The sequence below is a fragment of the Actinomadura kijaniata NBRC 14229 genome (genome assembly GCF_001552175.1).
Classification (GTDB): Bacteria; Actinomycetota; Actinomycetes; order Streptosporangiales; family Streptosporangiaceae; genus Spirillospora; species Spirillospora kijaniata.
Genome location: NZ_BCQR01000053.1, coordinates 1 through 55,875 on the forward strand (window position 1 = coordinate 1; position 55,875 = coordinate 55,875).

The 55,875-nt window shown below is 73.4% G+C and carries 51 protein-coding genes, 1 pseudogene and 1 riboswitch (1 of these 53 only partly in view); of the genes and pseudogenes, 16 read left to right on the forward strand and 36 right to left on the reverse strand.

What is annotated here, in order from left to right; translation table 11 throughout:
- The 3 genes and pseudogenes from AKI01S_RS17895 to AKI01S_RS50625 all read right to left on the reverse strand — a co-directional run.
- Window positions 1-562: pseudogene (locus AKI01S_RS17895) on the reverse strand (hypothetical protein); the annotation flags it as partial.
- An 89-nt stretch (window positions 563-651) separates the two neighbouring features.
- Window positions 652-1,029 (reverse strand): tetratricopeptide repeat protein, encoded by a 378-nt coding sequence (locus AKI01S_RS17900; protein WP_067818631.1) that lies wholly within the window; start codon window positions 1,027-1,029, stop codon window positions 652-654.
- A gap of 220 nt (window positions 1,030-1,249) precedes the next feature.
- Entirely contained in the window at window positions 1,250-1,417 is a 168-nt protein-coding gene (locus AKI01S_RS50625) for a hypothetical protein (protein WP_157419915.1), read from the reverse strand.
- Here AKI01S_RS50625 and AKI01S_RS17905 point away from each other — a divergent pair.
- Window positions 1,410-1,847: a hypothetical protein gene (locus tag AKI01S_RS17905; protein WP_067818634.1), complete on the forward strand. Its 438-nt coding sequence runs from the start codon at window positions 1,410-1,412 to the stop codon at window positions 1,845-1,847. The two genes, AKI01S_RS50625 and AKI01S_RS17905, sit on opposite strands and share 8 nt — an antisense overlap.
- A gap of 56 nt (window positions 1,848-1,903) precedes the next feature.
- Window positions 1,904-2,257, forward strand: a complete 354-nt coding sequence (locus AKI01S_RS17910) for an antibiotic biosynthesis monooxygenase family protein (RefSeq protein ID WP_067818637.1) — start codon at window positions 1,904-1,906, stop codon at window positions 2,255-2,257.
- A 38-nt stretch (window positions 2,258-2,295) separates the two neighbouring features.
- On the opposite strand, the gene AKI01S_RS17915 is transcribed toward AKI01S_RS17910, so the two are convergent.
- The 4 genes from AKI01S_RS17915 to AKI01S_RS17930 form a co-directional block, all read right to left on the reverse strand.
- Window positions 2,296-2,577: a GNAT family N-acetyltransferase gene (locus AKI01S_RS17915; RefSeq protein WP_067818642.1), complete on the reverse strand. Its 282-nt coding sequence runs from the start codon at window positions 2,575-2,577 to the stop codon at window positions 2,296-2,298.
- Between the two features lie 40 nt (window positions 2,578-2,617).
- A complete protein-coding gene (cimA, locus tag AKI01S_RS17920) occupies window positions 2,618-4,195 on the reverse strand; it encodes a citramalate synthase (protein ID WP_067818646.1) in 1,578 nt (525 codons plus the stop codon).
- Window positions 4,196-4,493: 298 nt separating this feature from the next.
- Window positions 4,494-5,597 carry a branched-chain amino acid aminotransferase gene (locus AKI01S_RS17925; protein ID WP_067818649.1) on the reverse strand — a complete coding sequence of 368 codons (1,104 nt, stop codon included), beginning with the start codon at window positions 5,595-5,597 and terminating at the stop codon, window positions 4,494-4,496.
- 170 nt (window positions 5,598-5,767) lie between these two features.
- Window positions 5,768-6,823: a 3-isopropylmalate dehydrogenase gene (locus tag AKI01S_RS17930; RefSeq protein WP_067818652.1), complete on the reverse strand. Its 1,056-nt coding sequence runs from the start codon at window positions 6,821-6,823 to the stop codon at window positions 5,768-5,770.
- A gap of 171 nt (window positions 6,824-6,994) precedes the next feature.
- A riboswitch (cobalamin riboswitch) is annotated at window positions 6,995-7,079 on the forward strand.
- Between the two features lie 54 nt (window positions 7,080-7,133).
- Between AKI01S_RS17930 and AKI01S_RS17935 the strand changes: the two genes are divergently transcribed.
- Together AKI01S_RS17935 and AKI01S_RS17940 are read left to right on the forward strand one after the other, a co-directional pair.
- Window positions 7,134-7,355 (forward strand): CbtB domain-containing protein, encoded by a 222-nt coding sequence (locus tag AKI01S_RS17935; RefSeq protein ID WP_067818656.1) that lies wholly within the window; start codon window positions 7,134-7,136, stop codon window positions 7,353-7,355.
- A gap of 21 nt (window positions 7,356-7,376) precedes the next feature.
- Entirely contained in the window at window positions 7,377-8,129 is a 753-nt protein-coding gene (locus tag AKI01S_RS17940) for a CbtA family protein (protein ID WP_067818658.1), read from the forward strand.
- Window positions 8,130-8,133: 4 nt separating this feature from the next.
- On the opposite strand, the gene AKI01S_RS17945 is transcribed toward AKI01S_RS17940, so the two are convergent.
- From AKI01S_RS17945 to AKI01S_RS17970, 6 genes are all read right to left on the reverse strand, one after another.
- Window positions 8,134-8,829 (reverse strand): (2Fe-2S)-binding protein, encoded by a 696-nt coding sequence (locus AKI01S_RS17945; RefSeq protein ID WP_067818661.1) that lies wholly within the window; start codon window positions 8,827-8,829, stop codon window positions 8,134-8,136.
- Between the two features lie 483 nt (window positions 8,830-9,312).
- The gene (serA, locus tag AKI01S_RS17950) at window positions 9,313-10,902 is read right to left on the reverse strand and encodes a phosphoglycerate dehydrogenase (RefSeq protein WP_067818664.1); all 1,590 of its coding nucleotides are present in this window, start codon (window positions 10,900-10,902) and stop codon (window positions 9,313-9,315) included.
- Window positions 10,903-11,151: 249 nt separating this feature from the next.
- Complete coding sequence (locus AKI01S_RS17955; RefSeq protein WP_067818667.1) at window positions 11,152-11,841, reverse strand: thymidylate synthase family protein; 690 nt, start codon at window positions 11,839-11,841, stop codon at window positions 11,152-11,154.
- Between the two features lie 321 nt (window positions 11,842-12,162).
- Entirely contained in the window at window positions 12,163-14,787 is a 2,625-nt protein-coding gene (locus AKI01S_RS17960) for an FtsX-like permease family protein (RefSeq protein WP_067818670.1), read from the reverse strand.
- Entirely contained in the window at window positions 14,784-15,500 is a 717-nt protein-coding gene (locus tag AKI01S_RS17965) for an ABC transporter ATP-binding protein (RefSeq protein WP_067818673.1), read from the reverse strand. Before AKI01S_RS17965 ends, AKI01S_RS17960 begins: the two co-directional genes overlap by 4 nt.
- Entirely contained in the window at window positions 15,497-16,120 is a 624-nt protein-coding gene (locus tag AKI01S_RS17970; protein ID WP_067818676.1) for a PadR family transcriptional regulator, read from the reverse strand. The genes AKI01S_RS17965 and AKI01S_RS17970 overlap by 4 nt, the downstream gene beginning before the upstream one ends.
- A gap of 137 nt (window positions 16,121-16,257) precedes the next feature.
- Between AKI01S_RS17970 and AKI01S_RS17975 the strand changes: the two genes are divergently transcribed.
- Window positions 16,258-17,043: a hypothetical protein gene (locus AKI01S_RS17975; RefSeq protein ID WP_067818784.1), complete on the forward strand. Its 786-nt coding sequence runs from the start codon at window positions 16,258-16,260 to the stop codon at window positions 17,041-17,043.
- Window positions 17,044-17,116: 73 nt separating this feature from the next.
- On the opposite strand, the gene ilvC is transcribed toward AKI01S_RS17975, so the two are convergent.
- The 4 genes from ilvC to AKI01S_RS17995 all read right to left on the reverse strand — a co-directional run bounded on the left by ilvC (window position 17,117) and on the right by AKI01S_RS17995 (window position 23,597).
- Complete coding sequence (gene ilvC, locus AKI01S_RS17980; protein WP_067818680.1) at window positions 17,117-18,100, reverse strand: ketol-acid reductoisomerase; 984 nt, start codon at window positions 18,098-18,100, stop codon at window positions 17,117-17,119.
- A gap of 46 nt (window positions 18,101-18,146) precedes the next feature.
- A complete protein-coding gene (ilvN, locus tag AKI01S_RS17985) occupies window positions 18,147-18,671 on the reverse strand; it encodes an acetolactate synthase small subunit (RefSeq protein ID WP_067818683.1) in 525 nt (174 codons plus the stop codon).
- A gap of 2 nt (window positions 18,672-18,673) precedes the next feature.
- Window positions 18,674-20,419, reverse strand: a complete 1,746-nt coding sequence (locus AKI01S_RS17990) for an acetolactate synthase large subunit (protein WP_067818686.1) — start codon at window positions 20,417-20,419, stop codon at window positions 18,674-18,676.
- 259 nt (window positions 20,420-20,678) lie between these two features.
- Entirely contained in the window at window positions 20,679-23,597 is a 2,919-nt protein-coding gene (locus tag AKI01S_RS17995; RefSeq protein WP_067818688.1) for an EAL domain-containing protein, read from the reverse strand.
- A 461-nt stretch (window positions 23,598-24,058) separates the two neighbouring features.
- On the opposite strand from AKI01S_RS17995, the gene AKI01S_RS18000 reads away from it, so the two are divergent.
- Both AKI01S_RS18000 and AKI01S_RS18005 read left to right on the forward strand, forming a co-directional pair.
- Window positions 24,059-25,114 carry a PQQ-dependent sugar dehydrogenase gene (locus AKI01S_RS18000; RefSeq protein ID WP_067818691.1) on the forward strand — a complete coding sequence of 352 codons (1,056 nt, stop codon included), beginning with the start codon at window positions 24,059-24,061 and terminating at the stop codon, window positions 25,112-25,114.
- A 57-nt stretch (window positions 25,115-25,171) separates the two neighbouring features.
- Window positions 25,172-26,293: a PQQ-dependent sugar dehydrogenase gene (locus AKI01S_RS18005; RefSeq protein WP_067818694.1), complete on the forward strand. Its 1,122-nt coding sequence runs from the start codon at window positions 25,172-25,174 to the stop codon at window positions 26,291-26,293.
- On the opposite strand, the gene AKI01S_RS18010 is transcribed toward AKI01S_RS18005, so the two are convergent.
- The 3 genes from AKI01S_RS18010 to AKI01S_RS18020 are packed head-to-tail and all read right to left on the reverse strand — an operon-like array spanning window position 26,290 to window position 28,304.
- Complete coding sequence (locus AKI01S_RS18010; RefSeq protein WP_083999773.1) at window positions 26,290-27,060, reverse strand: DUF4253 domain-containing protein; 771 nt, start codon at window positions 27,058-27,060, stop codon at window positions 26,290-26,292. The two genes, AKI01S_RS18005 and AKI01S_RS18010, sit on opposite strands and share 4 nt — an antisense overlap.
- A gap of 29 nt (window positions 27,061-27,089) precedes the next feature.
- Window positions 27,090-27,836, reverse strand: coding sequence for a DUF4253 domain-containing protein (locus AKI01S_RS18015; protein ID WP_067818696.1), 747 nt, complete (start codon window positions 27,834-27,836; stop codon window positions 27,090-27,092).
- Window positions 27,837-27,863: 27 nt separating this feature from the next.
- Entirely contained in the window at window positions 27,864-28,304 is a 441-nt protein-coding gene (locus AKI01S_RS18020) for an Lrp/AsnC family transcriptional regulator (protein WP_067818698.1), read from the reverse strand.
- Between the two features lie 80 nt (window positions 28,305-28,384).
- On the opposite strand from AKI01S_RS18020, the gene AKI01S_RS18025 reads away from it, so the two are divergent.
- The 3 genes from AKI01S_RS18025 to AKI01S_RS18035 are packed head-to-tail and all read left to right on the forward strand — an operon-like array spanning window position 28,385 to window position 29,912.
- Entirely contained in the window at window positions 28,385-28,747 is a 363-nt protein-coding gene (locus tag AKI01S_RS18025; RefSeq protein WP_218009715.1) for an ABC transporter permease family protein, read from the forward strand.
- Window positions 28,740-29,075 (forward strand): branched-chain amino acid transporter permease, encoded by a 336-nt coding sequence (locus AKI01S_RS18030; RefSeq protein ID WP_067818701.1) that lies wholly within the window; start codon window positions 28,740-28,742, stop codon window positions 29,073-29,075. Before AKI01S_RS18025 ends, AKI01S_RS18030 begins: the two co-directional genes overlap by 8 nt.
- A 27-nt stretch (window positions 29,076-29,102) precedes the next feature.
- Window positions 29,103-29,912, forward strand: coding sequence for a thioesterase family protein (locus AKI01S_RS18035; protein WP_067818704.1), 810 nt, complete (start codon window positions 29,103-29,105; stop codon window positions 29,910-29,912).
- 84 nt (window positions 29,913-29,996) lie between these two features.
- Here the strand turns inward: AKI01S_RS18035 and gatB are convergent, their stop codons facing one another.
- From gatB to AKI01S_RS18055, 4 genes are all read right to left on the reverse strand, one after another.
- Window positions 29,997-31,481 (reverse strand): Asp-tRNA(Asn)/Glu-tRNA(Gln) amidotransferase subunit GatB, encoded by a 1,485-nt coding sequence (gene gatB, locus AKI01S_RS18040; RefSeq protein WP_067818792.1) that lies wholly within the window; start codon window positions 31,479-31,481, stop codon window positions 29,997-29,999.
- Window positions 31,482-31,492: 11 nt separating this feature from the next.
- Window positions 31,493-32,998: an Asp-tRNA(Asn)/Glu-tRNA(Gln) amidotransferase subunit GatA gene (gene gatA, locus AKI01S_RS18045; RefSeq protein ID WP_067818707.1), complete on the reverse strand. Its 1,506-nt coding sequence runs from the start codon at window positions 32,996-32,998 to the stop codon at window positions 31,493-31,495.
- Window positions 32,999-33,000: 2 nt separating this feature from the next.
- On the reverse strand, window positions 33,001-33,300 hold the full coding sequence (gene gatC / locus AKI01S_RS18050; protein ID WP_067818710.1) for an Asp-tRNA(Asn)/Glu-tRNA(Gln) amidotransferase subunit GatC: 300 nt from the start codon (window positions 33,298-33,300) through the stop codon (window positions 33,001-33,003).
- A gap of 104 nt (window positions 33,301-33,404) precedes the next feature.
- Entirely contained in the window at window positions 33,405-33,764 is a 360-nt protein-coding gene (locus AKI01S_RS18055) for a hypothetical protein (RefSeq protein WP_067818713.1), read from the reverse strand.
- Between the two features lie 109 nt (window positions 33,765-33,873).
- Here AKI01S_RS18055 and AKI01S_RS18060 point away from each other — a divergent pair, with 109 nt between their 5' ends.
- Window positions 33,874-34,116, forward strand: a complete 243-nt coding sequence (locus AKI01S_RS18060; RefSeq protein ID WP_067818716.1) for a DUF6458 family protein — start codon at window positions 33,874-33,876, stop codon at window positions 34,114-34,116.
- A 314-nt stretch (window positions 34,117-34,430) separates the two neighbouring features.
- Here AKI01S_RS18060 and AKI01S_RS18065 read toward each other — a convergent pair whose 3' ends face one another.
- The 5 genes from AKI01S_RS18065 to mnmA form a co-directional block, all read right to left on the reverse strand.
- On the reverse strand, window positions 34,431-36,515 hold the full coding sequence (locus AKI01S_RS18065; protein WP_083999775.1) for a putative bifunctional diguanylate cyclase/phosphodiesterase: 2,085 nt from the start codon (window positions 36,513-36,515) through the stop codon (window positions 34,431-34,433).
- Between the two features lie 177 nt (window positions 36,516-36,692).
- Complete coding sequence (ligA, locus tag AKI01S_RS18070; RefSeq protein WP_067818720.1) at window positions 36,693-38,876, reverse strand: NAD-dependent DNA ligase LigA; 2,184 nt, start codon at window positions 38,874-38,876, stop codon at window positions 36,693-36,695.
- Window positions 38,877-38,925: 49 nt separating this feature from the next.
- The gene (locus tag AKI01S_RS18075; RefSeq protein WP_067818723.1) at window positions 38,926-39,936 is read right to left on the reverse strand and encodes a methionine synthase; all 1,011 of its coding nucleotides are present in this window, start codon (window positions 39,934-39,936) and stop codon (window positions 38,926-38,928) included.
- Between the two features lie 46 nt (window positions 39,937-39,982).
- The gene (locus tag AKI01S_RS18080; protein ID WP_067818726.1) at window positions 39,983-40,801 is read right to left on the reverse strand and encodes an LLM class F420-dependent oxidoreductase; all 819 of its coding nucleotides are present in this window, start codon (window positions 40,799-40,801) and stop codon (window positions 39,983-39,985) included.
- 58 nt (window positions 40,802-40,859) lie between these two features.
- Window positions 40,860-41,945, reverse strand: a complete 1,086-nt coding sequence (gene mnmA, locus AKI01S_RS18085) for a tRNA 2-thiouridine(34) synthase MnmA (RefSeq protein ID WP_067818729.1) — start codon at window positions 41,943-41,945, stop codon at window positions 40,860-40,862.
- A gap of 40 nt (window positions 41,946-41,985) precedes the next feature.
- On the opposite strand from mnmA, the gene AKI01S_RS18090 reads away from it, so the two are divergent.
- Window positions 41,986-43,050 carry a DUF695 domain-containing protein gene (locus tag AKI01S_RS18090; RefSeq protein ID WP_083999777.1) on the forward strand — a complete coding sequence of 355 codons (1,065 nt, stop codon included), beginning with the start codon at window positions 41,986-41,988 and terminating at the stop codon, window positions 43,048-43,050.
- A 109-nt stretch (window positions 43,051-43,159) separates the two neighbouring features.
- Entirely contained in the window at window positions 43,160-44,341 is a 1,182-nt protein-coding gene (locus tag AKI01S_RS18095) for an ABC transporter substrate-binding protein (RefSeq protein WP_067818735.1), read from the forward strand.
- 6 nt (window positions 44,342-44,347) lie between these two features.
- Here AKI01S_RS18095 and AKI01S_RS18100 read toward each other — a convergent pair whose 3' ends face one another.
- Both AKI01S_RS18100 and AKI01S_RS18105 read right to left on the reverse strand, forming a co-directional pair.
- A complete protein-coding gene (locus AKI01S_RS18100; RefSeq protein WP_245681676.1) occupies window positions 44,348-45,217 on the reverse strand; it encodes a DUF1206 domain-containing protein in 870 nt (289 codons plus the stop codon).
- Window positions 45,218-45,253: 36 nt separating this feature from the next.
- Window positions 45,254-46,429: a cysteine desulfurase family protein gene (locus tag AKI01S_RS18105; RefSeq protein WP_067818801.1), complete on the reverse strand. Its 1,176-nt coding sequence runs from the start codon at window positions 46,427-46,429 to the stop codon at window positions 45,254-45,256.
- Window positions 46,430-46,567: 138 nt separating this feature from the next.
- Between AKI01S_RS18105 and AKI01S_RS18110 the strand changes: the two genes are divergently transcribed.
- The 3 genes from AKI01S_RS18110 (at window position 46,568) to AKI01S_RS52830 (ending at window position 50,377) form a co-directional block, all read left to right on the forward strand.
- On the forward strand, window positions 46,568-47,092 hold the full coding sequence (locus AKI01S_RS18110) for a TetR/AcrR family transcriptional regulator (RefSeq protein ID WP_067818740.1): 525 nt from the start codon (window positions 46,568-46,570) through the stop codon (window positions 47,090-47,092).
- A gap of 229 nt (window positions 47,093-47,321) precedes the next feature.
- Entirely contained in the window at window positions 47,322-48,536 is a 1,215-nt protein-coding gene (locus tag AKI01S_RS18115) for an MFS transporter (RefSeq protein ID WP_067818743.1), read from the forward strand.
- A gap of 122 nt (window positions 48,537-48,658) precedes the next feature.
- Window positions 48,659-50,377 (forward strand): serine/threonine-protein kinase, encoded by a 1,719-nt coding sequence (locus AKI01S_RS52830; RefSeq protein WP_067818746.1) that lies wholly within the window; start codon window positions 48,659-48,661, stop codon window positions 50,375-50,377.
- Here the strand turns inward: AKI01S_RS52830 and AKI01S_RS18125 are convergent.
- The 5 genes from AKI01S_RS18125 to AKI01S_RS18145 form a co-directional block, all read right to left on the reverse strand.
- Entirely contained in the window at window positions 50,374-51,624 is a 1,251-nt protein-coding gene (locus tag AKI01S_RS18125; protein WP_067818749.1) for a DUF3558 domain-containing protein, read from the reverse strand. The genes AKI01S_RS52830 and AKI01S_RS18125 overlap by 4 nt on opposite strands.
- Window positions 51,625-51,755: 131 nt before the next feature.
- On the reverse strand, window positions 51,756-52,706 hold the full coding sequence (locus AKI01S_RS18130) for an electron transfer flavoprotein subunit alpha/FixB family protein (RefSeq protein ID WP_067818752.1): 951 nt from the start codon (window positions 52,704-52,706) through the stop codon (window positions 51,756-51,758).
- Between the two features lie 23 nt (window positions 52,707-52,729).
- A complete protein-coding gene (locus AKI01S_RS18135) occupies window positions 52,730-53,509 on the reverse strand; it encodes an electron transfer flavoprotein subunit beta/FixA family protein (RefSeq protein WP_067818755.1) in 780 nt (259 codons plus the stop codon).
- A 310-nt stretch (window positions 53,510-53,819) separates the two neighbouring features.
- Window positions 53,820-55,385: a protein kinase family protein gene (locus AKI01S_RS18140; protein WP_067818758.1), complete on the reverse strand. Its 1,566-nt coding sequence runs from the start codon at window positions 55,383-55,385 to the stop codon at window positions 53,820-53,822.
- Window positions 55,386-55,409: 24 nt separating this feature from the next.
- Window positions 55,410-55,875, reverse strand: the end of a protein-coding gene (locus AKI01S_RS18145; protein WP_369688727.1) for a serine/threonine-protein kinase. 1,370 nt of this gene lie beyond the right edge of the window; the window shows 466 of its 1,836 coding nt (coding positions 1,371-1,836); its start codon lies beyond the right edge, outside the window — the gene reads right to left on this strand; its stop codon occupies window positions 55,410-55,412.

Here is a 55,875-nt window from a genome sequence, read left to right on the forward strand (position 1 = left end):
GGGCCTCGGCCCGCAGGTGCGACGGCGCGGGACCGACGGGCGTGGGGGCGGTCGGGGCCTCGGCGGCGGCCGACCCGGCCGCGGCGGGCCCGACGGGGGGCCCGGGAGGTTCCTCGGCGGTCTCGGCCGCCTCCGCCCCGAACTGCGCGGTCCAGGGCGCCTCCGGGACGTCCGCGAGGAGCGGCGGGCCCTCCGCCCGCTCCTTGTGGAGGTCGACGACGGTGGCCGGGGGCTCGCCGGCCCCGGCGCCCGGCCCGCCCTCGGAGCGGAAGTCGGTGACGGTCGCGTCCGCCTCGGTCGGGGCCTCGCCCTCCGGGGGAGCGCTCCGGGGAACGTCGAAGGCCGTGGCGTCCGGGTCGTCCCGCGTGTCGTCCCAGTCGTTCCGGACGTCGTCCCGGGCGGTGTCGCCGGGGTCGACCGGCCGGTCGACGACGGTCGCCTCGCCCTGGTCCCCGGCGGGCTCCGCCGTCGCCGCGGGCTCGTCGGGCCGCGCGGCAGGGATCTCGAACTCGGTGGTCGTCTTGTGGTCCGGGGGGACGCGCCCGGGTTCCTCGCCGCTCAACTGGTCACCTTCCAGGGACATTCGGTCTCACTGGAATCCGACGATGCGCAGGGCCGTTCGGTTCACCCCATGCCGGATCTTGACCCTGGTCAGCTCGCGGGGCCGGGCTCCAGCCCGCGCCGCGCGGCCCAGCGGTGGTGCCGGTCGAGCATCTCGGTGATCAGCTCGATGGCGTCGGGCGAGGAGGCGGCCGGCGCGCCGCTGAGCCAGCGGGTGGCCTCGGCCAGCAGTTCCTCGGCGGTGTCGGGCGCGGCGGGCAGCCGCTCGTCGGCCAGCCGTCCCAGCACGTCGCCCAGCCGCAGCGCGGCGTCGGCCCGTCCGGACTCGGCCGCCTCGCGGTACCACTCGGCGGCCTGGGCCAGATCGCCTTCGAGCTCGTACAACTCGCCCAGCCCGAAGGACACGTCGGCCCAGGGCCCGTCCGTGGTGGTCACCACGGTCTCGGGACTGCAGGGTCGAACAGGCATAGGTTCACTCCGGGTCGGTCTCGGTCGGCCGCGGGATCAACACGCGGCCGGAGCCACTCATGGTGGCCGTCAAACGTGATTTCCGCCACCACTTTAGCCGGGATGTGCGACCCTTGTCCGTGATGGGTTGATTACTTAGAGTGATAACCCAAGATCAGAGAGGGTTTTCCCGCCCACGACACGCCGGTAAAACCTTCTGACAAACGCGTGTTCACCATGTTCACCAGTAGCGACGCGCCTGCCGATCGACCTGCTCCGGCCCGTCGTCGTAGGAGCGGTACCGCACGCACGGCTCACCCACCCCGACGAGGAGCCTCTCGACGACCTCCAGGGGCGCGGGCAGCACGCCACCGCCGAGATGTCGGACGCCGGCCAGTTCGGTGCGCACGCCCGCCTCTCCGCGCACGTACCCGCCGACCCGGCTGCTGGTCGGCCCGGTGCGGGACCGGCTGGCGGACGGGCTGCGGCGGTACAACCGGGAGGCCGGGGCCGGCCCCGGCGACGCCCGGTGGCTACAGCTTTGCGTGGCGCTGCACGTCGGCCCGGTCGAACGGGATCCGCGCGGCGTCTCCGGCAGCGCGATCATCCAGACCGCGCGGCTGCTGGAGGCGCCCGCGCTCAAGGCCCGGTTGCGGGAGACGGGCGCGGACCTGGGGTTCATCGTCTCGGAGTTCGTCTACGAGCACGTCGTCCGCCACGGCGGCGACCGGGCCGGGCCGGCCGGCTACGCGCGCACCCGCGTGCACGTGAAGGAGGCGGCGCTGGCCGGCTGGGTCCGCCTGTCGGAGCCGCCGGCGACACGGCTGCGGGCCGGATGAGCGGCCGGGCGGCGGCTGGATAGGGTCGAGACGGTCGTCTACGAAGGGGGTTGCCCGTGTCCGTGGTCAAGATCAACGTGCTGACCGTGCCCGCCGAGCGGCGCGAGGAGCTGGAGCGGCGGTTCGCGGGGCGGGCCGGGCTGGTGGAGTCCGCCGAGGGCTTCGAGGGGTTCCGGCTGCTGCGGCCCACCGAGGGGTTCGACCGGTACCTGGTCGTCACCCAGTGGCGCAGCGAGGAGGACTTCACGCGCTGGACCGAGAGCCAGGCGTTCCGGCACGGGCACGCGCAGGCCGCCAAGGACGCCGAGGCCCAGGGGCACGGCCACGGCCACGGGCACGGCGGTCCGGCCGCCACCGCGGCCGAGGTGTGGGGCTTCGAGGTGATCCAGAGCGCCGAGCCCAAGGCCTGAGACGGCAACGGCCGCCGGAGGTGTCCGGCGGCCGTCCGTCAGGCGACGAGGTCCTGGTAGTCGGGGTGCTTCTCGATCCACCCCTTGATGAACGGGCACAGCGGCACCGTCTTCACGCCGCGTCCCCGCACGTCGTCCAGCGCGCCCCGGGCCAGCTCGCCGCCGAGGCCCCGCCCCTCGAACCCCGGGTCGATCTCGGTGTGCGTGAAGACGGTCGTGCCGTCGCCGCGCAGCCGGTACTCGGCGAAACCGGCGAGCTCGCCGTCGGTGCGGATCTCGTACCGGCCCGCGTCGGCGTTGTTGGTGACCTCAATGCCCATGCCCGGACAATGCCCGGCCGTGGCGGGAAATTCCCGCCGGTCACCCCGCCTCGTAGCCCGCGCGCAGCAGGCAGAACGACACCGCCTCCTCCAGCGCCTGCCAGGACGCGCCGATGACGTTGTCCGCGACGCCGACGGTGCCCCACTCGTGCTCGCCGTCGGAGGACTCGATCAGCACGCGGGTGCGGGCGTGGGTGCCGTGGGTCCCCTCCAGGATGCGGACCTTGTAGTCGACCAGCTCCATCCGGGCCAGCTCGGGGAACAGCCGCTCCAGGGCGGTGCGCAGGGCGTTGTCGAGGGCGTTGACGGGGCCGTTGCCCTCGCCGGTGGCGATGATGCGCTCGCCCTTGGCGTGCAGCTTGACGGTGGCCTCCGACACCATGGCGCCGTCGGAGCGGCGCTCGACGATGGTGCGCCAGGACTCGACCTCGAAGTGCCGCTGCCGCACGCCGGTCAGCTCCTCGCGGACCAGCAGCTCGAACGACGCGTCGGCGGCCTCGAAGGTGTAGCCGACGTTCTCCAGCTCCTTGACCTTGTCGACGACCTGCCGGGCGCGGTCACCGGACAGGTCGTAGCCCAGCTCGCGGCCCTTCAGCTCGACCGAGGCGCGCCCGGCCATGCTGGAGACCAGCATGCGCATGTCGTTGCCGACGACGGCGGGGTCGATGTGCTGGTACAGGTCCGGGTCCACCTTGATCGCCGAGGCGTGCAGGCCCGCCTTGTGGGCGAACGCCGACAGCCCCACGTACGGCTGCTGGGAGCTGGGCGCGATGTTGGTGACCTCGGAGACCGAGTGCGCGATGCGGGTCATGCGGGCGAGCTGGTCGTCGGAGACCAGGCGCATGCCGCGCTTGAGCTGGAGGTTGCCGACGACGGTGAACAGGTTGGCGTTGCCGCTGCGCTCGCCGTAGCCGTTGGCGCAGCCCTGGACGTGGGTGGCCCCGGCCCGCACCGCCGCGAGGGTGTTGGCCACGGCGCAGCCGGAGTCGTCGTGGCAGTGGATGCCGACGCGGGCGCCGACGGAGACCACGTCGTGGACGACGTCGGCGAGCTCGTCGGGGAGCATGCCGCCGTTGGTGTCGCACAGCGCGATGACGTCGGCCCCGGCCTCGGCGGCGGTGCGCACGACCTCCAGCGCGTAGGCGCGGTTGGCGGCGTGGCCGTCGAAGAAGTGCTCGGCGTCCAGGAAGACTCGCCGGCCCTCCGCACGCAGGTGGGAGACCGTGTCGCGGATCATCGCGAGGTTCTCCTCCAGTGTCGTGCGGAGGGCCAGTTCGACGTGCCGGTCGTGGCTCTTGGCGACGAGCGTCACGACCGGCGCGCCGGAGTCGCGCAGGGCGGCCACCTGGGGGTCGTCGGCGGCCTTCAGACCGGCCCGGCGGGTCGCGCCGAACGCGGTGAGCTGCGCGTTGTTCAGGTGCAGCTCTGTTCGAGCGCGCCTGAAGAACTCGGTGTCCTTGGGGTTGGCGCCGGGCCAGCCTCCCTCGATGAACCCGACGCCGAGGTCGTCGAGGTGCCGGGCGATGGCCAGCTTGTCGGCCACGGTGAGGTTGAGCCCCTCCTGCTGCGACCCGTCGCGCAGTGTGGTGTCGTAGACGTGGAAGGCGTCGCCCTGCATGAGTAGTCCCCCTCGGGGTGTCGTGGCCGGCCCGTGGCGTCCCGTGTCCGGGGAAACAAAAAGACCCCTCACGGACGTGAGAGGTCTGCGCGCCGGCGGTGTCCCGTTCAGATGCCGGCGCGCCAGCCGATAATCACGAGGCTGTGGCGCATGATGTCGGCCAGTCTGCCATACCCGTCTCACTTTCGTCACATCGCGTCTCACAATGTGGGACGAAAGGGTCTCATCCGCCCCCCGGGACGGCGAACGCCGCCCACCGGAGCCTTCTCGGGGGCGGCGTTTCCGCGTTCGGGGGCCGTCAGATGATGCGGTGGATCCAGCCGTAGGGGTCGGGGCGGGTGCCGGACTGGATGCCCAGCAGCTCCTCGCGCAGCCTCATGGAGAGCTCGCCGGGCTCGCCGTTCCCGATCGTCCACTCGCGGTCGGCCCCCCGGACCGCGCCGACCGGGCTGATGATCGCGGCGGTGCCGCAGCCGAACACCTCGGTGATCTCGCCGGACTCGCAGCCGGCCTGCCACTCGTCGATGTTGATCTTGCCTTCCTCGACCGGGATGCCGAGGTCGGGCGCGAGCTTGAGCATCGAGTCGCGGGTGATGCCCGGCAGCAGCGTGCCGGTGAGGGCGGGGGTGAGCAGGCGGGCGCCCGAGCCGGAGCCGAAGACGAACATCAGGTTCATCGAGCCCACCTCCTCGACCCAGCGGTGCTCGACGGCGTCCAGCCAGACGACCTGGTCGCAGCCGTGCGCGACGGCCTCGGCCTGCCCGGCGAACGAGGCGGCGTAGTTCCCGCCGGTCTTGGCCTCGCCGGTGCCGCCGGGGGCGGCGCGGGTGTAGGTCTGCGACAGCCAGACGGTGACCGGCTTGATGCCGCGCGCGTAGTAGTTGCCGGACGGAGAGGCGATCACCACGAACAGGTACTCCTGCGCGGGCTGGTTGACGCCGAGCGCGCGGGTGGTGGCGAACATGAACGGCCGCAGGTACAGGCTGTGGCCCGGCTGGTCGGGGACCCAGTCCCGGTCGGTGGAGACCAGGACCTCCAGCGCCCGGACGAACAGCTCCTCGGGGATGTCCGGCATCGCCATCCGCCGGGCCGAGCGGTTCATGCGGGCGGCGTTGGAGAACGGCCGGAACGTGACGATCGAGCCGTCGGCCTGCTTGTAGGCCTTCAGGCCCTCGAACAGCTCCTGCGAGTAGTGCAGGACCTGGGAGGCGGGATCGAGCGCGAGCGGACCGTAGGGCTCCAGCCGCGCGTCGTGCCAGCCCTTGTCCGCCGAGTAACGGATGGTGACCATGTGGTCGGTGAAGTGCTGCCCCCATCCCGGGTTCTCCAGGATGCGCTCACGCTCGGCGGCGGGCGTCGGCCGCGGATTGGGCCGGATGTCGAAGTCCAGGGTGCTGCTCATGATGAGGTCCTCTCGCGGATCGCCTGGGCGGCCCCGTTGCCGCTCGGCATTCCTTAGTCCTTATTGTCGTACTTCGTCGAGACCCACCCCTCGATCACGGTGCGCGCACGAAAAAACCGGGCGCGCCGTGGGGCGCGCCCGGAGTGTCCCGTCCGGCGGGTGGCGCGCCGCTAGCCGGATACTCGCTTGGCGATGGCGTCGCCGATCTGCGCCGTGGAACGGGCGCCCTGCCCGCGGCGCTCGGCCAGGTCCTCGGAGACGGCCCGCTCGACGCGGCGGGCGGCCTCGGCCTCGCCGACGTGGTCCAGCAGCATGGCGACCGACAGGACCGTGGCGGTCGGGTCGGCCTTGCCCTGCCCGGCGATGTCGGGCGCGCTGCCGTGGACGGGCTCGAACATCGACGGGGCGGTGCGGTCGGGGTTGACGTTGCCGGATGCGGCCAGGCCGATCCCGCCCGCGATGGCCGCGCCGATGTCGGTGATGATGTCGCCGAACAGGTTGTCGGTGACGACGACGTCGAAGCGCTGCGGCTGGTTGACGAAGAACATCGTGGCCGCGTCGACGTGGCAGTAGTCGGTGGTGACCTGCGGGTACTCCGCGCCGACCCGCTTCAGGACCCGCTGGTAGAGGTCGCCGGCGAAGGTGAGGACGTTGTCCTTGTGGACGAGGGTCAGCCGCTTGCGCGGGCGCTTGGCGGCGACCTCGAACGCGTACCGGACGACCCGCTCGACACCGAACGCGGTGTTGACGCTCTCCTGGGTGGCGACCTCGTGCGGGGTGCCCTTGCGCAGCACGCCGCCGACGCCGGTGTAGGGGCCCTCGGTGCCCTCGCGGACGACGACCATGTCGATGTCCTCGGGCTTGATCCCGGCCAGCGGGGTCTGGACGCCGGGGAACAGCTTGACCGGCCGCAGGTTGACGTAGTGGTCCAGCTCGAACCGGGTGCGCAGCAGCAGGCCCCGCTCCAGCACGCCGCTCGGGACGCTCGGGTCGCCGACCGCGCCGAGCAGGATGACGTCCTGGCCCCGGAGCTCCTCCAGCACCGAGTCCGGGAGCGCCTCGCCGGTGCGGTGCCAGCGGGCGGCGCCCAGGTCGTAGGCGGTCTGCTCGAACGTCAGGTCGAACGCGGGGGCCACGGCGTCGAGAACCTTCAGCCCTTCCGCGACCACCTCGGGGCCGATACCGTCACCAGGGATGACGGCCAGCCGGATGCTGCGGGAAGCCATGCGCGCACTCTACCGCAACGTCTCAACTCATGAGAAATGGTCTCACCATTCAAGATGAGCGTTCCACGGCGGAACCGCCGCGCGGACGGACGGGCCGAACGGTGACTTGACGCCGAACCTCGCACAGGGGACGCTCTGGGCGAACAAGTCAACATCGAGGCGACGGCTCCGCAGGAACCCGGTGCGATTCCGGGACGGTCCCGCCACTGTGACCCGGCCGCCTCCCGCGCGGAGCGGCCCGGGAAGTCAGGAACTGCTCCGTCGTCCTCCGCATACCGGGGCGCGTGAACCCCGTGAGGAGATCGTCGACATGGCCCAGTCCGCCGTTCCGTCCGCGCAGCAGTCCCGGCCGGCGCCGGTCCGCGTCCCCGTGCGCGAGGTCGTCCCGTGGGCGGTGCTCGCCGCCGTCCTCGGCCTGGTGCTGATCTACTTCGTCGGCGCGGAGCAGGGCGCCACCTCCCTGTTCGGCGGCAACTGGGTGCACGAGTTCACCCACGACGGACGCCACCTGCTCGGCTTCCCCTGCCACTGACCGGCCGGGGTCGCGCGCATCATGATGAGATCACTGCTGGTCCGCGGCATGCTCGTCGGGCTGGCCGCCGCCGCGGTGGCGCTGGCCATCGCCTGGATCTACGGGGAGCCGCAGGTCGGGCACGCCATCGCGTTCGAGGAGTCCGGCGCCGCCGGGCACGCCCACCACGGCGCGGCCGCCGAGCACGCCGAGGAGGCCCCGGTCAGCCGCGCCGCGCAGCGGACCATCGGGCTGATCACGGCGATGGGCTTCTACGGGGTGGCGGTCGGCGGGCTGTTCGCCATCGCGTTCGCGTTCGCCTACGGGCGGCTCGGCACGCTGGGCGCCCGCGCCACCTCCGCCCTGGTCGCGCTGGCCGGGTTCGTGGCGGTGGTGCTGGTGCCGTTCCTGAAGTACCCGGCCACTCCCCCGGCGGTCGGCAACCCCGACACCATCGGCGGCCGTACGGCGCTGTACTTCTCGATGGTGGCGCTCGGCGTCCTGGCGACGACGGCGGCCGTCATCGTCGGGCGGCGGCTCGCGCCGAGGCTGGGCGTGTGGAACGCCTCCGTCGTCAGCGCGGTCGGCTTCGCCGTCGTGCTGGCGGTCGTGTTCCGGCTGACGCCCAGGCCCGACGCGGTGGCCGACGGCTTCCCGGCGACGGTGCTGTGGGACTTCCGCGTGGCCTCGCTGGGCGTCCAGATCGCCCTGTGGGCGACGCTGGGCCTGCTGTTCGGCCACCTGACGGAGCGCTCGCTCGCCCGGCGGCCGTCGCCGGAGGCGGTCGCGGCCTGACCGCTCAGCGCGGCAGCAGGGCGCAGTCGCCGCACATCTCGCCGCCCGGCGGGACCTTGTAGTACAGGCAGCAGCTCCGGCGCACGAAGCCGTTGCGGGTGAACGCGCCCGTTCCCCGCAACGGCTCGCGTGTCAGCAGGTCCTCGGTCAGGGCGCGGATCGGGGCGGCCAGCTCGGGGCGCCGCCCGCCCGCGTGCGCCGTGCCGGCCAGCGCGGAGGCGGCGTTCCCCCACAGCAGGCCGTCGGCCAGCTTGACCACCGCCAGCAGCGTCTCGCGGAGCGGGCGCAGCTGCCCGTCCACCACCGCGCGGTGCACGAGCGCGCCGGGCGCGTCCGCACGCCATCCGCGCGGATCGGCCAGCCACAGCGCGACCGGCGCGCCGGGGGCCCACCGCCAGTGCAGCGACGACAGGTCGGGGACGATCCCCCGCGCCGCCGCCGCGACCGCCGGGGACCACAGCCGCGACGCCAGTCCCTGGAACAGGATCGAGGCGGCCACGCGGCGGTCGGCGGTGCCGAGGCGTCCGGCGTAGGCGTCCACCAGCCCGCCCAGGTGCTCGGGGTCGTGCTCGGGCAGGGGCCGCCAGGTCGGGTCGGCGGACTCGGCCGGGTCGGTGACGACCGTGAAGTAGGGCCCGAGCTCCGCGTTGCGGGCCAGGGCCTCCCGGACGTCGTCGGCCGTGGCCGCCTCACCGTTCATGCCCCCTGCCTACACCGCGGAAGATCAGGGGGCAACCGGGGCTCAGCGGCCGGACGCGCCGCCGTTGTCGCGGCGGTCCAGGGCGGTCTGCAGGGCGCGGGCCGCCTCCTCCTGGGAGTCGTCGGAGGACGGCGCGACGGTGTGCGTGGAAGCGTGCATGGGGATGCTCCGTGTGATGGTCGTGTCGGCTGGTTCGGGGCCTCGGCCGGGTCGCCGTGGTTCGCACGGCCCGCGCGCCGGGCGGTCGCATGGCCGGCAGCACTCGCTCCGCAGCGGGTCGCCGGCCTGCCGATCAGGCCCCGCTGCGGCAGCGAAGGATCACTACGAAGCGCCGCATGACTACACCTCACGGTACCCGGCGCGTTCCCGGCTGTCCCGACCGGTGGCCGAACTTCTCACATGATGAGACGAATAAGGCGTTGACCTGCGGAAACGCGAACGCCGCGATCCCGGTGCGGGATCGCGGCGTTCGACGGGGAACGGTCAGCCGTGCAGGTTCACCCGGCGGCCCATGTCCGCGCCGACCTCGGCGCAGATGGCCTCGACCAGCTGCGGCGGGAGCGCCGAGTCGACGGTCAGCGCCATCAGCGCCCGGCCGCCCTTGGCGTCCCGGCCGACCTGCATGCTGGCGATGTTGACACCCGCGTCGCCGAGCAGGCGGCCGACGGTGCCGACGATGCCGGGCCGGTCGACGTAGGTGAAGAACGCCATGTGCGGGGTCGGGCCCAGCTCCATGTCGTAGCCGTTGATCTCGATGATCCGCTCGATGTGCTTGGGACCGGACAGGGTGCCCGACACCGACACCACCGAGCCGTCGGCCATGGTGCCGCGGACCTGCACGACGTTGCGCCAGTCGGGGCTGTCCTCGCTGGTGGTGAGGGTGACCTCGACGCCGCGGTCGCGGGCCTGCAGCGGGGCGTTGACGAACGTCACCGCCTCCTCGGTCACGTCCAGGAACAGGCCCTTGAGCGCGGCCAGCTCCAGCACCTTGACGTCGTGCTCGGCGATCTCGCCGCGCACCACCACGTCGAAGCGGACCGGGACGCCCCCGGCCAGGGCGGTGAAGATGCGGCCGAGCTTCTCGGCGAGCGGCAGGCCGGGCTTGACGTCCTCGGCGACCGCGCCGCCCTGGACGTTGACGGCGTCGGGCACGAACTCGCCCGACAGCGCCAGCCGCACCGAACGGGCGACCTGGGTGCCCGCCTTCTCCTGCGCCTCGTGGGTGCTGGCCCCGAGGTGCGGGGTGACCACGACGTTGTCGTGGTGGAACAGCGGGCTGTCGGTGCACGGCTCGGTGGAGAACACGTCGATGCCCGCGCCGGCGACGCGGCCCTCCTTGAGGGCGAGGTCCAGGGCGGTCTCGTCGACGATGCCGCCGCGCGCGGCGTTGACGACGCGGACGCTCGGCTTGACCTGGTGGAGCTCGCGGTCGCCGATGAGGCCGAGGGTCTCGGGGGTCTTGGGCAGGTGGACGGTGATGAAGTCGCTCTCGCGCAGCAGCTCGTCCAGGGGCACCAGCTTCACGCCGAGCTGGGCGGCGCGGGCGGCCTGCACGTACGGGTCGTAGGCGATCACGTTCATGTCGAACGCCGCCAGCCGCTGCGCGACCAGCACGCCGATACGGCCGAGGCCGAGGACGCCGACGGTCTTGCCCTGCAGCTCGACGCCGGTGTACTTGGAGCGCTTCCACTCGCCCTGCTTGAGCGCGGAGTGGCCCTGCGGAACGTTCCGGGCGGTGGCCAGCAGCAGCGCGATGGCGTGCTCGGCGGCGGTGACGATGTTGGAGGTGGGCGCGTTGACGACCATGACGCCGGCCTTGGTGGCGGCCTCGACGTCGACGTTGTCGAGGCCGACGCCGGCGCGGGCGACCACGCGCAGCTTCCGGGCGTGCTGGAACACCTCGGCGGTGACCTTGGTGGCGCTCCGCACGATCAGCGCGTCGACGTCTTCGACGGCCGGCAGGAGCGCGGCGCGGTCGGCGCCGTCGACGTGCCGGACCTCGAAGTCGGCTTCGAGGACGGCGATGCCGGCCGGGGAGAGTTCTTCTGCGACGAGGACGACAGGCTTGCTCAAGGAACAGTCCTTCGAGGAGTAGATGTGTGGGATGTGCCGTGCAGAATCGCGAGTCCACCTCGTCGTGTCCCGCCTGGAAGCGAGTCTATCCCGGCTCGGAGATCCGGTTGGCGGCGATGCCGACTCGTCCCGCGACACGCCTGTGACCACCGATGGTAGCGGTGTCGCCCGTGACACGACGGGCCGAACGTTCGAGGCCCACCCGCACAACCCCCGGACACCACCGGGCCGCGACCATCGAACCTGCTGTCAGGCGGCGTTCGGTTCGGGGGCCGGGGAGGCGGTCAGGATCGCCGCGACGCGCTCGGCGTCGGCCACCGCCACGTAGGGCACGTCCACGAAGACCCGCATCGGTCCCACCGGCAGCCCCAGTCCTTCGGCCACCGCCACCTGCACGCCGCGCAGCGGGATGTAGGACAGGTAGGCGCGGTAGGCGTTCTGCGACCGGAACATCGCCGTCATGATCAGCTGGTAGCCCCGGATGCGGAACGACAGCGCCGCCAGGCAGGGCACCGCGTCGACGGGTTCGCCGGGAACGGTGAGCGAGATCCACGCGCTGGTCGTCCAGGGCCGGGCGCGCAGCAGGTCGGTGACCCAGCGGATCTGGTCGACGCCCTGCAGGTCCCGCAGCCGGACCGAGTAGCCGGCCGGGGCGTCGTCCGGCCCGACCCGGCGGACCAGGTCGCGCGGCTGGCCGGACTCGCGGGCGGTCCGGGCCATCCGGATCCGGTCGCCGTGATGGCACAGGACCGGGTCGTCCCAGCTCAGCGCGTTGACCTCGAAGAGGACCGGCGGCCCCTCGATGATGGGCCCGTGCTCGTCCATGCCCGCCTCGCCGGCGGTCCAGACGTGCCGCAGCAACGCCAGCCACGCCGTTCCGCAGCTGTTCCAGCGGCGAACGGCGCGTTCGGCGGCCGCCACCTCACGGCCCTCCGCCATATTCCCCCGCGTGGCGCGCAATGCGGAGCGGGGAATTACCTGCCGAGGGAAATGCCGACACGGAAAGGAATTGCGACGTTCGCGGGCCCCCGGGGGCCCGGGCTCCGGGAAGTCGTTCGATGCTCATGCGCTCCGCCCCACCGCCACGCAGGCGCGGGTCACCATGAGTATCCGCCCTGGAACCCAGGGAACGCCGCACCCCTCGCGACTTTTAGCCAAGTATCGGACACCGGACACGAAAACGGTAGGGTGAATTCTTTGCGAAGTCGTTACGGGACAGGTTGTCCAACCTTTTGTATCGGAAAGTGGCCCGAGCGGTGGTCAACTCGCCATCCGGCGCACCACCGGGAGCCGGGACCGGGTGAACAGTCCGGCCGCCAGCGCCGCCGTCAACGGCACCAGCACCCCGACCGCCCCCAGCAGCTCCCACGGGATCTCCACGATCGTGCCGTGCGCGGGCGCCCCTTCGGCGGTGCCGTTGTTGGCCGGGTTGGTGAGCGGCCAGGCGACCGCGATCCCCGGCACGATCCCGGCGGCGACGCCCAGCCAGCAGCCCAGCACCGCGACGAACCCGGCCTGGCCCATCATCAGCAGCCGCCGGGTGCGGGGCCGGGCGCCGATCGCGGCGAGGGTCGCCAGGTCCGGCCGGGCGTCGGCGGCCGACAGCCCAGTGGTGATCAGTGACGCGCCCAGCACCAGCACCCCGGCCGCCGCCGCCAGGATCGCCATCGGCACCAGGTTGGAGGCGTCGAAGCCGCGTTCGACGTAGACCCCCATGCCCCGCTCACCCGTCTCCCGCGTCACCCCGGCGAGACGTTCGGTCAGCCGGTCCTGCTCGTCGCGGGTGACCACGTGGTCGGCGTGGTGGACGCCGATCCGGTCGGTGAAGGGCGTCAGCCCGAAGCGGGCCGCGACCCGCGGCGGGACGAGGGCGCGGACATGCGGGTCGCCGGGCCCGGGAACGGCCGGGATGTTCCGGATGACGCGCAGCGTCCTGTCCTGCTCGGCCTCGAAGCGGAACACCCGGGCCGCGACCTTCCCGTCCGCCGGGATCCGGCTGCGGAACAGCACGGCCTTGCCCGCCGTGAGCGCGGCGGCCACCTCGGGAACGTCGCGGCCGAGCAGCGTGCGCGCCTCCCGCGGACCGCCGACCATGACCCCGTAGACGGGGGCCATGACCCCGTCACCGTCGCCGGGCAGGGTGAACTCCACCATCGGGCAGTTGTCCGGCGCCGCCGACCCCGGGCCGTCACCGCAGCCGCTGTCCCTGGTGGGCAGGGAGCGCAGCGCCACGTACGGAACGCCGGGCAGCTCCTGCTCCAGCGCCCGCCGGACCTCTCGCTCCCGCGTCGGGTCGATGCGGATCTCGGTCGAGCCCATCGGCAGCCGTGGCTGGTACTCGACGCGCTGCTGCTCGAAGTCGCTGGCCGCGCCGATGGCCAGCACGGTGATCCCGGCGACCGCCGCCATGATCGCGGCGACGGCGGGGGCGGCGCGGCCCCGGTTGCGGGCGCCGTCGCGGACCGCCAGGCGCAGCGGCAGCGGCAGCGCCCCGGCGACGCGCCCGGTCACGCCGACCACCCACGGCCCGATCATCACGCAGCCGATGATGATCGCGATGGCGCCGAACGCCGCGCCGAACTCCAGCCAGATCCGCGCTCCGAGCAGGCTGAGCGCGATCCCGCCGCCGATCAGCAGCCCGCCGAGGATCGGCCAGCCCCGGCGGGCGCGGGCCTGGTCGCGGCGTCCGGCCAGGGCGGCGACCACGTTCATCCGGGCGGCCTGCAACGCCGGGGCGAGCGCGGCCGCCAGGCCGCTGCCCGCGCCCAGCGCCACCGTTGCCGCCACCTGGAGCCAGGGCACCTCCAGCGGGCCGAACGGCTCCGACTTCAGGTTCCCCGACTGCCAGGCGACGGCGGCGGCCAGTCCGATGCCGGTGGCCGCGCCGGTCAGCGCGGCCACACCCCCGATCACCAGACCGCCCGCCAGCACCACCGCGCGCAGGTGGCCGCCATGCCCGCCGACGGCCGCGACCAGCGCCAGCTCGCGGCGGCGCCGCCGCAGGCCGACCGCGAACGCGGGCCCGGCCAGCAGCACGACCTCCAGCACGATCATCGCGACGGCCATCGCGCTGATCGCGATCTCCGTGCCCGGTCTCCCGTCGGCGGTTTCCGGCCGCAGCCGGTCGGGCGGGTCGGTGACGACCGCGCGGGACAGCACGGTGAGCCCGGCGGCGTTCAGCGCCTGCACGTCCTTCCAGGTCACCGGCTTGCCCGTGGCGATCAGCCAGCGGGTCAACGTGTCGGGCCCGCCGAACGTGCCGGGCGCGGCGACGGCGGCCGGCGCGCCCGGAAAGCGCGGGGACCTCACGAACCCGACCAGGCGCTTGGCGGTGCCGCCGTCGACGCTCACCGTGTCGCCGGTCCGGAAGCCGCGTTCGGCGAACGCCGCGCCCAGCGCGATCTCCCCGGGCGCGGCCGGGGCCCGTCCCGCGACGACGTCGAACAGCCCCCGTGTCAGCGGGTCGCGCAGGTCCACCTCGGTGACCTTGACGCCCCGCGCGCCGCGCGGCGTCCGCACCCGGTGCCAGCCGACGTCGGTCACCGGCGTCACGCGGACGCCGTCGCCGTACCGGGCCGCGACGTGCCGCCGGATCTCCTCGGCGCTCCACGGCTTCGCGGGGTCGTCCTGCCCGCCCCCGGAGTACCCGTCTTCGGTGATCCCGGTCTGCTGGACCGGTTGCCGCGCGACGCCGCTGATCCGGGCGTCGGCGCGGCCCAGCTCGTGGGGCAGCTCCTCCCGGAGCGACCACTCGGCGGTGGGCAGCAGCACCGCCACCGCCGTGATCATCATGACCGGCAGGCCGATCATCAGGGCGACCAGCGCGGTCCGGCCCTTCGCCCGCCGCGCGTCCCGCCAGGCGATCCGGAGCGTGGCCGTGTTCACCGGGCCTCCTGGAACAGCGACTCCGGGCCGGGGCGGGGGCCGGTGGCGTCGACCATCCGGCCGTCCCGCAGGAACACCACGCGGTCGGCCCAGGCGGCGTGCCGGGACTCGTGCGTCACCATCAGGCAGGCCGCGCCCGCGTCGCAGCGGGCCCGCAGCACGCGCATGACCTCCTCGCCGGTGGTGCTGTCGAGCGCGCCGGTCGGCTCGTCGGCCAGCATCAGGCGGCGGTCGCCGACCAGGGCGCGGGCGATGGCGACGCGCTGCTGCTGGCCGCCCGACATCTCCTCGGGGAACCGGTCGGCCAGCTCGGCGAGGCCGACCTCGCGCAGCGCGAGCACCGCCTCGCGGCGGGCCTGGCGGGCGCGGACGCCGTCCAGCTCGCGCGGGAGCATGACGTTCTCGGCGGCGGTGAGGCTCGGGATCAGGTTGAGGTCCTGGAAGACGTAGCCGATGCGGCGGCGGCGCAGTTCGGCGACCTTCTTGCGGGGCAGCCGCGCCAGGTCCACCCCCTCGACCAGGATCTGACCGGCGGTGGGGGCGTCCAGCCCCCCGGCCAGCGTCAGCAGCGTGGACTTGCCGGAGCCCGACGGGCCCATCACCGCGACGAACTCCCCCGCCCCGACGGTCAGGCCGACCCCGTCCAGCGCGCGGACCAGCGCGGCCCCGGAACCGTGCTCGCGCGACACCGCGTTCATCACCAGGACGCTCACCGGCGCGTCTCCTTTCCAGGGAGGGGGCGGACCGGCACGGACTCGCCGGGCACAGGCTCATCAGGGGCGGGCTCACCAGGGGCGGGCGCGGTGTGCGCGACGCGGATCATGAACGACTCGCAGTGGTCCAGCCAGCGCACCTCGGCCTCCGCCTGGAAGATCATCGATTCCAGGACCAGGCGCCAGGCGCGCTCGCCGGGGTCCTCGGGCAGGACGGGCGCCTCGGCCTTGAGCCGGGTGAGGTCCTGGAGCGACCGCAGGGTGGCGGTCCGCTGCGTCTGCACGACCTCCCGCACGTCCACGCCCGGCGCGGTCACCGCCATCGCCAGCTTGATCGCCAGCTCGTCGCGCGGCCGGTCGGCGCGCGCGATCGGGGTGGCGAACCACTCGCGCACCTCCGCCTCGCCCTCCGTCGTGATGCGGTAGACGACCCGGCCCTCGTCGTCCGCGCCCGCCTGGCTGACGAGGCCGTCGCGTTCCAGCCGGGACAGGGTGGAGTAGACCTGCCCGATGTTGAGCGGCCAGGTGGAGCCGGTGGACGCCTCGAACTCGGCGCGCAGCTGGTAGCCGTAGCGAGGCCCCCGGGACAGCAGGGCCAGCAGACCATGACGGATGGACATGCCTACCAAGTATGCATACCGAGTATCCCGGGAGCAATACCGAGTATGCATTCGGATGACGTGCTGCCGCGTTTTCACTGTGCGCGACCGACTGTGGTCGTAACGTGATGCCCATCCCGCCCGACCTGGAGACTCCCGTGACCTCGGACTGCACGATCAGTGTCCTGCGCGACGTCCTCCGCGTGTACGACCACCGCTTCCTCGACCTCGACCGCCCCCAGCGCGACCGCCTGGTGGAGGGCACCCGGCGGGTGCTCGGCGACGAGGGGCTCAGCGACGCCGCGCGCGCCGCGCTGCCCGCCTCCTACCGGCTGCGCGCGTTCTGCATCCAGAACGGGCTGCGCGAGGAGCTGGAACGGCTGATCCACGACGAGGTGACCGGCAGCCCGGCGGGCGCCGTGGTGGTCGGCGGCCGGGTCTACGCCCTGTACCCCTACCTGCGCGGGGTCCCCCGCCAGGACGCCGACATCACCGCCGAGATCGGCGTGGAGCACCGCCTGGACGCGGTCGGCTGGCACGAGGGGGCCAGCGTGCGCGTCCGGGGCCTGGCCCGCCTGCAACGCATCGAGACCCACCGCACCGCCGTGGACGTGATCCTGCGGGAGCGCACCACCAGGGCCGAGCACCGCGTCGCCGCCCGCGCCGACCCCGACGGCTTCGAGGCGCTGGTCGACATGACCGCGCCCGGACCGGGCCGCTGGGACCTGTACGTGGCGGCCACGGCCCTCGGCGTGAGCCGGGAGAGCCGGTTCGGAAAGGTCCGGGACCCGGCGATGCCCGAGGACCCCCGCAAACGCCGGCTGGGTCCCGGCACCGAGGCCACGATCTACTTCACCAAGGGCGGCTACCTGGCGGTCCTGGTGAAGGGCGACGCCCGGCCCGTCCCGCTGCGCGCCCGGATCCGCCGCCGCCTGGCCCGGTGACCCGCCGAACGCGCGACGCGCCCGCCGGGGCCGGTGGTCCGGCCGCGACGGGCGCGCTGCGGCGTGGGCCGGATCAGTCGTTCAGCCAGCTCATCATCGGGCGCAGCTTGCCGCCGGTCTCCTCGATCGGGTGGGTCGACAGCTCCTTGCGGAGCTTGCCGAACGTCGCCTGGCCCGACTCGAACTCGGACACCAGCTCCTTGGCGAACTCGCCGGACTGGATCTCGCCGAGGATCCGCTTCATCTCCGCCTTGGTGTCGGCGGTGATGACGCGCGGGCCCCGGGTGAGGCCGCCGTACTCGGCGGTGTCGGACACCGACCAGTACATCTTGGAGATGCCGCCCTCGTACATGAGGTCGACGATCAGCTTCAGCTCGTGCAGGCACTCGAAGTAGGCGACCTCGGGCTGGTAGCCCGCCTCGACCAGCACCTCGAACCCGGTCTTGACCAGCTCGGCCGCGCCGCCGCACAGCACGGCCTGCTCGCCGAACAGGTCGGTCTCGGTCTCCTCGGTGAAGGTCGTCCTGATGCCGCCCGCGCGCAGGCCGCCGATGGCCTTGGCGTAGGACAGGGCCAGCGGCCAGGCGCCGCCGGAGGCGTCCTTCTCGACGGCGACGATCACCGGGACGCCGCGGCCGGCGGTGTACTGGCGGCGCACCAGGTGGCCCGGGCCCTTGGGGGCGACCATGGCGACGTCGACGCCCGCCGGGGGCTCGATCAGGCCGAAGCGGATGTTGAAGCCGTGGCCGAAGAACAGCGCGTCGCCCTCCACCAGGGCGGGCTTGATGTCGTTCTCGTAGATCGCGCGCTGCAGGTGGTCCGGCGCCAGGATCATGATCAGGTCGGCCTCCTCGGCCGCCTCGGCCGGGGTGAGCACCCGCAGGCCCTCGGCCTCGGCCTTCTCCCGGCTCTTGGAGCCCTCCGGCAGGCCGATGCGGACGTCCACCCCCGAGTCGCGCAGGGACAGGGCGTGCGCGTGGCCCTGGGAGCCGTAGCCGATGACGGCGACGTGCCGGCCCTGGATGATGCTCAGGTCCGCGTCGTTGTCGTAGAACATCTCAGCCACTGTGGGTGCTGCCTTTCGTTGTGTCTCGTGGGGTGGATCAGGCGCTGCGCTCGATGGCGCGCAGCGACCGGTCGGTGATGGACCGGGCGCCGCGGCCGATGGCCACCATGCCCGACTGCACCAGTTCCTTGATGCCGAACGGCTCCAGGACCCGGATGAACGCCTCCAGCTTGTCCCGGTTGCCGGTGACCTCGATGGTCACCGCGTCGGGGGCGACGTCCACCACCTTGGCGCGGAACAGCTGGACGGTCTCCAGGACCTGGGACCGCGTCTCGGCGTCGGCGCGGACCTTGACCAGCACCAGTTCGCGCTGGACCGACTGGGACGGGTCCAGCTCGACGATCTTCAGGACGTTCACCAGCTTGTTGAGCTGCTTGGTGACCTGCTCCAGCGGGAGCTCCTCGACGTTCACCACGATCGTCATCCGGGAGATCTCCGGGTGCTCGGTGGTGCCGACCGCCAGGGACTCGATGTTGAAGCCGCGCCGGGAGAACAGGGCCGCCACGCGGGCGAGGATGCCCGGCTTGTTCTCGACCAGGACCGAGAGGGTGTGCAGGCTCATGGTCAGTCTCCGTTCTCCCAGTCGGGGGCGAGGTCACGCGCGATCTTGATGTCGTCGTTGCCGGTGCCGGCGGCGACCATCGGCCACACCATCGCGTCCTGGTGGACGACGAAGTCGATGACGACGGGCGCGTCGTTGATCTCCATGGCCTTGGCGATCGTCGCGTCGACGTCCTCGGGCCGGTCGCACCGCAGCCCCACGCAACCGTACGCCTCCGCCAGCTTCACGAAGTCGGGAATCCGCCTGGAGTGCAGATTGGTGTTGGAGTAGCGCTCGTTGTAGAAGAGCGTCTGCCACTGGCGGACCATGCCGAGGTTGCCGTTGTTGATGACGGCGATCTTGACGGGGATGCCCTCGATGGCGCAGGTGGCCAGCTCCTGGTTGGTCATCTGGAAGCAGCCGTCGCCGTCGATCGCCCAGACCTGGGTGTCCGGCCGGCCGACCTTGGCGCCCATCGCGGCGGGGACGGCGTAGCCCATCGTGCCCGCGCCGCCGGAGTTCAGGAACGCGCCGGGCCGCTCGTACTTGATGAACTGCGCGGCCCACATCTGGTGCTGGCCGACGCCCGCGACGTAGTAGGCGTCGGGGCCGACCATCTTCCCGATCCGCTCGATGACGTGCTGGGGGGACAGCGAGCCGTCCTCGGGCTGGTCGTAGCCCAGCGGGTAGGTCTCGCGCCAGGCCTCCAGCTGCCGCCACCACTCGGCGTAGTCGCCGCGGCGGCCGGCGTCGTGCTCGGCCTGGACCGCGACGATCAGGTCGGCGATCACCTCGCGGGCGTCGCCGACGATCGGGACGTCGGCGTGCCGGTTCTTGGAGATCTCGGCCGGGTCGATGTCGGCGTGCACGACCTTGGCGTGCGGGGCGAACCCGTCCAGCTTGCCGGTGACGCGGTCGTCGAACCGCGCGCCGAGCGTGACCAGCAGGTCGGCCTTCTGCAGCGCGCCGACCGCGCCGACGTTGCCGTGCATGCCGGGCATGCCCATGTGCTGGGGGTGGCTGTCGGGGAAGGCGCCCTTGGCCATCAGCGTGGTGACGACCGGGGCGCCGGTCAGCTCGGCCAGGACCTTCAGCTCGGCGGAGGCCCCGGCCTTGACGACGCCGCCGCCGACGTACAGCACCGGACGCTGGGCGGCGGTGAGCAGCCGGGCGGCCTCGCGGACCTGCTTGGAGTGCGGCCGGGTGACGGGGCGGTAGCCCGGCAGCTGCATCTGGACCGGCCACTCGAACTCGAACGTGGCCTGCAGCGCGTCCTTGGAGATGTCGACCAGGACCGGTCCGGGACGGCCGGTGGAGGCGATGTGGAACGCCTCGACGATCGTGCGGCCGATGTCCCGCGGATCGGTGATCAGGAAGTTGTGCTTGGTGATCGGCATCGTGATGCCGGCGATGTCGGCCTCCTGGAACGCGTCGGTGCCGATCGCCGCCGACGGGACCTGACCGGTGATCGCGACCATCGGGACCGAGTCCATGTAGGCGTCGGCGATCGGGGTGACCAGGTTGGTCGCGCCGGGACCGCTGGTGGCCATGCACACGCCGACCCTGCCGGTGACCATCGCGTAGCCCTGCGCTGCGTGCCCGGCGCCCTGCTCGTGCCGCACCAGGATGTGGCGGATCTTCCGGGAGTCGAAGAGGGGGTCGTACGCCGGGAGGATCGCGCCGCCGGGAATGCCGAACACCGTGTCGACGCCGACGTTCTCCAGGGCGCGGACCAGCGCCTGGGCTCCCGTCATCTGTTCGGTCGTCATGTTCCAGTTCCTTGGGAGAAGTTCGTGCTCGCCACCGAACGCCAGCTCAGCGAGATCACACGGCCAACAAAAAACCCCCGCCGCCTCCGATGGCGGTCGAGGGTAGCGCGCAGGACGAAGAACCTGGTCAGCCTGCGCGCCGACCAAGTACTACGAGGATGATGGAACTGCTCTGCACGATGCCCACTCTCGCCCACGCGGGGCCGACTGGTCAAATCCCTGGACACTTTGTCTCGCCATGTGAGACCACGTTCTGAGACTACAGGGCGGGCAGCGCGGTTCCCTCCAGGGGTGTTTCCGCACTTCCCGAGCCCGGTCCGGTGCGCACCAGCGACTCGATCCGGCCCGCCGCCATCGGCCGGGCCACCAGGTAGCCCTGGCCGCGCGGGCACTCCATCTCGCGCAGCAGCTCCAGCTGCTCGGGGCGTTCGATGCCCTCGGCGACGACGGTCAGGCCGAGGTCGCGGCCGAGCCGCACGATGGTGCGGGTGAGCAGGGTGAGGGTCTCGTCGCGGCCGAGGCCCGCCACGAACGACGGGTCGATCTTGATGATGTCCACCGGGAGCTGCCCGAGGTAGGCCAGCGAGGCGTAGCCGGTGCCGAAGTCGTCGATCGCCAGGCGGACGCCCAGGTCGCGCAGGGCCGACAGGCGTTCCACGTTGTGGCCGCCGTCCTCGACCAGGACCTCCTCGCGCACCTCCAGCGTGAGGGCCTCCGGCGGCAGCCCGGTCTCCTCCAGCGCGGCGGCGACCGACTCCACGAAGCGCGGCGCGGCGATCTGCCGGGCGGTGAAGTTCACCGACAGGCCGACCTCCCAGGACTCGCGCCGCCAGCGCGCCACCTCCCGGCACGCCTGGCGCAGCACCCAGTCGCCCAGCGGGATCATCAGGCCGGACTCCTCGGCCGGGCCGATGAACTGCTCGGGCGGGACGGCCTCGTCGTCGCGGCACCACCGCACCAGCGCCTCCACGCCGGTGACGCGCGAGGTCGCCAGCTCCACCACCGGCTGGAACTCCACCGCGAACTGCTCCTCGACGAGCGCCCGTTGCAGGTCGCTGCCGAGTTCGAGGCGGCGGACGACGTCGGCGTGCATGTGCGGGGCGAACACCTCGACCCGGCCGCCGCCGAGCTCCTTGGCGCGTGCCATGGCGAGGTCGCCGTTGCGGATCAGCTCGGCGGCGCTGCGGCGCAGGCGGCGTTCCCCGGACGGGCCGCGCTGGGTCCCGTCGGGGGACTCGTCACCGAGGAACGCGATGCCGACGCTGGCGGTGAGGGCGATGTGCTTGGTGCCGACCCGGTAGGGGTCGGCCGACAGTACCCGCAGCAGGCGTTCGGCGAGCTCGACGGCCGTCTGGGTGGGGTGGCCGGGGTCGGCGGGAAGCTGCACCAGCACGGCGAACTCGTCGCCGCCCCAGCGCGCCACGGTGTCGTCGGCCTGCACGGTCGCGCGCAGCCGCCGCGCGGCCTGCGCGAGGACCTGGTCCCCGGCGGCGTGCCCGGCCGAGTCGTTGACGGCGGTGAACCCGTCGAGGTCCACGAACACGACCGCGACCTGGAACCCGTTGTGCTTGCGGGACAGCACCTCGCGGGTGCGCTCCTCGAAGTAGGCGCGGTTGGGCAGGCCGGTGAGGCCGTCGTGGAAGGTCAGGTGGGCGACCTGGCGTTGCAGGGCGGCCTGCTCCGACAGGTCCCGGGTGGTGACCAGCAGGCGGCCGGGGGCGTCGCCCGCGCCGCTGTAGCGCGACACGGTCGACTCGGTCGGCAGCCAGGTGCCGTCGGCGGCGCGCACCCGGCACGACACGCGCAGCGTCCCGTCGGGGATCTCGTCGGGGCCGTCGCGGTCCTCCAGGAACCCGGCGAACGCCTCCCGCACGCGCGGCAGGTCCTCCGGGTGGATGATCTCGCCGAGCGGGCGGCCGAGCAGCTCGTCGGCGGCGTAGCGGTAGGTGCGCAGGGCGCCCTGGCTGGCGTACTGCACGACGGCGTCCAGGTCGCAGATCAGCACCGCGTCGTTGATGCTCTCCGACAGGGCGCGGAAGTGGTCCTCGCTGGTGGTGACGGCGCGTCGCAGCACCTCGTTCTCGCGCAGCAGGGCCGCCAGGCGCGCCAGCAGCACGATCGTCGCCGAGCCCGCGACCAGCGACACCACCGGTTCCAGGCCGTGCGAGCCGGTCAGCGAGTGGCCCGCGACGAACAGCGCGGCGGCGGCCGCGACGGCGGCGGGCGCGAGGCCGGGGCCGACCAGGCCGCCCCGGTCCGCCTCGGCGCCCTCGTCGGGGGCCTCCCCGGCGGGCTCGGCGCCGGGCCGGGCCTCGAACCCGGCGCCCGGCTCGGTCCACGGCACCAGCAGGAGCAGCAGCAGGCCGGCCAGGCGCAGGATGTCGGAGGGGTCGTCGACGGGCGCGCCGCCGTCGAGGCGGACCACGGTCGTCACGACGTCGGCCGCCGCGAACGCCGCCAGCGCCCCGTACCCCATCCAGGCGGTGCGGCGGTGGCCGCGCGCCGCGCCGAGCACGAACGACAGCGCCGCGCACACCAGCACCACGTCGATGACGGGGTACAGCAGCTCCAGCAGGAACTCCGAGGCCCGCTCCCCCGACCGGTGGTACAGGTCGGTGAACAGCGCCACCCAGCCCAGCACGAACAGCGCGGCGGCGCAGACGTAGGTGTCGGCGGCGTACCGCAGCCAGGTCCCGGCGTCGCGGGGCGGCCGGACCGGCACGACCAGCCCGGTGACCAGCGCGCCCATGGCGGCCAGGTAGAACAGGTCGGCCACCGACAGGGTCAGCGCGCTGCGGCTCTGCACGGTCGCGGTGACCGCCGACACGACGGCCCCGGCGAACCAGCAGCACGCGGCGACGCCGAACCAGCGCCAGGCGGCGCGCCACAGCGTGCCGGGCGCGTTCTCGGGGGGCGCGGTCTCGGGTTCGACGGCGGGTTCGCCGTCCGGTTCCGGTTCGGGCGCGGGGCCCGCGTCGGGTGGCGGCGTGCTCGGGCGGCGGGCGGCCAGCAGGAGCGAGGCGGCCGCGGTTCCGGCGGCGATGGCCTCGGCCCAGGCGATGTAGGCGGTCCCGCCCCAGCTCAGCAGCGACCCGACGGCATAGAGCACCCCGACGACCGCGACCAGGGCGACGGGTACCGCCCGTCGCGGCAGCCGCCTGCCGTTCTCGCCGCTCATCGCGCCGTCGTCCCTCCCTGCCCTGCCGGGCGCACAAGGCACCCGTGCGGACGCCGCGTCGCGTCCCGGATATGGGTCGTTCAGCCCCACCTGGCGCCTGGATAACGCCCGGTGCCTGCCGGATCGTGCCCCCGCGCCGGTACGCGCCGGGGACGCCGCGAGCACTTCGGCTGCGCCGGCGGGAAGTCAGCGACGTTGCTGCAGTGCGGGATCACCGTGATGCTCAATGTACGTTCCGTAGGTCACGGAGCGATTGAGGCTGGGCGTCCTCCCGGCGACAAAGCGCGAACCGGAGTGATCGCGACCACACGTGTCGCCCCGGCTCCGGGCCGTGACGAACGCGCGACCGCTGTCACGTTACGTGACGGGCCGTGCGGGTGAGCCCGCGGCGCGCGGCCGGACATGGCCGTTGTGACGTTTTCCGGCTGTGCGTGGACGTCGCACTGTGTCTTGATGAGCCCATGCGACGTGTGACGGCCCTCGCGGCGGCCGTGGTGATGGTGGGCGGCGGCTGCTCCGCCGAGGCCGGCGGCGGGGGCGCGGTGGCCGCTCCACCGGCGGAGCGGGCGGCCGCCGGTCCGGGGACGCCCCGGTACCTGGTGCGGGGGCTCAGGGTCACGTGGGGGCTGGCGTTCCTGCCGGACGGGGACGCCCTGGTCACCGAACGCGACAGCGCGCGGCTGCTGCGGGTGACGCCGCGGGGGACGGTGTCGCAGGTCGGGGTGGTGCCCGGCGTGGTCCCGCAGGGGGAGGCCGGGTTGCTGGGGGTCGCGGTGTCGCCGTCGTTCGCCGAGGACCGCCGCGTGTACCTGTATCTCAGCGCCCGGTCGGACAACCGCATCGTGCGGGCCCGCTACGACGGCCGCGGCCTGGGGCGGCCGGAGGTGCTGGTCGAGGGGATCCCGAAGGCGGGGCGGCACAACGGGGGGCGGCTGGCGTTCGGGCCGGACGGGATGCTGTACGCCTCGACGGGGGACGCGGGGGTCACCTCGCACGCGCAGGACCGCGGGTCGCTGGGCGGCAAGATCCTGCGGATGACGCCCGACGGCCAGGCCGCGCCGGGCAACCCGTTCGGGACGCTGGTGTGGAGCTGGGGGCACCGCAACGTCCAGGGCCTGGCCTGGGACGAGGCGAAGCGCCTGTACGCCACCGAGTTCGGCCAGGACCGCTTCGACGAGATCAACCTCATCGAGAAAGGGAAGAACTACGGCTGGCCCGAGGTCGAGGGGACGGGCGACGACGAGGACTTCGCCAACCCGCTGCTCACCTGGGCGCCCGCCGAGGCGTCACCGTCCGGGCTGGCCTACGCGGACGGGTCGCTGTGGGCGGCGGCGCTGCGCGGGCAGCGCCTCTGGCAGGTGCCGGTCCGGGACGGGAGGGTGGGGCAGGCGCTCCCGCACTTCGCGGAACGGTTCGGTCGGATCCGGTCGGCGACGCGGTCGCCGGACGGCCGCTCGCTGTGGCTGACGACCGACACGCGGTCCGACGACGGGGTGATCGTCGTTCCGCTGTCGTGATCGGGGGAACGAATCGGGCACCGGATCCGTAGTACCCGGGAAACGGGAGGACGTGCCATGGGGAAGATCACCGCGTTGGCGCTGACGGCGGCCCTGCTGACGGCCTGCTCGTCGGGTCCCCCGGGCGGGGCGCGCACCCCGGACCCGCTGCCGACGACCGGCGCGGCGACCGGCCCGGCGACCGGCGCGACGACGCCCGCCGCCCGGACCGGCGCGGCCTCCCCCGGTCGGCCGCGCGAGCTGGCGCGGGGACTGGACGTCCCGTGGGGCGTGGCGTTCCTGCCCGGCGGGGACGCCCTGGTCACCGAGCGGAACAGCTCCCGCCTGCTGCGGATCACGCCCCAGGGCCGGGTCACCGACGTCGGCGGCGTTCCCGGCGTGCGGCCCGGCGGCGAGGGCGGGCTGATGGGGGTGGCGGTCTCGCCGGGGTTCGACCGGGACCGCCTGGTCTACGTGTACTTCACGGCCGCGGCCGACAACCGGGTGATGCGGTTCCGTTACGACGACAGGATCGGTCCGTTGCAGGAGGTGGTGACGGGGATCCCCAAGGGGGCCAACCACAACGGGGGACGGATCGCGTTCGGCCCCGACGGGATGCTCTACGTCGCGACGGGCGAGGTGTACCGGACCGAGCTGGCCCAGGACCGGAACTCCCTGGGCGGCAAGATCCTGCGCGTGACTCCCGACGGCAAGGCCGCGCCGGGCAACCCGTTCGGCAACCGGGTGTGGACGTGGGGGCACCGCAACGTCCAGGGCCTGGCCTGGGACGAGGCGAAACGCCTGTACGCCACCGAGTTCGGCCAGGACCGCTTCGACGAGATCAACCTCATCGAGAAGGGCAAGAACTACGGCTGGCCCGAGGTCGAGGGTGTCGGCGACGACAAGGACTTCGTCAATCCCCTGCTGACCTGGACCACCGAGGAGGCGTCCCCCTCGGGCCTGGCCTACGCGGGCGGCTCCCTGTGGGCGGCGGGCCTGCGCGGCGAACGCCTGTGGCAGGTCCCGGTGAAGGACGGCGGGGCGGGCCGCCCGATCGCGCACCACACCGAGGAGTACGGCCGCCTGCGCACCGCGGTCCGCGCCCCCGACGGCTCCCTGTGGGTCACGACCAGCAACCGCGACGGCCGCGGCTCACCGCGCCGGGGCGACGACCGGATCCTGGTGTTCCCCCTGCGCTAGTCCCACCAGAAGTGCCAGCGCTCGGCGTCGACGAGCGAGACGGCGTAGGTCTCGAAGTCCCCGCTGCCCTGCCAGACGTTGTCGGGGCAGAACGCCATGTGCTCGGCGGCGACGTGCCGCGCGTGCTCCGGCGTCCGGGGCGGCGCGGCCACGGACAGGTCGAGCGTGTCGAACCCGACCTTCACCACCCGGGCCCCGAAGCGGTCCTCCCAGGACCGCACGATCGCCGAGATCTCCTGCGTGTGGTCGGTGTGGTTGAGCGGCCCGTGCCACCCGACCAGGCTCAGGGTGTCGGCGCCGCGCCCGGCGGGCACCAGCCCGAGGAACCGGCCGACCCCGATGGCCAGCCCCTCCGCCAGCTCCACGGCCACGTCGTCGGGGTCGGACACCCCGATCCCCGGATCCGCCAGGCCCGGCCAGGGGTCGTTCAGCGGGGCGGCGTGCTCGTTCTCGGTCACCGCGTCCCAGAACCTGCGCAGTACCCCGTCGGCGGCGAGCACGTCGATCGCCCCGGCCGGGACATGGCCGAGCTCACCGTCGTGCCAGGGCCGCGTGGGCTCCCCGTACAGGCCGTCGAGCAGCAGCGGGTACAGCCCGGTCTTCTCCCGACGGGCGTACAGGTCCGCCCAGAGGTCCCCGGCGTCCACCAGCGGTTCGTCGCTCACCCACAGCACGGGCCGGTCGGCCCACCGCTCGTGGACGAACTCCGGGTCGGGGGCGACCAGGCGCCCGGACGGCAGATCGGACGGCAGCGACTCGAAGGACATACCGGCACCGTAACCAGGAGGTACGACATTCAGTCCCACCAGTTCCACAGGAACGCCCAGTACGCGTCGTCCACCAGCTCCTCGGCGTAGTGGTCCAGGTCGTCGAGGTCGAAGTAGTCCGGGCGGAACGCCAGGTGCTCGGCGGCGACGCGCCGCGCGTGCTCCAGCGTCCGGGGCGGGGCGGCCACGGACAGGTCGAGCGTGTCGGGCCCGGCCATGACCACGCGGGCTCCGAAGCGTTCCTCCCAGGACCGCACGACCGCCGCGACCCGTCCGGCATCGTGGGCGTGGCCCAGCCGCCCCCGCCAGCCGCACTCGGCCAGGGCGTCGGCCCCTCGGGCGACGGGGACCAGGCCGAGGTGCCGGTCGTCCCCAGAGGCGAACCGCCGGGCCAGTTTCCGGGCGGCCGCGTCGGGATCGCGCCGCTCGACTCCCGCGTCCGCGAGCCCCGGCCATGGCTCCGGCCACGGCTCCCACCAGTGGCGCAGGACCTCGCCCGCGTCGAGAGCGTCGACCGCGCGCACGGGAACGTGACCGAGCTCCCCCGCGTGCCAGGGCCGCTCCGGGGTCCCGAGCAGGGTTTCGAGCATCAGGGGATACAGCCCGGTCTCCTCCCGCTGCTCGTACAGCCGTGTCCACAGCTCGCCGGAATCGACCACCGGCCCGTCGCTCACCCACAGCACGGGCCGGTCGGCCCACCGCTCGTCGGCGAACTCCGGAGAGGGGGTGACCAGCCGCCCCGGCGGCAGCCCCGGAGGCAACGACCCAAGCGACATGCCCGCACCGTAGCCGGGGAACGGCCGCTACGCGGTGGGCTTGACGATCTTCATGGTGAAGTGCGAGGTGATCCCCTTGATGCGGGGAATGGTCATGACGCGCCGGCTGAGGAAGGCCTCGTAGGCGGCCAGGTCAGCGACGGCGACGCGCGCGAAGTAGTCGGGGTCGCCGAACAGCCGCCGCAGCTCGACGACCTCCTCGGCCTCGGCCAGGGTGCGTTCGAAGCGCTGGACGGTCTCGGCGTCCTGGGCGTCGAGGGTGAGGTGCAGCAGGACCTCGAAGGACCGGCCCACGGCGGCGGGGTCGATGACCGCCCGGTAGCCGCGGATGACGCCGTCGGCCTCCAGCCGCTGGACGCGTCGCAGGCACGGCCCGGTGGTGAGCCCCACCCGCTGGGCCAGCTCGACGTTGGTCAGCCGACCGTTCCGCTCCAGCTCGGCGATGATTGCGCGATCGATCGCGTCCATGCGGAGAAGATTGCACCACATGCGGCCAGCCGAGCAATATTCGCAACCATATGTGGCGCGATCTGCGACATCCTGGACGAATGCCGTATGACGTCAACGCGGCGCTGCCCGAGGCCGAGCGCTCCGCGTCCCGGCTGCTGGCGATGCAGGCCGCCTGCCAGGCCTACCGGGTCGGCGGCGGCCTGGTCGGCGTCGCCGTCGGCAGCGCGCTGCCCGCGCCGGTCAGGGGCCTGGAGTTCGCCCTGTGCGCGCTGTTCACCGTGCTCGCCCTGGACGCCTTCCGCTCCCGTCGCCAGATCCCCTCGGTGCTGCTGGCCGTCGCGAGCGTGACCTGCGCCCTGCTGCTCACCCCGGGCGCGGCCATGCTGACCGCGCTGCTGGGGTTCGTGGTGCTGCTGCCGGCCCGCGACGCGCTCACCGCCCGGGAGGCCGCCGGTGCCTGACACCCCCTACCTCGTGGCCGTCCTGGCGATCGTCTTCACGATCACGCTGGCCCTGCGCGCCGTTCCCTTCGCGGTGCTGCGCGCGCTGGGCGCCTCGGCGACCGTGCGGCGGCTGTCGGTGTGGATGCCGGTGGGCATCCTGGTGATCCTGGCCGCGACCACGCTGCACGGCGCCGCCACCGAACCGGCCGCCGGGCCCCGCGCGATGCCGTACGCCCTGCTCGCGGTCGCCGTCACCGCGGGCGTCCATCTCGCCTTCGGCCGCCGCACGATCTGGAGCGTCGGGATCGGCACCGCCGTCTACGTCGTTCTGGTCAACGTCCTCTGAACCCCGCCGCTCCAGGAGAGACCTCCGTTGAACGCAAGCGCACCGGCTCCCGACGGCTACTACGAGCGCGTCGACGAGCACCGCTACAAGCCCACCGCCCACGCCGGCGGCGCCTGGGATCCGGGCGAGCAGCACTTCAGCCCGCTGGGTGGTCTCGTCGTGCACGCTATCGAGCGGCACCTGGCCGCCCGCCCGGACACCGGCCTGCTCCTCGGCCGCGTCGGCTTCGACATCCTGGGGCGGCTCGCCCTCGACGAGTGCGAGATCGACGTGCGGACGGTCCGGCCCGGCCGCACCATCGAGCTGGTCGAGGCCACCGTGCTCATCGGCGGACGCCCGGCGGTCCGGGCGCGCGCCTGGGCCCTGGCGGCCGTGGACACCGGCGCGGTCGCGGGCGGCGCCCCCGACCGGCTCCCGCCGCCCGAGGGACTCGACCCGTGGCCGCTGACCTCGGTGTGGCCCGGCGGGTACATCGCCTCCCTGGACGTCCGCCCGGTCGGCCCGCCGCGGCCCGGCCGCACGACCGCCTGGGTCTCCACCGGGCTCTCCCTCGTCGCCGGGGAGACCAGCGGCCCGCTAGCGTCCTACGTCGCGCTCGTCGACACCGCCAACGGCATCGCCGTGCGTCAGCCGCCCACCGTCTGGATGTTCCCCAACGTCGATCTGACCGTCCACCTGTACCGCCAGCCCGAAGGCCGCTGGACCGGGCTGGACACCACCGTCGTGTTCGGGGGCACGGGTCAGGGCGTCACCAGCACCGTCCTGCACGACGTCGCCGGGCCCGTCGGGTACGCGCAGCAGATCCTCACGGTCCGGCCGCTGCCGGGCTCCGGCTGACGCGGCGCGGTCCCCGCCCAGACGAGACGGGCCGGGAGCCGCCTCGTTCCGGCGGTCCCGGCCCGTCGCATCGTGGGCCGTGCGTCAGGAGACGCCCAGCTTCTCCAGGATCAGTTCGCGGGCGCGGCCCGCGTCGGCCTGGCCCCGGCTGGCCTTCATCACCGCGCCGACCAGGGCGCCGGCGGCGGCCACCTTGCCGCCGCGGACCTTGTCGGCCACGTCGGCGTTGTCGGCGATCACCTGGTCGATGATCGCGGCCAGGGCGCCGTCGTCGGAGACGACCTTCAGGCCGCGGGCGGCCACGACCTCGTCCGGGGTGCCCTCGCCGGCGAGGACGCCCTCGAACACCTTGCGGGCGAGCTTGTCGTTCAGCTCCTTCGCGTCCACCATCGCCTGGATGCGGGCCACCTGCTGCGGCGTGATGGCCAGGTCGGCCAGCTCGACGTTCTGCTCGGTGGCGCGGCGGGACAGCTCGTTCATCCACCACTTGCGGGCGGCGCCCGGGTCGGTGCCCGCGCGGACGGTCTCCTCGATCAGGTCGAGGGCCCCGGCGTTGACCACGTCGCGCAGTTCCAGGTCGGACAGGCCCCACTCCCCCTGGACGCGCCTGCGGCGGGCCGCCGGGAGCTCGGGCAGGGAGGCGCGCAGCTCCTCGACCCACTCGCGGGACGGGGCCATCGGCACCAGGTCCGGCTCGGGGAAGTAGCGGTAGTCCTGCGCCTCCTCCTTGGACCGGCCGGACGTCGTGGTGCCGCTGTCCTCGTGGAAGTGGCGGGTCTCCTGGACGATCTTGCCGCCGGCGTCGAGGACGGCCGCCTGCCGCTCGATCTCGGAGCGGACGGCGCGCTCGACCGAGCGCAGGGAGTTGACGTTCTTGGTCTCGGTGCGGGTGCCCCACTCGGAGGCGCCGCGCGGCATGAGGGAGACGTTGACGTCGCAGCGCATCGAGCCGTGCTCCATGCGCACCTCGGACACGCCCAGGGAGCGCACCAGCTCGCGCAGCTCGGTCGCGTACGCCTTGGCGACGAGCGGGGCCTTCTCGCCGGTCGCGGTGATCGGCTTGGTGACGATCTCCACGAGCGGGATGCCCGCGCGGTTGTAGTCCACCAGCGAGTGGTCCGCGCCGTGGATGCGGCCGGTCGCGCCGCCCACGTGCAGGGACTTGCCGGTGTCCTCCTCCATGTGGACGCGCTCGATCTCGATCCGGAACGTCGTGCCGTCCACCTCGACGTCCAGGTGACCGTCGACGCACAGCGGCTCGTCGTACTGCGAGATCTGGTAGTTCTTCGGCATGTCCGGATAGAAGTAGTTCTTCCGGGCGAACCGGCACCACTCGACGATGTCGCAGTTCAGCGCCAGGCCGATCTTGATGATGCCCTCGATCGCGGCCTTGTTGGTGACCGGCAGCGAGCCGGGCAGGCCGAGGCAGACCGGGCAGACCTGGGTGTTGGGCTCGGCGCCGAACGCGGTGGGACACCCGCAGAACATCTTCGACCTGGTGCCCAGCTCGATGTGCGTCTCGATGCCGAGCACCGGCTCGAACCTGGCGAGCGCCTCTTCGTACTTCATGACGGTCGTGCTCACCTGTCCGCCTCCAGCTTCGGGGCCTTGGCCAGCAGCGGGCCGCCCCAGCGGTCTTCCAGGGCCTTCTCGACGGCGGCGCCGACGCGGTACGCGCGGTCGTCGCCGAGGACCGGGGCCATGATCTGCAGTCCGACCGGCAGACCGTCCTCGTCTGCCAGTCCGCACGGGACGGAGATGGCCGCGTTGCCCGTCAGGTTCGACGGGATCGTGCACAGGTCCGCCAGGTACATCGCCATCGGGTCGTCGGCGCGCTCACCGATCGGGAACGCGGTGGTCGGCGTGGTCGGCGAGACCAGCACGTCGACGCGCTCGAACGCGGCCTCGAAGTCGCGCGCGATCAGCGTGCGGACCTGCTGGGCCTTGCCGTAGTAGGCGTCGTAGTAGCCCGACGACAGGGCGTAGGTGCCCAGCATGATGCGGCGCTTGACCTCGTCGCCGAAGCCCTCGGCGCGGGTCAGGGCCATGACCTCCTCGGCGCTGCGGGTGCCGTCGTCGCCGACGCGCAGGCCGTACCGCATGGCGTCGAAGCGCGCCAGGTTCGACGAGCACTCCGACGGCGCGATCAGGTAGTAGGCCGGCAGGGCGTAGGAGAAGTTCGGGCAGGAGACCTCGACGACCTTCGCGCCCAGCGACTCCAGCAGCTCGACGGCCTCGTTGAAGCGCGCCAGGACGCCCGGCTGGTAGCCCTCGCCGCCGAACTCCTTGACGACGCCGACGGTCATCCCGGCCACGTCGGCGCGGCGGGCGGCCTCGACGACCGGCGGGACCGGCTGGTCGATGGAGGTGGAGTCCATCGGGTCGTGCCCGGAGAACGCCTCCTGGAGCAGCGCCGCGTCCAGCACGTTGCGGGCGAACGGGCCCGGCGTGTCCAGCGACGACGCGAACGCGATCATGCCGTAGCGGGAGGCGCCGCCGTAGGTCGGCTTCATGCCGACGATGCCGGTGACGGCGGCGGGCTGCCGGATGGAGCCGCCGGTGTCGGTGCCGGTGGACAGCGGGGCCTGGTAGGCGGCCACGGCGGCCGAGGAGCCGCCGGAGGAGCCGCCGGGGATGCGGGTCCGGTCCCACGGGTTGCGGGTGGGGCCGTAGGCGCTGTTCTCGGTCGAGGACCCCATGGCGAACTCGTCCATGTTGGTCTTGCCGAGGATCACCAGCCCGGCCCGGCGCAGGCGGGCGGTGACGGTCGCGTCGTACGGCGGCCGCCAGCCCTCCAGGATCCTCGAACCGGCGGTGGTCGGCATGTCGGCCGTGGTGAACACGTCCTTGTGCGCGATCGGCACGCCCGCCAGCGGCCCGAGCTCCTCGCCGGCGGCGCGGCGCTCGTCGACCGCGCGGGCCTGGGCGAGGACGGTCTCGTCGTCCACGTGCAGGAACGCGTGGATCTCGCCGTCCACGGCGGCGATCCGCTCCAGGTGGGCCCGCGCGACCTCGACGGCGGAGGTCTCGCCGGAGGCGATCAGCGCGCCCAGCTCGGCGGCGCTCCGGTGGATCAGATCACTCATGCTCAGGCCTCCTCGCCCAGGATCCGGGGGACGCGGAACCGCTGGTCCTCGGCGGCCGGAGCACCGGACAGGGCCTGCTCGGGCGTGAGCGAGGGCCGGTTCTCGTCGGACCGGTAGACGTTGGTCAGCGGCAGCGCGTGGGACGTCGGCGGGATGTCCTCCGCCGCGACCTCCTGCACCCGCGCGACCGCGGAGATGATCTGATCGAGCTGGGCGGCGAGATGATCGAGCTCATCGTCGCCGAGCGCCAGCCGGGACAGCCGGGCGAGGTGCGCGACCTCGTCACGGGTGATCGCGGACATGTGGAAACCGTTCCTGCAGAGAGATTGGGTTCTCCGCCATCCTATTGGCCGCCGGGCCCGGGGCCGACCGGATTTACGCAGGCAAGATCCCCGGTGGCCCGCCCTCAGCCCTGCCGCGGCGGCTGCTGCTGGGGCGGGGGCTGCGGGAACGGCTGCGGCTGCCCCGGCTGCGGCGCGGCGAACGGCTGCGGCTGCCCCGGCTGCGGCATCGCCCCCGCACCGGGGAACGGCCCCGGCGGGTACGGCGGCTGCTTCGGTGTCGCCTTGTGCCCGGCCAGCGCCCCGGCGACGAGCACCGCACTCGACAGCACGAGGAAGCCGCCCGCGATGACCTGGGCCAGGTTCTCCAGCCGATAGGTGCCGCCGTCGGTTTCGATGCCCTCCATCGTCATCGCGAAGAAGAGCAGGATCGCCGGAATGCCGAGCACGATGACCGCGACACGGAGCTGGTTGATGAAACCCATGACGAGCGATCGTAACGCGCGGGTCAGGGGACGGTCGGCAAATAGTCCGTTTCGGGGCCCCTCACAGGGAAGTGTCCTCTCGTACGTCCTTGGACGAGAGGAGAATGCCGTGACCATCGGCGGCAGCATCGCGCTGATCATCATCGGGGCGATCCTGGCCTACGCGGTCGAGTTCGACATCAGCGGGCTCGACATCCGGGTGGTCGGGTTCATCCTGATGGTCGGCGGGCTGATCGGGCTGGTGATCGGGGTCGCGCGGATCGCGTCGGCGCGGCGCCGGACGGCCGCTCCCCCGGCGGCGGTCCGCGAGGAGTACTACGAGGAGCCCCCGGCCCGCCGCCCGCGTTACTAGCCGTGTTTCAAAAGCCCTGGCCCACGGCGCTCGCCCGGGGGCTCGCACCTCACCAGGTCTTGGCGAGCGCGACATCGCTTCGCGATCTGACCTGCGGACCCTCGCCTCCGGCATCGGGCCCGCAGGTCAGATAACGCGCTCGCGCGCGTGACCGAGGTCCGTTTCGAAACACGGCCTAAGGCGCTTCTGATGGATCACCAAGATCATCCCGCAGGTCACGTGACAGCGCTGCGGGTCGCCTCTCGCGGATCCGCTGTCACGCCGGTCACGGCAGTGCCGCCCGCCGGGACCGCTCAAGATTCATCAGAAACGCCCTAGGCGGCGGGTTCGGGGGCCCGTTCCATGCGGCGGCGGAGCCAGTCGGTCGCGGTCGCGGCGTCCATGGGGCGGCCGAAGTGCCAGCCCTGGGCGGCGTCGCAGCCGATCTCGCGGAGCGCGCGGGCGGTGGCCGGGTCCTCCACGCACTCGGCGACCGAACGCATCCCGAGGGTGCGGACCAGGTCCACGATGGAGCGGACCAGGACCGCGTCGTCGGGTGAGGCGGCCAGCCGGCGCACGAACGAGGCATCGATCTTGATCTCCTCGACCGGGAGCCGGCGCAGCCGCACCAGCGAGGTGTAGCCGGTGCCGAAGTCGTCGAGGCTGAGCGGGATGCCGAGCTCGGCCAGCGCGCCGACGGTGTCGGAGGCGTAGGCGGGCTCGTTCATCAGGATCCGCTCGGTGATCTCCAGTTGCAGGGCGGCGGCGGGCAGTCCGTGGACGTTCAGGCCGTTCTCGATGGTCTCCACCAGCCCGGCGTCCAGCAGGTCGCGGCCGGAGGCGTTGACGGCGACCTGGACGGTGAGGTCCTCGCGCCACCAGGCGGCGGTCTGGGCGAGGGCCGAGTCCACCACCAGATGGGTGATGGAGCGCATCAGGTAGCTCTGCCCGGCGATCGACAGGAACTCGGCGGGCTCCAGCAGGCCCCGCTCGGGGTGCCGCCAGCGCAGCAGGGCCTCCATGCCGACCAGCTGGCCGTCGTGCAGGGCGATCTTGGGCTGGTAGAACAGCTCCAGCTCGCCGCGGTCCACGGCGCGGCGCAGGTCGCCGAGCATGGACAGCCGGGCCGGCGAGTTGCGGTCCTTGTCGGGCGAGTACACCTCGACGCCGTTGCGGCTCTCCTTGGCGTGGTACATCGCGACGTCGGCGCGTTGCAGCAGCAGGTCGAAGTCGTGCGCGTGGTCGGGGCACAGGGCGATCCCGACGCTGGCCTCCAGGTCGAACGACATCCCGTCCAGCCGGACCGGCTCGGAGAGCGCGGCGCGCAGCCGGGCGGCGACCTCGCGGGCGGCGGCCTCGTCGCGGACGGTGGGCAGCAGCACCGCGAACTCGTCCCCGCCGAGCCGCGCCACCAGGTCGCCGGGCCGCACGCTGTGGGTGAGGCGGTGCGCGACCATCTGGAGCAGACGGTCGCCGGTGGCGTGCCCGAGGGTGTCGTTGACCTCCTTGAACCGGTCCAGGTCCAGCAGGAACAGCCCGGTGCGGCGGTCCTCGGCGGCGCGCCGCTTGAACCCGCGCGGGCCGTCGGCGCGGACCTCGGCCAGGGCCTCCTCGGTGCGGACGGTCAGCAGCTTGCGGTTGGGCAGGCCGGTCAGCCCGTCGTGCAGCGCCTGGTGCTCGCGGCGGACCGACACCGACGCGTTGAGGTAGACCGCGATGAACGGCAGCACCACCAGCAGCAGGAACGCCCCCGAGCGGTCCATCGCCACCACGATCATCGGGGCCAGCCCGAGCAGCGCCAGGTGGACGAGCACCTGGTAGCCCAGGTCCCAGCGCAGCGCCCGGGCCAGGGAGATCCGCTCGTGCAGCGCGACGGCGGCGGCGACGAGGGTGTCGTTGCAGATGAAGTAGACGGCCCCGGCGAGCGCGATCACCGGGAGGTCCCGGCCGTCGGGCACCCACGGGTCCAGGGGGTTCGGCCGCACCCCGAACTGGTGCAGCACCAGCGCGGCCCCGCCCAGGCTGAGCGAGTACTGGGCCACGTTGAAGGCGATGCGGTGCGGGGCCCTTCCCCACAGGATCCCGCAGACGACCAGCCCGGCCGCGCGCAGCAGGGCGGCGGCCGGCAGTCCCACGTAGAGCAGCGCGGCGAACGAGAACGTCGTGGCCGTGCTGGCCCCGCTGTTCTCCGTCGAGCCCGGCGTGATGATCGGCCGCAGCTCGCCCGCGACGATCAGCACCGCCAGGATCCACAGCACCGGACTGGCGACCAGGGCGTCCGCGGCGCCGCCGGTCAGCCCGGTCACCGCCGCGGCGAGGGCCACCGCGCCGAGCACGGTGACCACCACGAAGTACGTCCACAGCGGGGAGCCCCGGCGCGGCATCGTGTTCCGCGTGTTGTTCGGGTCCTTCATCACCATCTCAAGAGGTTCGGGGGGACCTGTGATGACAGGGAGAGTACGACCTTTGCTCAACTTCGCGAAACCGATTGCCTACAATCCGTTATGCCCAATCCGTGTCGCGATCCTACCAAAGGGTAGCCATACCGTACCGTTAGGTAACTACTCGCTGGTCATCTGGGCAACGAACACGGGCCGTCATTCGTCCCCGCGCAGGGTTACGTTTTTGGCCGCATCCGGCCCCTGGTCGAGCAGCACCCGGAACCCCCCCTCGTCGAGGACCGGCACTCCGAGCTTGACGGCCTTGTCGTACTTGGAGCCGGGACTGTCGCCGACGACCACGAAACCGGTCTTCTTGGACACCGAGCCGGAGACCTTGCCGCCGAGGTTCTGCACGGCCTCGGTGGCCGAGTCGCGGCTGAAGCCCTCCAGCGAACCGGTGATCACGACGGTGACGCCCTCCAGCGGCCGCGGCGCGTCGAACCCCTCGTCGGCCATCCGCACCCCGGCGGCGGCCCACTTCTCGACGATCTCCCGGTGCCAGTCCACCTCGAACCAGCGCTTGATGGAGGCGGCGATCGTCGGGCCGACGCCCTCGACGGCGGCCAGCTCCTCCTCGGTGGCGCCGCGGATCGCGTCGATCGAGCCCATCTCGCGGGCCAGGGCCTGCGCCGCGGCCGGGCCGACGTGCCGGATCGACAGCGCCACCAGCACCCGCCACAACGGCTGGGCCTTGGCCTTCTCCAGCTCCTCGAACAGCACCTCGACGATCTTCTTCGGCTCGCCGTCGGCGTTGGCGAAGAACGTGACGACCTTCTCCTCGCCGGTCTTCGGGTCGATCCTGGGGACGCCGGTGCGCTGCTCGCGCACCACGGTGCGGATCGGCAGCAGCTGCTCCACGGTCAGGTGGAACAGGTCGCCCTCGTTGCGGACCGGCGGCTCGCCGGGCTCCAGCGGCTGCGTCAGCGCCGTCGCGCCCACGTACCCCAGGGCCTCGATGTCCAGGGCCTTGCGGCTGGCCAGGAAGAACAGCCGCTCGCGCAGCTGCGCCGGGCAGAACTGGGCGTTGGGGCAGCGGATGTCGGCGTCGCCCTCCTTCTCGTAGGCGAGCTCGGTGCCGCACTCGGGGCAGTGCGCGGGCATGGTGAACTCGCGCTCGGAGCCGTCGCGCAGGTCCGTCACGGGCGCGACGATCTCGGGGATGACGTCGCCCGCCTTGCGCAGCACAACCGTGTCGCCGATCAGCACGCCCTTGCGCTTGACCTCGCCCGCGTTGTGCAGCGTGGCGTAGGCCACCGTGGACCCGGCCACCTTGACCGGCTCCATCACGCCGTAGGGGGTGACGCGCCCGGTACGGCCGATGCCCACCTTGATGTCGAGGAGCCTGGTGTTGACCTCCTCGGCCGGGTACTTCCAGGCGATCGCCCAGCGCGGCGCGCGCGAGGTGGAGCCCAGGCGGCGCTGCAACGCGAACTGGTCGACCTTGACGACCACGCCGTCGATCTCGTACTCGGGCTCGTGGCGGTTCTCGCCGTAGTGGGCGATGTACTCGCGCACGGCCTCCAGCCCGCCGACGACCTTGTAGCGGTCGCTGATCGGCAGGCCCCACTCCCGCATGGTCTCGTACGCCTCGGACTGGCTGTCGGGCTGCTTGCCGCCGCGCCAGGCGCCGAAGCTGTGGACGAGCATGCTGAGCCTGCGGCGGGCGGTGACGCTCGGGTCCTTCTGCCGCAGCGACCCGGCGGCGGCGTTGCGCGGGTTGGCGAAGACCTTCTCGCCCATCTCCGCCTGCTCGGCGTTGACCTCCTCGAACCGCGCGACGGGCAGGAACACCTCGCCGCGGACCTCCAGCAGCTCGGGCCAGCCGGAGCCGGAGAGCTGGGTCGGGATCGCCTCGATGGTGCGGACGTTGAGCGTGATGTCCTCGCCGGTGCGGCCGTCGCCGCGGGTGACGCCGCGCACGAGCCTGCCGTTCTCGTAGACCAGCGACACCGCCAGGCCGTCGATCTTCAGCTCGCACAGGTAGCCCGCGACCTCGCCGACCTCCCGGACCACCCGCTGGTCCCAGGACAGCAGTTCGTCGGCGTCCATCGCGTTGTCGAGGCTCTGCATCCGCTCGACGTGCTCGACGGTCGCGAACTCGGTGACCATCGGCGCCCCGACCCGCTGGGTGGGCGAGTCGGGGGTGACCAGCTCGGGGTACTCGGCCTCCAGCGCCTGGATCTCGCGCATCAGCCGGTCGTAGTCGGCGTCGCTCAGCGTCGGCTGGTCGAGCACGTAGTAGCGGTAGTTCGCCTCGTCGATCCGCTCGGCCAGCTCGGCGTGCCGCTTCGCCGCGTCCGTCTGCGCCGACTTCTGGGGGACACCTTCGCTCGTGGTCATGGGCCCATTCTCGCCGGTACCACCGACATTACGACCCGCGCCGCGCCCCCTACCCGGCCGCTTCGTAGAGCATCCGGGCCGTCTCGTGGCAGCGTTTCAGGGCGGCCCTGACGTACCGGGGCGAGGCCCCCGCCAGCCCGCACGCCGGGGTGAGGACGACCTGCCGGGCGAGCCGCGCGGGCGGGAACCCGAGCCTGCGCCACAGCTCCCGCACCGGCTCGCCGGTCCGCTGGAGCGCCGGCAGCGCCGTGTCCGTGCCCGGGACGACCCCCAGGAACAGCCCGACCCCGGCGTCGATGGTCTCCCCCACCGCGTCGTCGGCGCGTTCGGGCACCATCCGCAGGTCCACCGAGATCGCCTTGGCGCCCGCGCCGCGCAGCAGCCGGTAGGGGGCGTCGGGGGCGCAGCAGTGCACGACCGGGAACGCGTCCCCGGCCTTCTCGATCACCTGCCGCAGGGCCTCCTCGGCGATCGGGGCCTCCACGGCGCGCAGCCGCGAGAACCCGCTGGCCGTCGGGATCCGCCCGGCCAGGACGGCGGGCAGCGCGGGCTCGTCGATCTGGAGCAGCAGCGACGCCCTCGGGATCCGCCGCCGCACCTCGGCGACGTGCGCCGCGACGCCCTCGGCCAGCGACGCGGCCAGGTCGCGCACCGCGCCGGGGTCGCGCAGCACCCGGTCGCCGCCGCGCAGCTCGATGCCCGCGGCCAGCGTCCACGGCCCCGCCACCTGGATCTTGAACGGGCCGTCGTGCCCGCCCGCCAGTTCCTCCAGCGCGTCCAGGTCGCGGGCCAGGTGGTCCAGCGCCCGCCGCGTGTCGCGGCCGGGGCGGTCGGAGAGGCGCCACCCCGACGGCTCCAGGTGGACCGGCAGCTCGACCAGGAGCCCGGCGCCGCGGCCGATCATGTCGGCGCCGGGTCCCCGGTCGGGGAGTTCGGGCAGGTACGGCAGCTCGGGCAGCTCGCCGAGCACGACCCGGAGCGCTTCGGCGGGGTCGGTCCCCGGATGGGAGCCGACCCCGGTCGCGGCCCCGGGTCCCCACGGAAAACTCGTCGTCGTCACGCCCGGAACCCTATCGGCGACCGGCCCATGACCGGCTCAGACGAGCTCAGACGAGCTCCGCCATCCGGTCCAGGCGGGCCAGGGTCTCCGCCTCCGGCTCGGTCGGCAGGTTGAACAGCACCCGGTCCACCCCGGCCGCCTCCAGCTCGGCGACGATCTCGGCCTTGGGCACCACGCCGAACACCGACACCGGCACGTACCGTCCGGCGCGGTCGCGCAGCTCCTTGATCTGGGCGGGCAGGTCCTCGGTGCCGCGGCCCAGGATCGGCATCCAGCCGTCGCCGAACTCGACGACCCGGTCGAACGTCGTCGGCCCCGACCCGCCGACCAGCACCGGCGGGTGCGGGTCCTGCGCCGGCTTGGGGTAGGAGAACACCGGGTCGAAGTCCACGAACTCGCCGTGGAACTCGGCCTCCTCCTTCGTCCACAGCTCCTTGACCGCGAGGACGCGCTCGCGCAGCAGCCGCATCCGGGTCCGGGGGTCGGTGCCGTGGTTGCGCATCTCCTCGCGGTTCCAGCCCGCGCCGACGCCGAGGATCGCGCGCCCGCCGGAGACCAGGTCCAGCGAGGCGACCTCCTTGGCCAGGATGATCGGGTCGCGCTGGATGACCAGCGCGATGCCGGTGCCGACCTTCAGCCGCCCGGTCGCGGCCGCCGCCGCGGCGAGCGCCACGAACGGGTCGAGCGTCCGGTAGTAGTGGCGCGGCAGCTCCGCGCCGCCCGGCCACGGGGTCTCCCGGCTGGCGGGAATGTGGGTGTGCTCGGCCAGGAACAGCGACTCGAAGCCGCGCTCCTCCAGCGCGCGGCCGAGCGCCGCCGGGCCGATGCCCTCGTCGGTCACGAACGTCGAGACGCCGAAATCCACGGGTGTTCCTCCAGGTCTCAGGGGGACTGGGAAGATACCGGCACGCGGTGGCGGGCGCTCACTCCGCCCCGGCCGTCACGCGGACGGCCTCGGAGATCGTCGCCGAGCCGAGCACCCGGTCGCCCTCGTACAGCACGGCGGCCTGACCGGCGGCCACGCCCTTGGCCGGGGACGCCAGCCGGATCCGCAGGCCCGCGGCGGCGGGCTCGGCGACGCAGTCGTACACCTCGCCGTGCGCGCGCAGCTGCACCTGGCAGCCGATCGGCCCGGCCGGGGGCTCGCCCAGCCACACCGGCCGCTCGGCGGCGATCTCGTCGACGTCCAGCGCCTCGCGCGGCCCGACGGTGACGGTGTTGTCCACCGGGGAGATGTCCAGCACGTAGCGCGGCTTGCCGTCCGGCGCGGGCCGTCCCAGCCGCAGGCCCTTGCGCTGCCCGATCGTGAAGCCGTAGGCGCCCTCGTGCTCGCCGACCCGGTTGCCGTCCAGGTCGACGATCGGGCCGGGGGCCCGGCCGAGGCGCTCGGCCAGGAACGCCTGGGTGTCGCCGTCGGCGATGAAGCAGATGTCGTGGCTGTCGGGCTTGGCCGCGACCTGGATGCCGCGCCGCTCGGCCTCGGCGCGGATGTCGGCCTTGGTGGTGTCGCCCAGCGGGAAGATCGCGTGCGCGAGCTGCTCGGGCGTGCAGACCGCCAGCACGTAGGACTGGTCCTTGCCGTGGTCCACGCCGCGCCGCAGCGTCGCGCCGTCCCAGCGGGCGTAGTGGCCGGTGCAGACCGCGTCGAACCCCAGTGCCCGCGCCCGGTCCAGCAGCGCCTCGAACTTGATCTTCTCGTTGCAGCGCAGGCACGGGTTGGGGGTGCGCCCGGCGGCGTACTCGCTGACGAAGTCCTCCACCACGTCCTGGTGGAAGCGTTCGGCCAGGTCCCACACGTAGAACGGGATGCCGATCACGTCGGCGGCGCGGCGCGCGTCCCGGGAGTCCTCCAGGGTGCAGCAGCCGCGCGCGCCGGTCCGGTAGGACTGGGGGTTGCTGGACAGGGCCATGTGGACGCCGGTGACGTCGTACCCCATCTCGGCGGCGCGGGCGGCCGCCACCGCCGAGTCGACGCCGCCCGACATGGCGGCCAGTACGCGCAGAGTCATAGTCCTCCCAGCGTATCTTCCGCGTACGATGTTCCCCGCTATGGGAATCTTCCGCCGCCCGCGCGAGGCGTCCTCCTCCGCCGCGCTTCCTGCCATCACCGAGTTCTGGGAGTGGTGGGTCCAGGCCCGCCCGCGGATCGAGGCCGCGTTGAGCGCCGCGCCCGGTCCCGACGACCACCCCGCCGAGGAACTGCCCGCCGACCTGGTCGACGAGCTCACCTCCCGGGTCCAGAAGATCGATCCGGAGTTGCAGTGGGAGATCGGCGGCGCCGACGACCGCGCGCCGACGCTGACGCTCACCGGCGGCGGCGACCCCGGGCTGCGCGGCCTGGCCGAACGCTGGCTGCGCGCCGCCCCGCGCGACACCGCCGGGTGGCGGTTCTTCGCGGCGCGGCAGGCCGACCACGAGATGCTCGCCCAGAACCTGGTGCTCGGCGACCACGAGTTCGACCTGGAGTACGTGAAGCTGGGGCTGCGCGCCGACGCCGCCCAGGCCCGCGTGCACGTCACCGCCTACCACCCCGACTTCCTGTTCGTGCCCGAGGAGCAGCAGCTCCAGGTCGCGCTGCACGTCCTGTACTGGGCGCTCGGCGAGGACGACGTGGCGCGCTGGGTCGGCGAGGTGACCATCGCGATGGAGGCGCCGGTGGACGCGCTGCCGCCGTCGATGCTGCCGGTGGTGGTGGAGCAGATCGCCGAGCCGTTCGAGGAGGCCGCCTGGCTGACCGGCGAGGGCCGCACGCCGCGCGGGCACCCCTCCCGGCTGGAGGTGCGGTTCCCGCTGCACCGCCAGGACTTCCCGCTGCACGACCTGCACGTGTCGGTGAGCCTGCCGTACGCCAACTCCAACCCCGACCGGCTGCCGGTCGAGCCGTCCGCGGGGGCGCTGCGCAGGTTCGAGAAGAAGATCGCGGCGCTGGACGGGGTCGTGCTGGCGGCCAAGGAGACCGGCGACGGGCTGCGCGTCTACCACCTGTACGCCGACCCGGACTCGGGCGTGGTGGCCCGGCTGGACCAGCTGGCGGCGTCCTGGTCGGAGGGCAAGGGCAAGGTCGTCTCGGTGGCCGACCCCAGCTGGCGGGTCCTGGCGCCCTACCTGCCATGAGCCCCGTCACCACCCGGCCAGGGTGACCTGGACGACCCGGCATTCACCGTGGGTATTCGCTTGGCTACTCTTGGTGATGTCGTGTCGACGCAGGTCACGGAGGTGCGGGATGGGGCCGGACGGCTCGCTGTGCATCGGGGCGGTGGTGCCGCGGACCGGCCGCCTGTCCACGCTGGGTGATCCGCTGGCGTTCGTCGTCGACCGGCTGGCGCCGCACCTGACGTCGGTCGGCGGCGCGGGGCGCCGTCGCGCGCTGCGGTTCGCGGTGCGCGACAGCCGCTCGGACCCCGACGGGGCGCGCCGGGCCGTCCGGGACCTGGTGGAGCGCGACCGCGCCGACGTCGTGATCACCATGGCGGGCACCCGGGTGCTGCCCGCGGTCGCCGACGCCTGCGAGCGGCGGGGCGTGCCGTGCGTGTCGACGACCTTCCCCTGGCAGGCGTACGTGTACTCGCGCGCCGACGACATCGGTCACCGGTTCGACTGGACGTACCACTTCGCCTGGGGGCTGGACGACATCGCCACCGTGTTCGCCGACATCTGGGAACGCCTCGACGGCGCTCCCACGGTCGGCTGCCTGTGGAACGACGACCTCCAGGGGCGGCTGCTGCGCCACGACCGCCACGGGTTCGTCCCGGCCGCGGCCCGCCGCGGGCACCGGCTAGTCGATCCCGGCGGCTACCGGGAGCCGGCCGCCGACTTCGGTCCCGCCATCGAGCACCTGCGCCGTACCGGCGTCGACGTCGTCACCAGCGCCGCCACCGCCACCGACCTGGGGCTGTTCCACCGCCAGGCGCGCCGGGCGAAGGCCGCGCCGCGGCTGATCACCTGTTCGCGCTGGCTGGCCTATCCCCATGCCGGGAAGGCGCGGGGCGACCTGGCCGACGCCCGCGTGGCCACGCTGGTGTACTGGACGCCCGGCCATCCCCACCGCTCCTCGCTGGACGGGACCACCGCCGCCGAGCTGGCCGTCGCCTACCGGGACGCCACCGGCGGCCCCTGGCTGCAACCCCTGGGGCTGGCGCACGCCCTGGTCGAGGTCGCCCACCACGCCCTGGCCCACGCCGACGACCCGGCCCAGCCCGCGTCCGTCGCCAGGACGATCGCCCGGGCCCGCGTCGACACCATCGCCGGGACCCTGGACTGGACGCGCGGGCCCGCCCCCAACATCGCGCTGGTCCCGCTGATCGGCGGCCAGTGGCGCCCCACGCGCGACGGACACGACCTGGCCGTGGTCACCAACACCGCCGTACCGCAGGTCCCCGTCACCGCCGACGTCACGCCGACGTGAACGCCCCTAGCGGACCGCCTCCACCTTCCGGTAGCGGGCCTCGGCGAACGCGTACACGCCGTACGTCAGCAGCCCCACGGCCACGGCGACCAGCAGCCACGGCCCGGCCGGGGTGGAGGCGAACTCGCGCAGTGTCCCGTCGAGCCCCTTGGCCTTGTCGGAGTCGGCCGACAGCGCCGCGTAGACCAGGAACGCGCCGATGCCGCAGGCGACCAGGCCGCGCGCCACTCCCCCGACGACGCCCAGGGCCTGCACGACGCGGCGGGTGTGGGCGCTCATCTGCCCGGTGCGCAGGATCTTCATGAACTTCCGGCGCACCGCCGAGGAGATGGCGTACACGCCCCAGGCGACGAACGCCAGCCCGATCGCCATCACCAGCCACCGCCCGCCGGGCTCGGCCATCGCCCGGCCGGTGAACGACCGGGACTGGTCGTCGCTGGAGCTGCTGCCCCGCCCCATCACGAACGACACGATCCCCGCGCACGCGACGACGTAGAGCACCGCGCGGCCGAGCGAGGACAGCCGCTTGCGCGGCTTGTGCCCCTCCGGGATGGGCTGCCCGAAGGCCGCCTCGGCCAGGCAGTACAGCGCCAGCCCCGCGAACCCGACCGCCAGCAGCCACAGCAGGAACTTCCCGGCGGGCTGCTCGGCGACGGTCTGCAGGGCGCCGCTCTTGTCGGCCTCCCGGCCGCCGTCGCCCAGCCCGATCTGCACCGCGATCCACCCGACCAGCAGGTACATCACCCCGTGGGCGACCAGCCCGGCGCGCGACATCCGGTGGAACCAGCGGCTTCCGGTGACCTCGCGCCCGGCCCGGCGCGCGCCGCCCCCGACGACGTTCGACGCCATCATGACCTCCTCTGAGACGGACGGCATGTGCCCGAGGAGAAAGGCGGCAAACGTCGGGAAAGGTCAGGAAAGTCCGGCGCGGCGGGCGCGTTCGACGGCCGGGCCGATCGCCTCGGCCAGCGCCGCGACGTCCCGTTCGGTGGAGGTGTGGCCCAGCGTGAACCGCAGCGAGCCGCGCGCCCGCGCCGGGTCGGCGCCCATCGCCAGCAGCACGTGGCTGGGCTGCGACACCCCCGCCGAGCAGGCCGAGCCCGTCGAGCAGGCGATGTCCCTGGCGTCCAGCAGCATCAGCAGCGCGTCGCCCTCGCAGCCGGGGAAGGAGAAGTGGGCGTTGCCGGGCAGGCGGTCGTCGGGGTCGCCGTTGAGGATCGCGTCGGGGACGGCCTTGCGGACCTGCTCGATGAGCCGGTCGCGGAGCCGGGTGAGGCGGCGGGCCTCCTCCACCCGGCGCTCGGCCGCCAGCCGCACCGCCGTCGCCAGGCCCGCGATGGCGGGGGTGTCCAGGGTGCCCGAGCGCACGTCGCGCTCCTGCCCGCCGCCGTGCAGGATCGGGACCGGGTCGCCGCCGACCTCCCGGTCGGGCTTGGCCAGCAGCAGCGCGCCCACGCCGACCGGACCGCCGATCTTGTGGCCGCTGAGCGCGAGGGACTTGGCGGCGGTGGCGGCGAAGTCGACCGGCAGGTGCCCGGCGGCCTGGACGGCGTCGGTGTGGAACGGCACGCCGCACTCGCGGGCGACGGCGGCCAGCTCGGCGACGGGCTGGACGGTGCCGACCTCGTTGTTGGCCCACATGACTGTGGCCAGCGCCACGTCGGAGCCGTCGCCGAGCGCCTCCCGGAGGGCGTCGGGGCGAACGCGGCCGAGCCCGTCGACCGGCAGCCACTCCACGCGGGCGCCCTCGTGGTCGGCGAGCCAGTGCACCGCGTCCAGCACGGCGTGGTGCTCCACGGCCGAGGCCAGCACGCGCACCCGGGCCGGGTCGGCGGCGCGGCGGGCCCAGTACAGGCCCTTGACGGCCAGGTTGTCGGCCTCGGTGCCGCCGGAGGTGAACACCACCTCGCTGGGCCGCGCGCCGAACGTCTCGGCGATCACCTCGCGGGACTCCTCCACCACCCGGCGGGCGTGGCGGCCGGCGGCGTGCAGGGAGGAGGGGTTGCCGAGACGCCCCATCTCCTCCGTCATCGCCGCGATGGCCTCCGGCAGCATCGGGGTCGTCGCCGCATGGTCGAGGTAGGTCACCACGCGCCCCACATTATCCGCGCCCGGCCGCGCGCTGTCGGGGGGAGTCGCCACCACCGATAAGCACCCCCTGACCTGGGGAGACGTAGATCACTCCGGTTGCGAGCTGTACCGTCCGGTCGGTACAGTTAAGAAGTCATGAAGAAGGACGCCCTGCTCGACGCCGCCGAGTCCCTGCTCTCCGAGCAGGGCACCCAGGCGCTCACCCTGAACGCGGTCGCCGACCGCGCGGGGGTCAGCAAGGGCGGTCTGCTCTACCACTTCCCCACCAAGGAAGCGCTGGTCAAGGCGATGGTCTCGCGGGTGATCGACGAGTTCGACGCGTTGATCGCCTCGTTCGACGACGGCACGCCGGGTTCCTACACCCGCGCCTACGTCGAGGCCACGTTCGAGATCCTGGCCGGGGAGGCCCGCGCGTACCGGCGCTGGTCGGCCATCACGGCCGCGGCCACCGACCCCGAGCTGGCCGAGCCGCTGAACGGCGCGATGGCCCGCTGGCACAAGCAGCCGTGCGGCGAGGACCCCGTCGGGCAGATGGTCGTCCGGCTGGCGGCCGAGGGCCTGTGGGAAGTGGTGAGCCACGCCCCGGAGCTGTACGACGGGGAGCAGTTCGCCGCGCTCAGGCGACGGCTGCTGGCCCTGCTGGACAGCCCGCCCGGCTGAGGCGGACCCTCACCCGGCTCCGCGCTCCCTTCTGACGACCGACAACGCGCCTCCGCGCCCGTCACGGGCCTGGAGCGTTCCATCACGCCCCGCGCCGGGCCACACGGCGCCCATCCGATGCCCGCGCCGCACGCGCCCCCGCGTGCGGCGCCGTTCCGGGACGCCCCCGTGCCCGGACCCGACCCGTAAGCCGGGGCCACGGCCCCGCCGAGAGAGAAAGAGGTGAACGATGCTGTTCCGCGCTCGACTGGGCACGTTCCTGACCTTCGCGTTGGCCGGTCTGCTCTGTGGTGTGTGGGTCTCCCGCATGCCCGCGCTGGCGGACAAGTTCGGCGTGAGCAAGAGCGAGGTCGGCGTCGTGCTCCTCGTCTGGGGCCTGGCCGCGATCGTGGCCATGCAGGGGCTGCGCGGCGTGATGGCGCGGCTCGGCAGCCGCACGGTGCTGCGCTGGTCGCTGCCGCTGGCGGCGGTGGCGTTCGGCTCGGTGGCGCTGGCCCCGTCGTTCGGGACGCTGCTGGTGGCGGTGGCGGCGTTCGGGATGGCGTTCGGCGTCGTCGACATCGCGATGAACGCGCAGGGCTCGGTGGTCGAGCACGCCTACCGCCGCCCGGTGCTGAACGGGATGCACGCGGGCTGGTGCGTGGGCGCGATGAGCGGCGGGCTGGTCGGCGTCGCCACCGCCGCCGCCGGGCTCGGCCACACCGCGACCGTGCTGGTGGCGGCCGCCGCCGTGCTGCCGGTCGGCCTGCTGCTGGGCCGCACCTACCTGCCGGACCCGGTCGCGCCCGCCGCCTCCGCCGGCGGGGGCCGCGCCAAGCTGCCCGCCGTCGTGTACCTGATCGGCGTGCTGGGGTTCATCGCGTTCATGGCCGAGGGCACCATCGCCGACTGGAGCGGCATGCTGCTGGCCGACGAGCTGGGCTCCGGCGAGGCCCTGGCGGCGCTCGGCTACCCGGTGTTCGAGCTGGCGATGCTGCTCGGGCGGCTGGCCGGGGACCACGTCCGGGTGCGCCTCGGCACCCGCGCGCTGCTGGTCTCCTCCGGCGTCGGCACCGCGGTGGGCATGGCGATCGTGGTGACCGCCCCGTCGGCGTGGGTCGCGCTGGGCGGGTTCTTCGTCACCGGCGTGATGGTCTGCACGATCGTCCCCACCACCATGTCGCTGGCCGGGACCGCCGCGCCCGGACGGCCCGCCGCGGCGGTCGCCCAGGTCGGCGCGATGGGCTACGGCGGCCTGCTGCTCGGCCCGGTCGTGGTCGGGTTCCTGGCGGACGCGACCTCGCTGCGCGTCGGCGTCGGCATCGTGATCGTCCTGTCCCTGCTGATCGCGCTGTCCACCCGGTTCCTGCCGCTGGACGCGGGCCACGACGTGGCCGCGCGGGTCATCGGCGACGAGGGCGACGCGGTGCGCCTCAACCCCGAGGCCGAGCCGGTCGCGGCCTGACCCGTCCCACCTCACGCGCGAACGCGGCGTGTCACCTCCATCACGAGGGGGTGACACGCCGTTCCGCATGACCGGCCTGTCCGATATAAACGCCCTTTGGAATCTTCGGACGAGGGGGCGTCATGTGGCGGGTTCCCGGCTACACCGAGCTGCGGACGCTGGGCGAGGGCGCGCAGGGACGGGTGGTGCTGGCCCGGCACGACGCGACCGGACGCACCGCCGCGATCAAGTACCTGGCCGAGCGGCTGAACGGCGACGCGGCGTTCCGGGAGCGCTTCCGGGAGGAGGCGCGGCTGCTGCAACGGCTCCGCGACCCCTACGTCGCCGGGCTGTACGGCCTGGTGGAGACGCCCGAGGGCGCCGCGATCGTGATGGAGGCGGTCGACGGCGTCGCGCTGCGGCGGGTGCTGGAGGAGCACGGCGCGCTGGCGCCCGAGGCCGCGCTGACGGTGCTGAAGGGGTCGCTGCTGGGCCTGGCCGCCGCCCATGAGCTGGGCATCGTGCACCGCGACTACAAGCCCGCCAACGTGATCGTCCGGGGTGACGGGCTGAGCAAGCTCATCGACTTCGGCATCGCCGTGGACGCGGGCGAGGCGGGCCGCTCCGGGACGCCGGTCTACATGGCCCCCGAGCAGTGGCGCTCCGAGCCCGCCTCCCCCGCCACCGACGTGTACGCCGCGACCTGCGTGTTCTTCGAGTGCGTGACGGGGCGCCGGCCGTTCGCCGCCGACAGCCCGGCCGTGCTGATGAACCACCACCTCACCGCGCCGGTCCCGGTGGAGACGCTGCCCGAGCCGCTGCGCCCGCTGGTGGCGCGCGGCCTCGCCAAGAACCCGTGGGACCGGCCGCACGGCGCCAAGGCGTTCGTGGCCGAGCTGGAGTCGGTCGCGGCGGCCGCCTACGGCTCGGACTGGGAGGCGCGCGGGGTGCGGACGCTGGCCGGGGCCGCCGCCGCGCTGGCGGCGCTGTTCCCGCTGACGGCGCTCGGGCTCGGCACGGCCGGGGCGGGCGCCGGGGCCGGGACTTCCGGGGCGGTCGCCGCCGGGGCGGGCAAGGGCGTGCTGGGGGTGGTGGGCACCAAGGCCGGGGCCGCCGTGGCGGGCGGGGTGATCGCCGCGACCGCCGCCGGGGGCGCGGCCGTCTACGTCGCCGCCGACGACGGGCCGGGGCGCCCGCCCGTCGCGCCGCTGTCGGTCCAGCTCGCCTCCTACCAGCAGGGCACGCAGGGATCGGTGCCGCTCAGCACGGCCGGGCAGCTCGTCCAGGTCCGCGGCGGCGAACCGGCGCTCGCCCGGCGGATCAACGAGGCGCTGCGCGCGCCGCTGGAGGAACGCCGCAGGTACTACGAGCGGAGCCTGGCGGCGCAGCCGGGCGCCAGGCCGTCGGTCTCCCGGGTGAAGGCGGCGGTCCGCACCGGCGGTCCCCGCTACCTGTCGGTCCGCTACGACGTCACGCTGGACTCGCCGACGCTGTCGCACCCGACCTGGAGCAGCCCGCTGTCGGTCACCGTGGATCTGGGGACGGGCCAGGCGGTGCCGGTGACGCGGATCCTCACGCCCGCCGCGTTCGAGGCCAAGGGTCTGGGCACCCTGGCCACCCGGCTCAAGAACGGCGCCGACATCGACAGCTGCCTGCGGGCGACCCTGCCGCGTCTCACCCGCCGCGCGTTCGAGCCGCCCCAGCCCGCGGTGCACGTGGTGCTCCAGCGCGGCGGCCTGGAGTTCCTGGTGAACATGACCGCCCTCGGAGAGACGACGGCCTGCGGCAAGGCCGACGTGGTCCTCCCCTACACCGGGCTCACCGGCCTGGTGGACCCGGAGGTGGTGAAGGCGGTGTCCTAGCCGAGGCGGGCCAGGACCGCGCGGGCGACGGCGAGCGCCTCGGCCCGCGCGACGGAGTAGCGGGGGTAGGTGCCGTCCAGCACCCGGCCCCCGCGCTGGTAGCCGTCGGCGAGGGACCAGATCACCCGGACGGTGACGTTGCCCTCGCGCACCCCGACCTCGGCGCCCCGCGTCCGGAACGCGATCGCCGTCCTCGGGTCCGGGCCCCGGTGGATCGTGACGGCGTGGGCGGCCGAGTACGCCTCGTCGCCGAGCCCCGGAACGGCCGCGCGCCCGGCGTAGATCCCGGGGGTGGCGGCGCGGGCCCGGTCGCGGCGGTGCTCCGCGGCGGCGCGCGCCGGCCCGTCGGCCTTGGCGGGGCCGCGGCCGTGGGCGTCGACGCTGACCTCCAGGTTGCGGGCGAAGCGCGCGTTGAGGGCGCGCCAGCGGCAGAACCGGCGGTCCGCGCCGTCGGCGGGGTTCGGCTCCATCCGCGTTCCCCGCGCCTTGGCGGGCAGGACGCGCTTCACCACACCGCACAGCGGCGGCAGCGAGGTGACCACCGCGCGGCGCGCGTCGGCCGGCGGGGACGTCCCGGGGGTGGCGGCCGGGGACGGCGGGGTGTAGGGGGCGCTGTTGCCCGCCGGACGGCCGTCGTCGTCCAGCCCCTTCTTCAGGACGGTCCGCAGGCCGCGGAAGCCCAGGAAGAGCCCGACGACGAGGACGACGGCCAGGCAGCCCGCGATGGCGCGGCGGCCCCGCTTCCGGGACGGCGCGGGCGGGGCCGGCGGCGGATCCGCGCCGGGGCCGGGCGGCTCGGGGGCCGGGAGCGGCGGCGGGGCCGGGGCGGGCTCCTCGGCCTGCCCGGTGGCGACCCTGACGGCCGCCTCCCTGGCCTCCTCCGGCACCGGCGGGACGCGGAAGCCGCGGGCGCGGATGTGGGCGAGCAGCTCCGGGTCCGGCGGGACGTTGTGCACGCGCAGGTAGTAGACCGCCGAGCCGGGCCAGACCCAGATCCCGTCGGTGTGGAACGTCATCGGCACCTCGGCGGGCCGCGACGGGTCCATCAGGTCCTCGTCGAAACCGCGCGCCGACAGCACGACCGGCGCCTGCTTGAGGTAGGTCAGCAGCGCGTCGCGCTCGTGCAGCGGGACGGGCGGGCGCTGCACGACGGGGCGGCCGCCCGGCGGCACCGAGTCGAAGAGCCTGGCCATCCGGGGGAAGGTGGCCGGCTGCGGCGTCCACGGGGGCAGGGGCGGCTGGGACAAGGCGGGGGTCCTTCGGGCCTGAGGAGAAAAGAGAGTTTTCGGCGAATTGTAGGTGTTCGCGCAAAAAACGGAACGTCCCGCTCCGGCCAGCCGCAGGCCGGGGCGGGACGTTCCGTCGGGCGATCAGCGCGTCACTTGCGCTTGTTGATCTCCTCGGTGAGCTGCGGGACGATCTGGAACAGGTCGCCCACCACGCCGAAGTCGACCAGCTCGAAGATCGGGGCCTCGGCGTCCTTGTTGATCGCGACGATCGTCTTGGACGTCTGCATGCCGGCCCGGTGCTGGATGGCGCCGGAGATGCCGGCCGCGATGTACAGCTGCGGCGACACCGTCTTGCCGGTCTGGCCGACCTGGAACTGGTGCGGGTACCAGCCGGCGTCGGTCGCGGCGCGGGAGGCGCCGACGGCCGCGCCGAGCGAGTCGGCCAGGCCCTCGATGATCTTGAAGTTCTCGGCGGAGCCGACACCGCGGCCACCCGAGACGACGATCGCGGCCTCGGTCAGGTCGGGGCGCTCGCCCTTCTCCTCGACGACCCGCTCCACGATCCTGGCGGCCTTGTCGGTGTCCGACAGCGCCACCGACACCTGCTCCTCGGCCGGGGTCGCCGGGGCGGCCTCGGGCGCGATGGAGTTCGGGCGGACGGCGATGACCGGGGTGCCCTCCTTGACCTTGGCGTGCGCGACGATCGCGCCACCGAAGATCGAGTGCTCGGCGACGAAGCCCTCGGCGACGTCCACGACGTCGGTCAGCACGCCGGTGCCCAGCTTGACGGCCAGGCGACCGGCGATCTCCTTGCCCTCGCCGGTGGCGGCGACGAGCACGGCGGCCGCGCCCTTGTCCTGGGCGAGCTGCGCCAGCAGGGCGGCCTTCGGGGCGACGACGTAGGAGGTCAGCTCCTCGTCGGCGGCCAGGTAGACCTTCTTGGCGCCGTACTCGGCCAGCTTGTCCTTGGAACCCTCGTAGCCCGCGCCCACCCATACCGCGGCGGCGTCGCCCAGGCGGTTGGCCAGCGTCAGCAGTTCGAGGGTGACCTTCTTGACCTCACCGTCGACGTGGTCGACGAGGACGAGAATCTCGCTCATCGTTCTTCAGTCCCCTTCCTCGCTCAGACGAACTTCTTCGACGCGAGGAACTCGGCGACCTTCACGCCGCCGTCGCCCTCGTCGGTGACGATCTGGCCCTGCGCACGCGGCGGGGCCTCGGCGAAGTCCACGACCTCGGTGGCGGCGTTGGCCAGGCCGACCTGGCCGGCGTCGATCCCGGCGTCGGCGATGCCGAGGCTCTGGACCGGCTTCTTCTTGGCCGCCATGATCCCCTTGAACGACGGGTACCGCGGCTCGTTGATCTTCTCGACGACGCTCACGACCGCCGGCAGGCTCGCCTCGACCCGGTCGTAGCCGTAGTCGGTCTGCCGCTGGATCTTGATCGCGGAACCCTCGATCTCGACCTTGTTGGCCAGCGAGAGCTGCGGGACGCCGAGACGCTCGGCGAGCATCGCGGCGAGCACGCCGGTGCGGGCGTCGGTGGACTCCGAGCCCAGCACGACCAGGTCGTAGCCGGTCTGGCCGAGGGCCTGGGCGATGGCGTACGAGGTCTGCAGCGCGTCCGAGCCCGCCAGGGCCTCGTCGACGAGGTGCACGGCCTTGTCGGCGCCCATGGCCAGGGCCTTGCGGATGGAGTCGGTGGCCTTGTCCGGACCCATGGTCAGGACGGTCACCTCGCCGCCGTGGGCCTCCTTGATGCGCAGCGCCTCTTCGATGGCGTACTCATCGAGCTCGTTGATGACGCCGTCCGCCGCGGCGCGGTCGAGCGTGCTGTCATCGGACTTCAGCTTGCGCGGGCTCTCCGTGTCGGGAACCTGCTTCACCAAGACGACGATGTTCATGGCCGGTGGCCGACCTCCCTGCACTCAATCGGCCGCTGGGGGCAGCGGCAAGAGGGGCGCCGCCCATGGCGGGTCGACGCTGGCTGGTGCGTTGCTGAACTGCTCCGCACCGCACAGCCTGCCAAACACCCGAACCGCCTTCGGATCCGGGTCCCTGTCTCGGCCATGCAATGCAGATGTTACCCGTGGGTAGCCTGAAGGCAAATCCCAGGTGGGTGAGACCCTACCCACGCCGAACCCGCACCTCACGACCGCGCCGCGCCCGATCCCGGAGTGACGCAGATCACGCCCGACGGGTCGTCCGGCCCCCTCAGTGCAGGGAGATCTGGATGCGGGACAGGGTGTTCTCCACGGTGCTCTGCAGGCCGTAGAGCGGGGTGAAGCTCGGGTGCCAGGAGACCGAGGCGACGATCACCGCGAACGCCAGCAGGCCCAGCGCCACGCCCGCCACGGCGATCCGGGGCGGGCTCTCGGCGAGGTCGAGGAACGCCTCCTCCAGGCGGCGGCGCGGACCGCGCACGCCGGGCGCGGCCCACAGCACCAGCGTGGCGGCCGCCGCGCCGAACGCGCTCGCCCGCTGCGGGTCCACCATCACGCCCACGCCCGACAGCAGCATCAGCCCCAGCGGCACCCCCACCGCGAACACCGCCGCGTACGGCAGCGTCGCCGCCGCCCGCGCCAACGCCGGCAGGCGGCTCCCGGCGCCGGGCATCAGGCGCAGCCCCGTCACCGCCAGCGCCGAGGACACCAGCCCCAGCACCGGCACGACCAGGGTCACCCCGACCGCGATCACCACGACCAGCATCGTCAGCAGCCGAGCCCACCCCAACGCGATGGCCAACGCGTGAGCGTCGTCGTCCTCAGCGTCCCCGGCCCCGTCCGCCGCGGCGGGCCGCACCGACACGGAAGCCCGCGCAGACGCGGCGGGCTGCGCCGTCGTGGAGCTCTGCGCCGACGCGAAGATCTCCTCCAGCGCGGAAGGCCGCACCGTCACGGAAGCCGCCTCCGACGTGGCGGCCTGCGCCGCCATGGGGCTCCGCACCGCAGGAGAAGCCTCCCCTGACGCAGAAGCCTCCCCTGACGCGGAAGGCTGCGCTGACGCGGAAGGCTGCGCTGACGCGGAAGGCTGCGCTGACGCGGAAGGCTGCGCTGACGCGGAAGGCTGCGCTGACGCGGAAGGCCGGGTCGGCATGGGGGGCTGGGCCGGTGCGGGAGTCTGGGCCGGCGTGGAGGGGTGTGTCATCGCGGGGGGCCGTGTCGAGGTGGGGGTCGGGGCGGGGAGGGCGGCCGTGGCTTCGGCCAGCTCGGTCGCCGAGGGACGGGTGGCCGGGTCGGGGGACGCGGCGGCGTGGAGGAGCGGCTCCCACCCGGGCGGTACGGGGTCGCCCGAGTGCGTCGCGGCGAGCGTCACCGTCGTCGCCCACGCGTGGACGTCGTCGGCGGGCGTTCCGGGGGCGAGGCCGAACTCGACGATCACCGGGGCGCCGTCCACGAGCAGGACCGTGTCGGGGGTGAGCGCGCCGTGGGCCAGGCCGGTCCGGTGGATCGCCGCCAGGCCCCTGGCCAGGCCGGCCGCCAGGCGGTGCAGCGCGGCGCCGCGCAGGGCGCCGCGTTCCGCCAGCTCGGTGGCGAGGGAGCGGCCGGGAACGAGCCGCGACACCACGTAGGGCGGGTCCGCGTCGGGGTCGCCGTCCAGCACGTCCACCACGTGGGGGCTGAGCACCGCGCGCATCCGGTCCAGGTCCGGGCGCGGCGCGCCGGGCGGCGGCGTGGTGATCGCGACGTCCCGGCCCTCGGCGTCGGTGGCCCGGCGCGTGCCGGGCGCGGGCCGGGTCAGCGGACTCCGGTGGTTTCGGTGGCTCTGCTCCCCGCTCATAGGGTTCGCCACACTACCGGGCTCCTATATGAAAGGCAGGCCGCCCGACAGCAGATCCTTGATGTCGGCGCGCAGATCCTCCAGGCTCTGGCTCATACCGGGCAGCGGCGTGGTGTCCGGCTCGCCCTGCCGGGACAGCACCACCAGCACCGCCGCGAACGTGCCGAGGATCAGCACGCCCGCCACGGCCGCCTCGGCGCGCGGCAGGATCGCGCCCCACAGCCGCGCGAGCTGGCGGCGCGGGGCCCCGCTGCCGGGGGCCAGGCACAGCAGCGCGATCACCACCATCGACGCGTAGGACACGGCGGTGGCGGCGCCCAGGTCGGGTTTGGCGAACATCAGCACCCCGAGCAGGACCGCCCCGGCCAGCAGGCTGAGCGGTGCGATCAGCGCGGTGACCAGGGCCGCGCCGGGCAGGTGCAGCGGGGCCTTGAACGCCGCCGCCACCGCGTCCCCGGCGCGCGGCCCGCGCCGGGTGCGTTTGCCCTCC

Bases quoted from the DNA above. Each gene is read 5' to 3' on its own strand.
- AKI01S_RS18000 (WP_067818691.1), top strand. From the start codon at position 24,059: ATGCGACGTGTGACGGCCCTCGCGGCGGCCGTGGTGATGGTGGGCGGC.
- AKI01S_RS17925 (WP_067818649.1), bottom strand. From the start codon at position 5,597: ATGAGCAGCACCCTGGACTTCGACATCCGGCCCAATCCGCGGCCGACG.
- AKI01S_RS18115 (WP_067818743.1), top strand. From the start codon at position 47,322: ATGCTGTTCCGCGCTCGACTGGGCACGTTCCTGACCTTCGCGTTGGCC.
- mnmA (WP_067818729.1), bottom strand. From the start codon at position 41,945: ATGACTCTGCGCGTACTGGCCGCCATGTCGGGCGGCGTCGACTCGGCG.
- gatC (WP_067818710.1), bottom strand. From the start codon at position 33,300: ATGTCCGCGATCACCCGTGACGAGGTCGCGCACCTCGCCCGGCTGTCC.
- AKI01S_RS17940 (WP_067818658.1), top strand. From the start codon at position 7,377: ATGATGAGATCACTGCTGGTCCGCGGCATGCTCGTCGGGCTGGCCGCC.
- ilvC (WP_067818680.1), bottom strand. From the start codon at position 18,100: ATGTTCTACGACAACGACGCGGACCTGAGCATCATCCAGGGCCGGCAC.
- ligA (WP_067818720.1), bottom strand. From the start codon at position 38,876: ATGACCACGAGCGAAGGTGTCCCCCAGAAGTCGGCGCAGACGGACGCG.
- AKI01S_RS18130 (WP_067818752.1), bottom strand. From the start codon at position 52,706: ATGAGCGAGATTCTCGTCCTCGTCGACCACGTCGACGGTGAGGTCAAG.
- AKI01S_RS17915 (WP_067818642.1), bottom strand. From the start codon at position 2,577: ATGGGCATTGAGGTCACCAACAACGCCGACGCGGGCCGGTACGAGATC.
- ilvN (WP_067818683.1), bottom strand. From the start codon at position 18,671: ATGAGCCTGCACACCCTCTCGGTCCTGGTCGAGAACAAGCCGGGCATC.
- AKI01S_RS17935 (WP_067818656.1), top strand. From the start codon at position 7,134: ATGGCCCAGTCCGCCGTTCCGTCCGCGCAGCAGTCCCGGCCGGCGCCG.
- AKI01S_RS18010 (WP_083999773.1), bottom strand. From the start codon at position 27,060: ATGTCCTTCGAGTCGCTGCCGTCCGATCTGCCGTCCGGGCGCCTGGTC.
- AKI01S_RS17970 (WP_067818676.1), bottom strand. From the start codon at position 16,120: ATGTCCATCCGTCATGGTCTGCTGGCCCTGCTGTCCCGGGGGCCTCGC.
- gatA (WP_067818707.1), bottom strand. From the start codon at position 32,998: ATGAGTGATCTGATCCACCGGAGCGCCGCCGAGCTGGGCGCGCTGATC.
- cimA (WP_067818646.1), bottom strand. From the start codon at position 4,195: ATGCAGGGCGACGCCTTCCACGTCTACGACACCACACTGCGCGACGGG.
- AKI01S_RS17945 (WP_067818661.1), bottom strand. From the start codon at position 8,829: ATGAACGGTGAGGCGGCCACGGCCGACGACGTCCGGGAGGCCCTGGCC.
- AKI01S_RS18135 (WP_067818755.1), bottom strand. From the start codon at position 53,509: ATGAACATCGTCGTCTTGGTGAAGCAGGTTCCCGACACGGAGAGCCCG.
- AKI01S_RS17995 (WP_067818688.1), bottom strand. From the start codon at position 23,597: ATGAGCGGCGAGAACGGCAGGCGGCTGCCGCGACGGGCGGTACCCGTC.
- AKI01S_RS18015 (WP_067818696.1), bottom strand. From the start codon at position 27,836: ATGTCGCTTGGGTCGTTGCCTCCGGGGCTGCCGCCGGGGCGGCTGGTC.
- AKI01S_RS52830 (WP_067818746.1), top strand. From the start codon at position 48,659: ATGTGGCGGGTTCCCGGCTACACCGAGCTGCGGACGCTGGGCGAGGGC.
- AKI01S_RS18025 (WP_218009715.1), top strand. From the start codon at position 28,385: ATGCCGTATGACGTCAACGCGGCGCTGCCCGAGGCCGAGCGCTCCGCG.
- AKI01S_RS17955 (WP_067818667.1), bottom strand. From the start codon at position 11,841: ATGGCGGAGGGCCGTGAGGTGGCGGCCGCCGAACGCGCCGTTCGCCGC.
- AKI01S_RS17900 (WP_067818631.1), bottom strand. From the start codon at position 1,029: ATGCCTGTTCGACCCTGCAGTCCCGAGACCGTGGTGACCACCACGGAC.
- AKI01S_RS18055 (WP_067818713.1), bottom strand. From the start codon at position 33,764: ATGGGTTTCATCAACCAGCTCCGTGTCGCGGTCATCGTGCTCGGCATT.
- AKI01S_RS18140 (WP_067818758.1), bottom strand. From the start codon at position 55,385: ATGAGCGGGGAGCAGAGCCACCGAAACCACCGGAGTCCGCTGACCCGG.
- AKI01S_RS18090 (WP_083999777.1), top strand. From the start codon at position 41,986: ATGGGAATCTTCCGCCGCCCGCGCGAGGCGTCCTCCTCCGCCGCGCTT.
- AKI01S_RS18005 (WP_067818694.1), top strand. From the start codon at position 25,172: ATGGGGAAGATCACCGCGTTGGCGCTGACGGCGGCCCTGCTGACGGCC.
- AKI01S_RS18100 (WP_245681676.1), bottom strand. From the start codon at position 45,217: ATGCCGTCCGTCTCAGAGGAGGTCATGATGGCGTCGAACGTCGTCGGG.
- AKI01S_RS17930 (WP_067818652.1), bottom strand. From the start codon at position 6,823: ATGGCTTCCCGCAGCATCCGGCTGGCCGTCATCCCTGGTGACGGTATC.
- AKI01S_RS18095 (WP_067818735.1), top strand. From the start codon at position 43,160: ATGGGGCCGGACGGCTCGCTGTGCATCGGGGCGGTGGTGCCGCGGACC.
- AKI01S_RS18065 (WP_083999775.1), bottom strand. From the start codon at position 36,515: ATGGTGATGAAGGACCCGAACAACACGCGGAACACGATGCCGCGCCGG.
- AKI01S_RS17990 (WP_067818686.1), bottom strand. From the start codon at position 20,419: ATGACGACCGAACAGATGACGGGAGCCCAGGCGCTGGTCCGCGCCCTG.
- AKI01S_RS18020 (WP_067818698.1), bottom strand. From the start codon at position 28,304: ATGGACGCGATCGATCGCGCAATCATCGCCGAGCTGGAGCGGAACGGT.
- gatB (WP_067818792.1), bottom strand. From the start codon at position 31,481: ATGAAGTACGAAGAGGCGCTCGCCAGGTTCGAGCCGGTGCTCGGCATC.
- AKI01S_RS18110 (WP_067818740.1), top strand. From the start codon at position 46,568: ATGAAGAAGGACGCCCTGCTCGACGCCGCCGAGTCCCTGCTCTCCGAG.